Below are 55,324 nucleotides of genomic sequence, written 5' to 3'. Positions count from 1 at the left end.
GTGCCAGATCGCGGGTCGCGACCGTGTCGAGGCCGGTCTCCGTGAGCCAGCCGGAAACCTGATCGGCGGAGAAGCCGAGCCGGCGATGGGCCTGGGTCGTGCGCAGGAACTCCAGCTCGTGCGGCGCAAAATCCACCACCAGGAGGCGGCCTCCCGGCGCCACGAGCCGCGCGGCGCCGCGCAGCGCCCGGGCCGGGTCATCCAAATAATGCAGCACCTGATGCACCACCACGAGGTCGAAGCTCGCCCGGGCGAAGGGCGGCGCGTGAATGTCGCCCTGTCGGAGGTCGACCCGCGTCAGGCCCTGTCGTTCCAGATTGGCCCGGGCGACCGACAGCATCGCATGGCTCGAATCAAGCCCGGTGGCGCGGCCTGCGAGCGGCGCGAGCAGGCCGAGCATCCGGCCGGTGCCGGTGCCCAGATCGATCAGGCTGCCGATCGGGCGGTCGCCCAGCGCGTCGAGGACCGCCGCCTCGACGGTCGCCTCGGGCACGTGCAGGGAGCGCAACTCGTCCCATTTGGGTGCCAGCCGCGCGAAGAAGGTCTGCGCGGTCTCGGCACGCTGCGCCCGGACGGCGTCGAGCCGGGCGTGATCCTCCGACAGAGGCGGCGCCGTGCGGTCGAGTCCCGACAGGAGCGGATCGGCCAGCCCGGCGCGGGCACCGGACAACCGGAAGAACGCCCAGGCGCCTTCACGGTGGCGCTCGACGAGCCCGGCTTCCACCAGAAGCTTGAGGTGGCGCGAAATCCGCGGCTGCGACTGGCCGAGGATGTCGGTGAGATCCGAGACCGAAAGCTCCCCTTCGGCGAGCAGCGCCAGGATGCGCAGGCGCGTCTCCTCGGCCGCCGCCCGGAGAACGCCGAGCACCTCCGGAAATGGGATCGAACCCGCCTCTTGCCTGCGTTCGAAAGACATAAAGATATGTTTATGTGCGTTTCGAACGCCGCGCAAGCGCGATCTTGAGCCCCTCTGCTGAATCCGTGGGGCCGGAACGCGGTGGCCGCGTTGAATGCAGGTCCTGGGAGGTGCGCATGTCCGGACGCTCATTTCCGCAGATCACGTTGGTTCGTCACGGCGAGACCGCGTGGAGTCGCTTGGGCCGGCATACAGGACGCAGCGACATCCCGCTCACGCTCGCCGGCGAGGCCGCCGCGCGGGCCCTCGCCCCGCGCCTCGAGGCGCGATCCTACGCGGCGGTCTGGTCGAGCCCGTCGAGTCGCGCGGCCGCCACCTGCGCGCTCGCGGGTTACGGCGATCCCCGCGCGATCGACCCGGATCTCGCCGAATGGGATTACGGGATCTACGAAGGACGGACGACGACGGCGATCCTGGCCGAGCGCCCGGGCTGGCGCCTGTTCCGCGATGGTTGCCCGGGCGGCGAGACGGCCGCCGATGTCGGGATCCGGGCGGACCGGGTCATCGCGCGGGCCCGGGATCTCGATGCCGAGCTCCTCGTGTTCTCGAGCGCGCATTGTCTGCGGGTGCTCGCCGCGCGCTGGATCGGCCTGCCGCCGGAGGCCGGAGCGCTCCTCGTTCTCGGCACCGCCAGCATCTCCGTGCTCGGCTACGAGCACGACCGTACCGAGCCGGTCCTGCGGGCCTGGAACGGCGAGGCCCTGCCCTAGCGCAGCCAGTACCCGTCCGGGGTCAGCGCCTCCGGCATCGGCTCGCCGAGCGCGTGATGCACGATGCGGTCGACGGTGCGGACCATCGCGTCGAGAGGCAGGTCGTTCGGCTCGGTTCCGAACGGCTCCTCCAGCTCGTCGCCGAGCGCGTCGAGGCCGAAGAAGGTGTAGCCGACCAGCGCGACCACGACCGGTGTCCCCCAGCCCATGGAGCCGGTAAGCCCCACCGGCAGGAGCAGGCAGTAGAGCCAGGCGGTGCGGTAGACCAGCAGCGTGTAGGCGAAGGGCAGCGGCGTGTTGGCGATGCGCTCGCAGGCGGTGTGCACCGCCGACAGCGCCTCGATCCGCGATTCCAGGATGCCGAACTGGATGTCGGTGAGCCGACCCGCCCGCATCGCAGCCGCAAGGTCGCGCGTCATCGCGGCCAGGACCGAGTCCGTGGGGTTGGGGCCGGTGCTGTCCGAGCCCGGCATTTTCCCGTCGACGGCCGCGGCTTCATCGAGATCGCGCAGGCGCGCCCGCAAGCCGTGCGCGAAGGCGGAGAGCCGCCGGAGCTGGGGGGCCGCGTCCGCATCCGGCAGCAGCGCCGGCAGGGCGCGGGCGAGGTTGCGCACCTCGCCGATCAGGCTGCCCCAAAGCTTCCGGGCCTCCCACCAGCGCTCGTAGCAGGCGTTGTTGCGGAAGCTCAGGAAGATCGAGAGCGCAAGGCCCACCAGGGTGAAGGGCGTGACTCCGGCCGTCATCGGGAAGATCGCGGGCCAGCGCGCCTCGGCCCAGACCACCGCACAGGAGACCGCCACGATCCCGGCGAGCTTCGGCGCCACCCGCGGCAGGATCGACCCGCGCAGGGTGAACAGCAGGGTGAGCAGGTTGGGCCGGGTGCGGACGATCATCGGGCTATCGAGGCTGGAGCGTCGCCGTCCTGCCCTGCCCCCTGCACGCCGGCAAGAGACGTCTCCGTGAGCAGGCCGCCGGCCGGGCGCGCGCTCAGCCGGGCGGCGCCTCCCACAGCCACGCTGCCCCGCGGACGCCCGAGGCATCGCCGTGGAGGCTCTCCCGCACCGGCGTGTCGAAGGCGTCGGAGAAGACGTGGGGGGCGATCGCGCCGGGCAGGCCGTTAATCAGCTCGGGAATGCGGGACAGGCCGCCGCCGATCACGACGACATCCGGGTCGAGGAGGTTGATCACCTGCGCGGCCGCGCGCCCGAGCCGGTCGAGATGGATTGCGAGCGTGTCCCGCGCCTCCGGACTGCCCGCCCGGGCCGCTGCGACGACCGCCTCAGCGGTTTGGGTCGCGCCGTGCCGCCGGCCGTGATCGGCCGCGAGGCCGGGACCGGCCAGCCACGTCTCGATGCAGCCCCGGCGGCCGCAATAGCAGTCGGGGCCCGGGCGCTCGTCGTCGCGCGGATAGGGCAGCGGGCCGTGGCCCCATTCGCCCGCGATGCCGTTGCGGCCCGTGAGCACCCGGCCGTCGATGGCGATGCCCGATCCGACCCCGGTGCCCAGGATCACCGCCCAGACGACCCGTGCGCCGGCACCGGCGCCGTCGATCGCCTCCGAAACCGCCAGGCAATTGGCGTCGTTCTCGATCCGCAGCGGCCGATTCAGCCGCCGCGTCAGGTCGTCGCCGAAGGGCTGTCCATTGAGCCAGTAGGAATTGGCGTTGCGCACGAGGCCGGTCGCGGGCGAGAGGCTGCCCGGCATGCCGATGCCGACCGTGCAGGGCGTCCCGGCCATCCCCTCGAGCTTCAGCACGAGGGCCGTCACCGCCTCGACGGTGGCTCCATACTCGCCGCGCGGGGCAGCGACCCGCGCTTCGGCCAAGGTGCTGCCGTCCCGGTCCAGCACGATCCCGGCGATCTTGGTGCCGCCGAGGTCGATGCCGAGGCGCGCGCCTGCGGGCTGGCCCATCACTCCGCGGCGGCGACCTTGCCGTCGGTCGACATCGGCTGCGGCGACTCGTCGGAGATCTGAGTGCCGATGGAGACCGGGTGGGCCATCACCTCGTTGAGCTTGGCCATGTCGAGCTCGCCCTCCCAGCGGCTGACGACCACGCAGGCGACGCCGTTGCCGACGAGGTTGGTCAGCGCGCGGCACTCGGACATGAACTTGTCGATGCCGAGAACGAGGGTCATGGCGGCAACCGGGACCGGGCTGTTGGGGATCGCCGAGAGGGTCGCCGCCAGGGTGATGAAGCCCGCGCCGGTGACGCCCGAGGCGCCCTTGGAGGTCAGCATCGCGACCAGAATGATGGTCGCGTATTGCGTGAAGCTCAGGTCCACGCCCACCGCCTGAGCGAGGAACAGGGTCGCGAGCGTCATGTAGATGTTGGTGCCGTCGAGGTTGAACGAGTAGCCCGTGGGCACGACGAGGCCGACCACGGAATCCGAGGCGCCGAGCCGGCGCATCTTGGTCATCAGCTGCGGCAGCACCGTCTCGGACGACGAGGTGCCGACCACGATCAGCAGCTCGTCCTTGATGTAGGCAAGGAAGCGCAGGATCGAGAAGCCGGCGACCCGGGCGATCGTGCCGAGCACCACAAGCACGAACAGGATCGCGGTGACGTAGAAGGTGCCGACCAGCCACGCGAGGTCGTAGACCTTCTGGATGCCGTACTCACCGATCGTGAAGGCCATGGCGCCGAAGGCGCCGAGCGGCGCGAGCTTCACCACGATGCCGATGATCTTGAAGAAGATCTGGCCGGCCGTGTCGATCGCATGGTTCACCGAAGCCGCGCGCTCGCCCAGGCTTGTGACCACGACGCCGGTGAGGATCGAGATCAACAGCACCTGCAGCAGGTCGCCGGTGGCAAAGGGATCGAAGAAGCTCTTGGGGATGATCGCCAGGATGTGGGCGACGGTTGAATCGGCCGCGGCCTTGCTGGCGTAGCTCGCGACCTTGCTGGCGTCGAGCTTCGACGGGTCGGCGTTGAAGCCGGCGCCCGGCCGGATCACCTCGCCGACCAGCACGCCGATCAGCAGCGCGATGGTGGAGACCACCTCGAAGTAGATCAGGGCCTTCAACCCGACGCGGCCGACCTTCTTCAGGTCGCCGATCGACGCGATGCCGTGCACGATGGTGCAGAAGATGATCGGCGCGATCATCATCTTGATCAGGCCGATGAAGGCGTCGCCGAGCCACTTCATCGCCTTGCCGGTGGCGGGGTCGTACCAGCCGAGAAGGACACCGAGCGCGATGGCGATCAGGACCTGGATGTAGAGCACCTTGTACCAGGGCTCCCGGGGCGCCGCGGCCGCACTCGTCGCGTGGGTTGCTTGTACCATGTTGATCCCGTGCGACTGCCGCGCACCCTCCCGATGTGCCGGCACGCTAGCGATTATCGATCCGCGCCTCAACGGCAGCTCGGTAATCTGCGGGGAACCAGACGTGACAAAAACCTGTCGATTCCCGCCGGGAAGACTTCTCTAGTCTGACAATTGGGCTCATCCCGATAAACGCGGCTGTTTTGAGCCGCCGCCGGATTTCGCCGTCCGATCAACGGCATTCAGAATTATTCCGGGGGATCGACACGTGGCTGTAGTCAATTGGGCCGGGGCTGCGGTCCTCGGCGGGATCCTGGCTTGCGGGCTGGTCGCACCGGCGACCGCGGGAATCGTCGCGCAGATCGACCAGTCGCGCCAGCGCATGCGCGTCTTCGTCGACGGCTCTCCGGCCTATGACTGGCCGGTATCCACCGCGCGACGCGGCTATGTCACGCCGAACGGCCGTTTCCGGGTCGGGCTGATGGCTCCGATGTGGCGCTCGCACAAGTATTACGGTTCGCCGATGCCGCACGCCATGTTCTTCCGGGGCGGCTACGCCATTCACGGCACCTACGCGACGGGGTCTCTCGGGCGCCGGGCGAGCCATGGCTGCATCCGCCTGGCGCCGGGACATGCGGCCGCCCTGTTCAGCCTGGCCCGCCGCCGCGGCGGCGCGGCGGTGGTCATCCGCAACTGAACCCACCCCGGTCGCTGCAGCCCGGTATTCCTCCGGGCGAGCCGCCGTACCGGGACCGCACGTGCAGTACAATCGGCAAACGGGCCGCATCGCGATCTGCGCGGCGGCCCGATGTGGTCGTGGATCGGCGCCGGCGCGAGCCGGCTGCCGGTTCAGTTCTGCTGCTGCGTCCGGCGGGGGCGCACGGTCCAGCGCTCGAACATCGACGCCGGATCCTCGCTCTTCCCATCCTTGGATTCGGAGGCCGATTCCGGCTGCTGGTGGATGGCCGCGCCGAGCGCCTGGGACAGGCTCTCGATCACGTCGTCGATCCGGGCGTCGCCGTGAAGGGCCTCGGGCGAGCCGGCCTGAGCCGCAGGAGCCTCGGGCGCCGCAGCCTCGGCGTGGTGGACGGGCTCCGGAGCCGGCTCCGGCTCGGCGTGGTGCTCGGGTGCGGGCTCAGCGTGGGCTGCCGCGGCGGGCGTTGCAGGCTCCGCGTGGTGGACCGGCTCCGGCGCGGGCGGCGGCGTCACCGGTGCGGCAGGCGCCGGGGGCGTCACGATGCGGCGCATCGCGTTGAGCGCGCCGTCCTCGGACTCGGATGGCCGGGCGCTGCTGCTGCCGTAGCGGCCGAACCCGAACCGCGGCTCGATCAGGTCGAGCACGGCGTCGAGCGCGGCGTTGCTCAGGGAGACCTCCTCGGCGGCCGGCACGCCCTGGATGGCCAGAGCCTGCCGCTCGAAGGCCGGCTCGCCGCTGACCTCGCGCCCGAACCAGCTCGGCGCCTGGAAGCCGGCCGCATCGCCGTCATGCTCGAAGACGACGCTGATCAGGTCCAGGCTTCCCGGCGTGACGTAGCGGTCGATCGCCACCTCGCGCCCGCCGACGCTCAGGGTCGTCCGGTCATAGGCGGCCTTTCCGGGGCAGACATCGAGCAGCGCGTCGCCGTGGGCACGCGGCACATCGGTTCGCTCCTCGACCGGGATGCCGTCGGCGCCCTTGTTCACGAGCACCAGCTGGCAGTTCTGCCCGTCGACGCGCACGTAGGAGGCGCGACCGCCCTGCGGCGGGAAATGCCCCTCGGTGATGCGCGCGCCGCCCCGCTCCTTGCGGATCAGGCGGACCAGGGATGGGGCGACCAAGAATCGGCGAACGGTGCTCATGAACTCAAAACCCCTCCCGGTTGGTCGGCGGTGCGCCGATCCGGCGGACAGCCTCTTAGTCCGCCGGATCGGGCGGACTGGATCAAGTGGAACCGGGGATGACGGCGTAAAAGCTGAATCGCAACGCCGTATTCACCCGCACCTGACCGCTTCCACCGCCAATCACCGGACAGCGACAACATGAGACTATAGAGCGCAAGCAAAAACGCGACGAAATCAAGACCGGACCGGGGTGAAGATACGGCCTTGGCGCCTTCTGTCCCCGATATCCCGGCTCGCGGCACGATTTTCCGAACCCAGGTTAAATCCCAGATCGCGTCATGCCTGCCGGTTCGAACGGCATCGCAATGCCGTTCATGCAGTAGCGCAGACCCGTGGGGGCGTGGCCGTCCTCGAAGACGTGGCAGAGATGGCCCCGGCAGCGGGCGCAGTGCACTTCGGTGCGGACCATCCAGTAGCTGTGATCGACCGACGTCGCGACGGCGCCCGCGATCGGCGCGAAGAAGCTCGGCCAGCCCGTCCCGGATTCGAACTTGGTCTCCTGTTCGAACAGCGGCTGCCCGCAGCCCGCGCAGGTGAAGGTGCCCGGACGCTTCTCGGCGCGCAGTCCGCTCGTGCCGGCCCGCTCCGTGCCGTGCGCGCGCAGGACCCGGTACTTCTCCGGCGTGAGCGCCGCGCGCCACGCGGCGTCGCTGCGGGTCGCTCGCGCGGTGGTCGGCGTATCCGACAAGACGAGCTCCCGTTCTGGAGCCGCACACGACGCGGCGTCGGCGCTCTTCGGCAGCCCCGCCCTCAGGCCGCCGCGCCGACCGTATCGGCCATCCGGGCCTGACGGTGCCCCATCGGCAGGGGGGCGCCCGTGGTCGTGTCGCGGGCGGTCTGATGCTCCAGCTCCGCGTTGATCTCGCCTCCGAGCAGGACGATCGTCGACGAGATCCAGATCCAGGTCATGAAGCCGATCACGGCGCCGAGCGAGCCGTAGGTCTCGTTGTAGGTGCCGAAATTGGCCACGTACCATGAGAAGAGCAGCGAGGCGATGAGCCAGAGCAGGCCCGCGATCACGCTGCCGACCCCGACCCAGCGCCACCGGGCGTGCTCCCGGCTCGGGCCGAACCGGTAGAGCACCGAGAGGGCGCCGAGCAGCACGATCAGGATGGCCGGCCAGCGCAGGGCCGCCAGCAGCCAGGCGGTCGAGCCGAGGCCGAGATAGTTCAGCACCACCGGCACCACCACGATCGCGTTGAGCGCGATGATGATGAACAGGAGCGCACCCACCGTGAAGGTCAGGGAGCGGAGGTTCAGCCAGAAGAAATTGCGCTTCTCCTCCTCCTCGTAGACCACGTTCAGCGCGTCGAACATCGCCTTCATGGCGGCGTTCGCGCTCCAGAGCGACAGCACCAGGCTGGTGAAGAAGGTCACGCTCAGCGAGCCGGTGCCCCGGGACGCGATGCGCTTGACCTGATCGCCGATCAGCTCGACGGCCCCGGTCGGAAGCACGGCGTGCAGCTGCGCGAGGTGGTCGTTGATCACGGTCACGTCGGCGAACAGGCCGTAGCAGGTCACGAGCGCGGCGATCGCCGGGAACAGCGACAGCAGCGTGTAGAAGGTGACGCCGGCGGCGACCGCCAGCACCCGGTCCTTGTTGAACTCGAGGTAGACCCGGACCGCGATGTCCTTCCAGCCGGATCGCGTCATTTCGGCGGGGCTGTTGGCGGCGCGGCCGCGCTCCGGCTGGGTGGCCGCCGTGAGTTGCGCGGCGCGGCCCGAGATCGAGCGCGCCCCGGCGGCAATGCCCTTGTTCGCTGCGCCCGTCTCCTGCGGCGGCTCGGGGTCGACCGGCGGTTCGGCGTCCCGATCGCGGGCCGGTACCCCGCGCCGCGCCGGTGCCGCCGCGAGGGCGACCAGCGCCGAACCGAGCATCAGGATCCACAGGATGGAGCCGGTATCTGGCTGTCCGCTCGGGCGCGAGGGCGACGGGGGCATGGGCTGGGAAGTGCCGTACACGCGGAACTGCCGCGCTCGGGACTCCAAACGTCCCCGCGAAGCGCCCGTTCCGCAGCGGCGCGGGGACGGGTCGGGCTTCCGCGCGTTGTGCCATTTATGCGCGATCACCCCCGTCTCGGCTTCTGTTGCAAGTTCGTCCTCGACGAGCCCCCCGGCACCCACGCCACCCTCAAGGCGGAGCGGGAGGCGACCCTTCACATGAATCTCACCAGCGTCACGATGGCCCATCTCGCCAAGCTGGAACCCGCCGCGCGGCGGACGAAGCTCTCCGGGCTGGTGGCGCACAATCTCGACGCCCTCAAGCGCCAGATCGCCTGGGTCGGAGCCCGGCCGCCGCTGGAGCGCCTGCTGCGCATGGCGAGCAATGTCCTGCCCGGCTACACCCACCCGATCGCCCAGGCGATCTACGCGGAGCCCGAGATGGCGGCGCTCGTCGAGCGCGGCCTCGCCGAGGCGGGGGCGCTGGCGCGCCGCCTCGAGGTCCGCCTGAGCTTCCACCCGGGCCCGTTCTGCCTCCTTGCGAGCCGCAACCCGGCGGCGATCGAGAACGGCCTGTCGGAACTCGACTATCACGCCGAGATCTTCGAGCGCATGGGCTATGGCGGCGGCTGGCATCCGCACGGCGCTCACATCAACATCCATGTCGGCGCCGGCGACCCCGGGGTCGATGGTTTCCGCGCGACCCTGCCGCGGGCGAGCCGGGTGGCGCGCGACCTCGTCACGGTGGAGAACGACGAGAACGTCTTCGGCCTCGACGCGGTGCTGCGGCTCGCCGACCTCGTGCCGGTGGTGCTCGACCTGCACCACCATTGGGTCCAGAGCGGCGGCGAATATCTCGAGCCGGACGATCCCCGGATCGCGCAGGTGCAGGCGTCCTGGCGCGGCGTACGGCCCGTGGCCCATATCAGCGTGTCGCGCGAGGCGGTCGCGGCCGCGTGCGATCCGGACGCCCTGCCCGACTTCCCGGCCCTGCGCGAGGCCGGCCACGCGGTCCGGGACCTCGCGGCGCATTCCGACATGATGTGGAACCGGGCGATCAACGGCCTCGTCGCCCGCCACCTCGTCTGGGCGGATTTCGAGATCGAGGCCAAGGCGAAGAACCGCGCGTCGATGCAGATCGCCCGCGACATCGCCGAGTTGGAGCGCGCGGGGCCGATCGCCGCCGAATGACGCGATGGTCTCGACGCGTCCGCGAGACGGCTTTAGGCATCCGGGCATGAAGACCGCCGATTGCGACATCCTCATCGTTCCGGGGCTCGGAGGGTCCGAGGAGGATCACTGGCAGGCCCGTTGGGCCGGCCGGCTCGCCACGGCCCGCGTGGTCGAGCAGGACGAATGGCACGCGCCGACGCCGGAGGCGTGGTGCGGAACGATCGCCGCGGCGGTCGCCGCCGCGACCCGGCCGGTGATCCTGATCGCCCACAGCCTCGGCGTGGTCGCCAGCGTCGAGGCGGTGCCGCGCTTCACCCCGGGCGTCGTGCGCGGCGCCCTGTTCGTGGCTCTCCCGGACGTCGAGGAGGCGCCGGGCCTGCCGGATTCGGTGCGCGCCTTCGCGCCGATCCCGCGCGACCCCCTGCCCTTCCCGTCGCTCCTCGTCGCCAGCCGCACCGACCCGCATTGCCGCTACGCGCGCGCCGACGATTTCGCCCATGCCTGGGGGGCGCTCACGGTCGATGCCGGCGAGTCCGGCCACATCAATGTGGCGAGCGGGCACGGTCCCTGGCCCGAGGGGCTGATGCGTCTGGCCGGTTTTCTGAAGGGGCTGTGAGCCTGCACGCCCTGGACGCCGTTGTCGCGCCTGACATCACCGCGCGCGCAGCGGATCGACCCGCGGCAGCGCGGCCGGAAGGATCGTGGCTTCGCCTGGATGGCTTGGCTGCGTTTGCAAAGACGGCGGCAGCCATCGCGCGTGACGGGCAGCCAGGTCTGTTAACGCGCCGTTTACCCTCGCCCCGTCCAGTGGTGGCACGGGCGGTCCTTCGCCCCGAAGGCGCCCCTGGAGATCACCGTGACGCGTAAAGAGCTTCTGGAACGACTCGAGACGGTGCAGGCTGCCCTCGGGCCGCGGGCCCAGTCCAACTTCAACAGCTCGCTGTTCAACGACGTGACGCTCTTGAAGCGGATCGAGGCCTTCGAGGCCAAGCTCGGCGAGCCCGAGAAGCCCAAGAGCGCCGATTACACCGGCAACATGTTCTCCCGCATCGCCAACCGCCGCGCCGCCGCGGGCGGCAAGTAGCGCCGCACCTATTTCGGCTCGGCCTCGGCCGAGCGCAGCAACTCGCCGGCCACGTCGGCGAGCCGCGGCGGCGCCTCCCGCACGAAGGGCAGCGGGCGGCAGACATTGAGGGCCGCGAGCCCGAACCGGGCGGTCATCAGCCCATTGAGTACCCCCTCGCCCAGCTTGGCCGAAACGCGGGCGGCGATCCCCAGCCCCAGCACCTGCTGCATCACGCTCTCGCCCACCGCCATCCCGCCGGTGACGGTGAGATGCGCGACCGCGGCGCGCGCGAGCCGCAGGAAGCCGAGGAAGCCCGGCCGTCCGCCGTAGATCGCCGCGATCCGGCGCAGCAGCCGGACGGCGGCGAAGACCACGAAGGCGACGTCCACGATCGCCCGCGGGCTCAAAGCCGTCACCGCCGAGACCTGCTTGGCCGCCGTCGCGATGGCGTTGCGCGCCTGACGGTCCAGGCCCGCGAGCAGCTCGCGCTCGGCCAGGCCGATCCGGTCGTCCACGTCGAGGATCGCGTCGGCGGCGGCGTCGATCCGGGCGCGGCCCGCCGACAGGGATTCGCGGTCGGCGTAGAAGGCTGAGAGCGCCTGCACCACCGCCTGCGCGCCCGTGTGGTCACGGGTGCCGAGGGCGTCGAGGGCCGACTGACGGAGGCGCTCGATCTTGCGCTCGCGGCGCAGACCGGCGAGTTCCCGGACCACGATCGCCAGGAGCGCCAGGGCGGCGAGGCCGAGCAGGGCGAGCGCCACCCAGCCGAGCCAGGGGGCCGCCTGGAACAGGTCGGCGATCATCCGCTCGACCGACAGGCCGATTCCCAGGGAGACCAGAGCGCCGACCGCCGACAGGAACAGCGCCCCCCAGGGCGAGCGCCGGCGCGGAGCGACCGGCACGGCGACGCCGTCGGCGGCGTCGACGATTTCGAAGGGCTCCTCGACGATCCGGGCCTGCGGCGGCCGGGCGGCGAGCGGCGTCGTGGCGACGTCCGGCTCGACGTCCCGCTCGGGCGTGATCCGGAAGGCGCGGGGTTTCTGGCCGGAGGTCATGGCTGGATGCTCCGCAGGCTCACCAACATCGTCACGCCAGCCTGTCGCCGATCAGGAACTGCATCGCACGGTCGAGCCTGATCTGCGGCAGGTGGCCGGGCCGGCCGAGCCCGTCGGGCCGGACCAGGGGCGGCCGGAAGCGCGGGAAGCGCAGCGAGCCCGGCTCGACCGCCCCCTCCAGCACCGCCTCCGCCCGCGCGGGCAGCTCGCCCGGGAAGATCGCGGCCTCGCCGTTGCCGTCGAAGACCTCGTCGCCGACCACTTCGCCGGCCTCCGGGGTCCCGGCCACGGCGCGCAGCGTCTCGCCGCCGTCATGGACCGTGGTCTCGCGCGTGGCACGCACCGAGGCGAGGGCCACGGTGCCGACCCGGGCGCCCGCGGCCTCGGTCCGCCGCATGGCGCGGGAGACGAGGAGGCGCAGCAGCGCGTCGAGCCGGTCGTGGCTCGTCTGGTGGAGATGGTCGGCCTTGGTGGCGGCGAACAGAACCCGGTCGGCCCGGGGGGCGAACAGCCGGGACAGGACGGTGTTGCGGCCGATGTTGAGGCTGAGCAGCACCGCGTCCAGCGCCTCCTCCAGCTCCGCCAGGGCGGTCGGGCCGGCATCGACCGCGGAGAGGACGTCGACCAGCACGATCTGCCGGTCGACCCGCTGGAAATGGTCGCGGAAGAACGGCGTCACGACCTTGGCCTTGTAGGCCTCGAAGCGCCGCTCCATCAGGCCGGCGAGGCTGTCGGGCGCGATGGTTCCGGTGAGCCCGTCCAGCGGCGCGAAGGTGAGCGCGGGCGAGCCCGCGAGGTCGCCGGGCATCAGGAACCGGCCCGGTGGCGTCGTGGCGACCGATTCCGGACCGGCGCGCAGGCCCGCGAGGTAGGCCTTGAACGCGTCGCTCGCCCGCTCGGCCGCGACCTCGTCGAGCGGCGCGTTCGCGTCGAAGCTCTTCAGCGCGGCGAGCCAGGGAGCCGCCACGGCGGCGCGGCCCGGCCGGCGCGTGCCGTTGATCGTGGCCCGCGACCAGGCCGTGTAGTTCGTCTCGATCAGCGCGAGGTCGAGCAGCCACTCGCCGGGATAATCGACCACGTCGAGCATCAGGGTCGCGGGGCCGGTGCGCCAGCCGGCGGCGCGCTCGTAGGCGAGTTCCAGGCGGAACTGGCTGATCCGGTCGGTCGAGCGCGGCCAGCGCCTTGCCTCGGTCAGCGTGCTGAAATGCTCCTCGAAGGGGAAGCGCGGCACGTCGTCGTCGGGCTGCGGCACCAGGCGGGCGCGGCGCAGTCGGCCCTCCTGCGCCGGGGCGAAAGCCGGCAGCGCGTGCGTCTCCACGAGGTGGTGGATCAGCGCCGTGGTGAAGACGGTCTTGCCCGAGCGCGCGAGCCCGGTCACGCCGAGCCGCAGGGTCGGCTGGACCAGCAGGTCGTGCGAGGCTTCGGCGAAGGCTTTGACGGCCGAGCCGGCGCGCGCGGCAAGGTCGGTCAGGGGCACGGGCAGGCTCGTCGTGAGGGGAACAGGCCGGGCAGAGGTGGCGCGGCGGCGGCCGAACCGCAAGGCTTGACGCTACGGAGCGGCGCTATTGGCGGCCGGCGTGAGCGGTCTCAGGCGGGCGATCGCCCCGGCGACCAGATCAGGCCCGGCCCGGAGCGTGCCGAGTTCCACCGCCGACATCGCCAGCATCACGGGTGCGAGATTGGCGCGGGGCGCGCCGTCTGGCCCGAACAGATCGAGGTCGTCGCCGGGCTTCAGCCCGGCGCTGCCGCTGATCCGCGCGGCGTAGGCCTGGATCCGCACCTCGTCGCCGGTGCAGAGCGGGGCCGGCAGGCGCAGGTCGAGGATCGGCAGCCCGGTGGCGATCGCCGGGAGAAGCGCCGACTCGGCCACCATCCGCTCGGGGCTCGGCACCCGGCGATCCGTCCTCCGGTCGAGGAGCGCGGCCGGGTCGGCGACGCCCCGGGCCGGTCGGCGCGTCGCCTGCCCTGACGGGTCGGCCGGCGCCGTGAGGCCGGTGGCGATGTCGGGGATCGGCTGGAGCGTGGCCACGTGCGGCACGGGGGCCCGGCGCCGGCCCGCATGGCCGGCCATCCGGGCGAGCGGCGACCAGGGCTGGACCCGCAGGCCCGCCCGGCCGCGGGGGGCTCCGCCGGGCCGGTGCGTGGCGAGGAAGCGTGCCCGCAGCGTGCGCCCGAGCCCCCGGGGCGCGAGCGTGGCCGAGACCGCGGAGGCCGCCACCGGACGTCCCGAGCGCGCGGGCGCGGCAATGGATCGGCACTCGGCTGGCGCCCAGCGGCGCACGATGGCCAGGGCCGTGTGCCGGCCGTAGTCGCGATAGTAGCGCCGCAGCAGGCTCGCCGCCGCGTCGGCCCCGTCATCGAGGGTGGCGAAGGCGGTGTGGCCCTCGGCGTCGGCGCCGATCTCGCCGGGCCAGCGGGCGGACTTGATGCACCAGCCGTTGTTGAGGCGCACGCAGCGCGCGACGTAGGGCGGGTCCTCCGCCAGAGAGGCGGTGACCGCGAGCGCCCGCGGCTGCAGCTGCGCGCCGGTCTGCGCGTGCCAGTTGGAGACGGAGCGTGTCGCAGGGTCGAAGCGCGGCGGCGCCGACTCTGCGGGGGCGGCCACGACGGGCAGCTTGGCGTGCAACAGGGCCTCCGCTCCTGCTTCTGCCTGAGGAACCAGACCTGCGAGCAGAGCCAGCGCATTCAGCAGCACGCGAGAACGTTCCCGTGATGGATCGGAGCCACAAAGGTCTCCCACCCCCCTCTGCGGGGGAGAGTGGCCCGCGAAGCGGGTCGGGAGAGGGGGGCGACGGTGCAGAACAACGCTCTGTGCCGCGTGGAGGCCGCCCGACTTTCGCAAGCCGCGCTCCCCTCTCCCCACCCGGCCTGACGGCCGAGCCGCCCTCCCCCGCAGAGGGTGGACGGAGAGCGCGTCTCCTCCGGATCGGAGCGCGGGCCTCCCACCGGGACGTTCGACTGTGCCACCCTCACGGGTTCAACACCTTGAGCGCCGCCTCGTGCAGCCGTGGGTCGCCCGCCGCCACGACACGGCCGCCGGCCGCTGCCGAGCCCCCGTCCCAGGCCGTGACCCGGCCGCCGGCACCTTCCACGATCGGGATCAGCGCGACGATGTCGTAGGGCTTCAAGCCCGCCTCGACGACGAGGTCGATCTGTCCCGCCGCCAGCATGCAATAGGCGTAGCAATCGGCACCGTAGCGGGACATCCGCACCCGGCCTTCGAGGGACCGGAAGCGGTCGGCCTCCTCGCCCGCCGCGAACAGCCGCGGATCCGTGGTGGCCAGGATCGCCTGGGCGAGATCCCCGCAGCGGCGCGTGCGCAGGGTCCGCTCGCCCGAGGGCGCGCGCAGGCGGGCGTTGCGCCCGTCCCCGGTGAAGCGCTCCGCCAGGTAGGGCTGATGCATCAGCCCGCGCACCGGCGCGCCGTTGCGGGTCAGCCCGATCAGCGTGCCCCAGGTGGGCAGACCCGCGATGAAGGCCCGGGTGCCGTCGATCGGATCGAGAACCCAGACGCACTCGGCATCGGTGCGTTCCGAGCCGAATTCCTCGCCGAGGATGCCGTGGCCCGGAAAGGTCTGGCCGATCATCGCCCGGAGCACGACCTCGGCGGCCCGGTCGGCCTCGGTCACGGGGTCGAAGGGGGCGCCGCCCCGGGCCTTGTCATCCAGGCCGAACTGGGCGCGGAAGAACGGCAGGATCGCCTTCCCGGACGCGTCCGCGAGGTCGTCCATGAACCGTCCGAGTTCGACCACGCTCATCGGATCATGTCCCTGATTGCGTCCGCAGTCGGATCGATCGTCCGGCCGATGCGTGACGAAACCGGGGTGCACCCCCGGCCGTCAACCCCCCCCGGGCTCATGCGTCCGCCCGCGCCGGCTCGCGGGCGGTACCCTCGCCGGCGTCCGGGCCGCGATCCGATGGCGGGGGCATCCCGGCGTGATCGTCCGCCTGCGGCTCGGCTTTCCGCTCTGCGGCAGCGAGCACGGCCTCGACGGCTTCGCGCAACGAGACCGCGCGGCCGTCGGCACCGGTCGTCTGCTCCGTCACCCGATCCGGCCCCTCGTCCTGCGTGAGCCAGAGGCCGAGCAGGATCGGCACCCCCGGCATCCGGCCCTTCAGGCGGCGAATCAAGCGGCGCAGATGGGTCGGCTCGCCGTCCAGCGCCAGGGAGACCACGCAGGCCATCTGGGCCGGGCCCGGTTCGAAGCGCGCGATCCGCGCCGAGGCGGCCTCGGCGAACGGGACCGTGCGGACGCCGAGACCGCGCTTTTCCAGGATCTGGGCGAGGATGGCGGCGGCGGCCTCGTCCAGGAAGCCGCGCCCGGCGACGCACAGGACCGCGCCCTGCCGCGTCCAGGCCTGGGACAGGGCGTCGGGCGCCGGACCCATCGGCATCGGGCTGCAGGCGCTCTCGGTGGTCTCGCCGGCGGCATCGGCGACCGCGTCGCTGCGTTCGGACAGGTCCGCGATCAACTCGCCGAGGGCCGTACGCATCGCCGCCTTCTGGCGCGCCGTCAGAACGCCCCGGGCCGCGTCGCGGGCAGCGAGTTCGAGGGCCTTCAGGACCACCTCGTCGTAGTAGGACGACAGCGAGCATTGCTGCAGGATGAGCTCGGCATGGCCCAGCACCTCCTCGGCGTCGCCCGCCAGGATGCGCTGGTAGAAATTCTGCACGGGCGTGAGGGCCGGCCGGTCGCCGAACAGCACATCGAGGAATTCCAGGTGCTCCACGTAGCGTCCGAGCACCACGAGACAGACGGTGAGCGGCGTCGACAGGAGCAGGCCGACGGGCCCCCACAGCCAGGTCCAGAACAGCGCCGAGACCAGCACGGCGAAGGGCGAGAGCCCGGTGGATTGCCCGTAGACGATCGGCTCGAACACCTGGCCGGTCAGCGGTTCCAGGACGACGAACAGGATCGCAACCGCGATCATCATGTTCCAGCCGGGATCGACCGCGGCGGCGAGCGCCATCGGCAGGAGCGCCGACAGGACGGCCCCGAGATAGGGCACGAAGCGCATCAGGGCCGAGAAGATCGCCCAGAGCACCGGGTTTGGCACGCCGATGACGTAGAGCCCGATGCCGATCACGACGCCGAAGGCGGCGTTGAAGGCGAGCTGCACCACGAAGTAGCGGCTGAGCCGCCGCGCGGCATCGTCGATCGCCACGGTGGTGCGATGCAGGTCGCTCGATCCCGCGAGCCGGATCATGCGGTCGCGCAGGTCCTCGCGCTGCATCAGCACAAAGAGCAGCACCACGAAGATGATGCCCACCGTGGCGAGCGGATGCATGACCGGCGACAGCACGGTCGAGAGCATCTCCAGCGACCCCGGCTGCGAGGCGGCGATCTCGACCAGGACGGGCTTCGGGACCGCCGGCCCCTGGCCAGCCGCGGGTGCCGGCTCGGCGGGCGGCGCGGTGGTCGGCGGCGACGGCTCGCGGCCCGCCTCCTTGCCGCCGACATGCAGGGCCCGGCCGATATTGGCCACATAGGCGGTGAGATGGCCGACGGGTGAGTCGCGCAGCCCCTCGACCTTGCGCTCGATGGTGGACCGATAGCGCGGGACGTCGCCGGCGAGGTCGGCGGCCTGGATGCCGATCAGGGTCGCCAGGGCCGCCACGATGCCCAGGGTCAGGAACACGCTCAGGCCCACGGCCACCAGCCGCGGCAGGCGCAGGCGCCGCAGGCGGTTCACCAGCGGCGTCAGCACGAAGGACAGGAGCAGCGCGATCGCGATGGGGATGAAGATCTCGCGGCCGAAATACAGGGCCGCGATGATGGTGGCCCCGACCACGACCGGCGAGGCCATCGCCGCCCGCGGCGTCTCGGCCGCAGCGACGCGGGTCGGTCGCGGCGGGGTTCCGGGTCGCGCCGCCACCTCGACCCCGACCGGGGTTCTCGTGCCCATACCGTGATCCGCGCCCCGAACGCCACGCGCCGGCGCCCGCCGGGGTCTCAGGGCGCCTTGCGGACGGGGAACGGCACGGAGCCCGAAAACGATCCCGCCGCCGCGGGCGGCTAGGCGCCCTGGACCCCGGCCCGGGTCACGTCACCCGCATCCTTGAGTTCAGGGAGCGACCAGCACAGTTGCATCACGCGCTTGGCCTGCGCCTCCGGCAGCACGCCCGCCGCGAGGTCGGCGAACTTGGCCTCCAGCTGTTGATCGGACATCGGCTTCTCGACGCTGCCGATGGCGTGCTCGATCCGCCGATGGACGGTCCGTCCGTCGTTCAGGGTGACCATCATGTCGACCTGCGCGGCGTCGATGCCGGGGGTGATCACCGGCACCACCTTCTGGCGGAGCGCCACCACGCGCGGGTCGTTCACCGCCCGGTCGCTGAACTGCTTCTCGCCGCCCGCGCCCTCGACGAACGCGACCGCCGCGGCGTGGTAGATGCTGAACTTGCCCTCAAGGCCGGTCTTCGGCGCGGTCTTGCCGGTCAGCTCCAGCACCAGCGGATGGACCTTGAGGTCGACGCGCTTGATGTCTTCCGGCGCGACGTGGTCCGCGTCGCGGATCTGGATCGCGGCGTCGATCGTCGGATGCATGACGATGCCGCAGGCGAACGGCTTGTAGGTGTTGAGCGCGGATTCGTACCGGGTGCCGAGGCCGTCGGTGATCTCGGACCAGTCCTGCTTGGTGGAGATCGTGTTGGCCCAGCCGCGCTTGGCCTCGATCATCCCGTCGGACGAGGTGTAGCCCTTGGATGCCAGGATCGCGGCGAACAGCCCGTTGGACGCAGCTCGGCCCGGGTTGAAGCTCTTGTTCATCGAGCCGAAGGATTCGCGCAGGCCGACCGGCTGCGAGGCGGCGAGCCCGAGCGCGTAGACCATCTGCTGCTCGGTCAGCCCCATCAGCTTGCCGGCCGCCGCCGCGGCGCCGAACGGCCCGCAGGTGCCGGTGATGTGCCAGCCTGCGTCGTAATGGTTCGGATAGACCGCATTGCCGATCCGGCACTCGGTCTCGATCCCAACCACCAGCGCGTCGAGGAAGTCCTTGCCCGAAACCGGCTTTATCTCGGCATAGGCCAGGATCGCCGAGGCGACCGGGCCGGCCGGGTGGATGATCGTCTTCAGATGGGTGTCGTCGAAGTCGAAGATGTGGCTCGCCACGCCGTTGAGGAAGGCGGCGTTCATGATGTCGAACCGCTCGGTCCGGCCGAACAGCCCGGCCTGGGGCGGCCCGGAGAACGGCTGCAGCGCCGAGACCGCGACGTCGACGGTCTCGTGGTGCGAGCCGCCGATTGCCACGCCCACCCAGTTGAGGAAGCTGCGCACACCCTCGCGGCGGACGGGATCCGGCAGGGTGTCGTAGGACGAGCTGAGGATCCACTGGGCGAGGATCTTCGTGACCGGCGGTGCGGGGGCCTTGGCGGTGGATTTCGGCGTGTCGGCAGCCTCGGCGCCGCGCAGAGCCGGCGTTGTGAGGGCAAGCCCGGCGGCCCCGATGAGCGAGCGGCGGTTCATCGACATGGCGTTCTCCCTGATGGTCGACGCCATACCACCTCACGCCGCGCTCCGTGAGCGGGTCGCTTTCACTCGCGTATGACTGAAACCCATACCCTGCCAGTCGCGCCGGATGCCTTCGTGCGGCGCGTCACACCACCACGGGCAGCGCCTCCTGCGCGCCCACCGAGAAAACCCGGCGGTAGCGCATCACCTCGTCGGCCGGTCCCTGCGCCTTTGTAGGGTTGTCGGAGAGCTTCACGGTCGGCCGCCCCTCCGCCTCGGTGACCTTGCAGACGATGGAGACCGGATCGAGCTTGCCGTCGGGCAGCAGGCCGCGGAAATCGTTGGTCAGCAGCGTGCCCCAGCCGTAGCCGATGCGCATGCGCCCGTGAAACCGGGCGTGGATGCGCTCGATCTCGTCGATGTCGAGTCCGTCCGAGAAGATCGCGAGCTTGTCCCGCGGGTCGTGCCCGCGTTCCTGCCAGAAGCGGATCACCTCCTCGCCGCCCTCGATCGGGTCCTTCGAGTCGATGCGGATCCCGGTCCAGTCGCTCACCCAGTCGGGGGCGTTCGCCAGGAACCCGGTGGTGCCGTAGGTGTCGGGCAGGATCACCAGCAGGTTGCCGCCGTAATCCTCCTGCCAGTCGGCCAGCACCGCGTAGGGGGCGGCGGCGAGCGCCGCGTCGTCCTCGGCGAGCGCCGCGTAGACCATCGGCAGCTCGTGGGCGTTGGTGCCGACCGGCTCGACTTCCTGCCGGGCCGCGATCAGGCAGTTCGAGGTGCCGAGGAATGCGCCGCCCAAGCCCTCCGCCATGGCCTGCACGCACCAATCCTGCCACAGGAAACCGTGGCGCCGGCGCGTGCCGAAATCGGCCACCGACAGGTCCGGCAGCTTCTGCAGTCGCTGGATCTTCTCCCAGACCCGGGTCATGGCGCGGGCGTAGAGCACCTGCAGGTCGAGCTTGCCCAGACCCCGCAGCACGGCACGCGCCCGCAACTCATTGAGGATCGCGAGCGCCGGGACCTCCCACATGGTGGTCTCGATCCACGGTCCGTGGAAGGTCAGCTCGTACTGCCCGTCATGGACGGCAAGTTCGTATTCGGGCAGCCGGAAGTTCTCGAACCACGTGACGAATTCGGGGCCGAGAATGCGCCCCTGGCCGCGGAACACGTTGCCGCGCAGCCACGTGACCTCGCCCTTGCTGAGGCGCAGAGCCCGGGCGTGGTCGAGCTGCTCCCGCAGCAGCCCGGCCTCGACCTCGTCGGCGATCCGGATGCGCCGCGTGCGGTTGGTGATGCCGAAGGTGGTCTGGATGTCGGGATGCCGGCGCAGGATCGTCTGCGCCATCAGAAGCTTGTAGAAATCGGTATCGAGCAGCGACCGCACGATCGGGTCGATGCGGAAGCTGTGGTCGTAGACGCGCTTCGCCAGATCCAGCATGCTCTCGGGACTCGACCGCACGATTCTCGCACGCAGAGCGCATGCCGAGCGCGGCCCCGTCAAGGAGAAGGCAGACCTGCCGAAACGTGGAACTCGGCTTCGCGGGGCCCCGGCTTTTCCCGCCCTGGCTGGCCGCGCCGCCTCCCGGCCGTCATTCCGGGGCGCCGCAGGCGAGCCCGGAATCCAGAGCCGCTGAGATGTGTCAGGGCAGGCACCGCCGGCGGTTCTGGATTCCGGGCCCGGCTCCGCAGTCCCGGAATGACGAGGCTGACATGGACGGGCATCGGGCCACGAGCCTGTGCTCAGTGACCCGCCCCGAGAGACCGAAAAACCTTTTCCGGGATCGCTTTGCGTCAGCCTCGGACGCTCAGGCGAGATCGACCTTCTTGGTTTCGGTCTTCGGGCTCTCGCCGGTCAGCGAGGCCTTCACGTAGCCGTAGAGGTGCAGCATCGTGCTGTTGGGGCTGTCCCAGTATTCGCCCTTCTCCGGGTGCACCCGGATCAGCGCGACCTCGGGGTCATTCTTGCCGTTGGGGAACCAGGTCTTCAGGCTCTCATTCCATTTCGCATCGATGATCGCCTGGTCGCGGACGATCTCGGCCTTGCCGGCCACCGAAACGTAGTTCTGGCTCGACGGGTCGGAAAAGGCGAGGTTGATCTGATTGTCCTTGCTGATCTCGGCGGTCTTGGGCGAGTGCAGCTTGGTGAAGAACCACAGGTCGCCGTTCTCGTCGGCGTCGTTGTTCCACATCGGGCGGCTGTTGAGCGTACCGTCGGAATCGACGGTGGTCATCATGGCGATCTTCACGTCCTTGATCAGCTCGAACAGCTTCTTCGCGCCCTCGTGGTCGCGGTGGTTGCCCTGATGCATGAAAATGGTCTCCTACGCGTTGTTTCGGTCCCGGCGGGGTCTCCGGAGAGGGCCCGGCCGAAGGCTGCCCCGACAACGGATCAATCTCCCGTTGGTTCAGCTTGCCCGCGCGAGGACGGAGGTTCGGATGAATCGTGCTCGGGTGATGAGCCGCGCAGCGGCGGCGCTGGTCGCGTTCGGCGTCGGCCTGCTGCCGGCGGCCGCCGAGGTGCAGTTCGGCCCAAGCGTGCGCATCGGCGGCCACGACTTCTCGAACCGGCGCTTCGGCAGCGTCCACATCGCGCGGGCGAAGCGCCTGCGCGGCCCGCTCGGCTGCCGCCGCCTGCGCCATGGGGTCTACCGGCGCGGCGACGGGACCGTGGTGCGCGGCCCCATGGAGGCATGCAACCTCATCGCCCGCCCCCACTGACGCGAGCCGCTCGGCCGAGTCGTCCACAGGGACGCAGGCCATCGGCGCCGCTGTCGAATGCGGACCTGGGGTCTGGTGTTCTGGGCCCGCTTGGTTACATGCACTGGCATACCTGCTTGCCCCGCTGGAGGACATCTTGGCGATCACCCGCGACGACGTGCTGAAGGCGCTCGCCGACGTCACCGTCGATGCCGCCGGCACCACCCTGCCGGGCTCCGGCCGGCTTTCCCAGGTCGTGGTCGATCCGAGCAACCGGGTGATGTTCTCGATCCTGGTCGATCCCAGCGAGGCCGAGCGGTTCGAGCCGGTGCGGCGGCAGGCCGAGGGCCGGGTCCTGCAGATGCCGGGCGTCTCCGGCGTATTCGCGAGCCTCACCTCCGAGCGCAGCCAGAGCCACCCGGCCCAGAGCAGCGCCGCCCCGCGTCCCGTGTCGCCGCCGCCGGTGGCCCCGCCGCGGCCCGGCGCGCCGCCGAACCAGGGCCCGCAGATCGCGGGCGTGCGCCACATCGTGGCGGTCGCCTCCGGCAAGGGCGGCGTCGGCAAGTCGACCACCGCCTGCAACCTCGCTTTGGCGCTCCAGGCGCAGGGTCTGAAGGTCGGCCTCCTCGACGCCGACATCTACGGCCCGTCCGTGCCGAAGCTGTTCGGCCTCTCGGGTAAGCCGAATGTCGTCGACAACAAGGCCATGGAGCCGATGGTCGGCTACGGGCTCAAGGTCATGTCGATCGGCTTCCTGATCGAGCCCGAGACGGCGATGATCTGGCGCGGCCCGATGGTCCAGTCGGCGATCACCCAGATGCTGCGCGACGTGCTCTGGGGCGAGCTCGACCTGCTGCTCGTCGACATGCCGCCGGGCACCGGCGACGCGCAGCTCACCATGGCGCAGGCGACGCCGCTCTCAGGTGCCGTGATCGTCTCGACGCCCCAGGATCTCGCGCTGATCGACGCGCGGCGCGGCGTGACCATGTTCAAGAAGGTCGCGGTTCCGATCCTCGGCGTGATCGAGAACATGGCGACCTTCGTCTGCCCGAATTGCGGCCACGCCTCGCACATCTTCGGGCATGGCGGTGCGCGGATCGAGGCGCAGCGCCTCGGCGTGCCGTTCCTCGGCGAGGTGCCGCTCGACATGACGATCCGCGAGACCTCGGATGCGGGCCGGCCGGTGGTGGCGACCGATCCCGAGGGTCCGCACGCCAAGGTGTACCGGGACATCGCCGCCCAGCTCTGGGCGAACCTGTCCGGCGCGCCGGCCGGGCGGACGGCGCCGAAGATCGTCTTCGAGTGAGGCCGTGGCGCCGCCGGATGTTCCTCAGCCGATCCTGGGCCTGATCCTGGCCGGCGGGCAGGCGCGGCGGATGGGCGGCGGCGACAAACCGCTGCTGCGCCTCGGGGGGCGGACCCTTCTGGAGCGGGTGGTCGAGCGGCTGGGGCCGCAATGCGGTGCGGGACTGGCGCTCAGCGCCAACGGCGACCCGGCGCGGTTTTCCGGGTTCCCCGGACCGGTCCTGCCGGATCCGCTGCCGGACCAGCCGGGTCCTCTGGCCGGCATCCTCGCCGGGCTGGAGCACGCCGCCGCGCAGGGTGTCACCCGGGTGGTGAGCGTGTCGGGCGACGCGCCGTTCCTGCCCGAGGATCTGGTGGCGCGCCTCGACGCGGCCGGATCGCGGACCGGCATCGCGCTTGCGGCCTCCGGCGCGCGGCAGCACTACACGATCGCCCTTTGGCCGACAGCCCTGCGCGACGACCTGCGCGCGTCTCTGGAGCGGGGCGAGCGGCGCGTCGGCGCCTTCGTCACGCGCCACGGGGCCGCAGTGGCGTCCTGGCCGGTCGAGCCGGTGGACCCATTCCTGAACGTCAACACGCCGGAGGATCTGGCGGCGGCGGAAGCCCTATGCCGTGGGTGATGCAGTTCCGCCGTCATCACGGGGGCAGCGACACACCTGACGACGTGACGCCCCTGGATCGCTTCGCTCTGCTCGCACAGACGCAGGCCCGAGACCGTCTCGCGGAGACGGTCTCGGGCCTGCGAACAATCGCTTCGGTCTTAGGCTTCCGCGACGGTCGCCTTCACGATCTTGTCCGGCGAGCGCGGCGGCTCGCCCTTGTTGATCGTGTCGACCACGTCCATGCCTTCCACGACCTTGCCCCACACCGTGTACTGCTTGTCGAGGAAGCGGGCGTCGTCGAAGCAGATGAAGAACTGCGAGTTCGCCGAGTGCGGGAAGTTGGTCCGCGCCATCGAGCAGGTGCCGCGCACGTGCGGCTCGGCGTTGAACTCGGCCTTCAGATCCGGCAGGTCCGAGCCGCCCGAGCCGGTGCCGGTCGGGTCGCCGGTCTGGGCCATGAAGCCGTCGATCACCCGGTGGAACGGCACGCCGTCATAGAAGCCCTGGGCGGCAAGCGTCTTGATCCGCTCGACATGGCCCGGCGCCAGGTCGGCGCGCAGCGCGATCACGACGCGGCCCTTGGTGGTCTCCAGCACGATGGTTTCGTTGTCAGCCATAGGTCTGTCCTTCCGGTTGATGGAATTGTATCGGCGCGCGCCGGATCCGGCCAGCGCCCGTGACGGGGTCGCCGGCGTTCAGGCCGGCGGGCGGTAGACGAAGCGGAGCGCGACCGGCCGGCCCGCGATCGCCCGGCCCAGGCCCGGCGTGATGTGGGCCGGGGTGCAGCGTGCCAGGGCGTCGAGGGTCCCGCGTACCAGGGTGGTCCGCTGCGGCCCGGAGACGCCGGCCGCGTAGGTGACGCGCGGCGGCCCGATCAGACTGCCGTCGCGGCGCAGCGACAGCCTGAGGGTGATCTCGACATCGTCCGACCCCGCGCTCGGGGCCCCGAGACCCGCCGGCGCCTGCCAGCATGCGGCGAGCGCCGGATAGAGTTCGGCCAGGGTGTCGGCGGGCCTGGTCGCCATCCGGGGAACCGGCACAGCGATCGTCGCCCGCAGCGTCTGCGGCAGGCTCAAGGGATAAGCGCCCCCGGGCTCGACAGCGTAGCCGTAGAAGGGGCTGCCGTCATAGGCCGCCGCTGCCGCCGGGATCAGGCTCAGCAGCAGGATCGAGGCGGCGCGCCGGCCCGGCATGCGGCCGCTACTTGGCCTTCTCGGCAAGCGTCATGCTGACGATCTTGTCGGGGTCCTGAACCGCGCCGCCGGGCGCACCGGGCGCGGCCTTCTTGATCTTGTCGAGCACGTCGAGCCCGTCGGTGACGTTGCCGACGATCGTGTACTGGCCGTTCAGGAACGGCGCATCGCCCAGGCAGATGAAGAACTGGGAATTCGCCGAGTTCGGATCCTGCGAGCGGGCCATGCCCAAGGTGCCGCGGCGGAACTGCGCCGACTGCGAGAACTCCGCCGGGATGTTCGGCAGGCTGGAGCCGCCGGTGCCGTTGCCCTTCGGGTCGCCGGTCTGTGCCATGAAGCCGTCGATGACGCGGTGGAACTTCAGGCCGTTGTAGAAGCCCTGGGAGACCAGCGTCTTGATCTGCTTGACGTGCTTGGGCGCCAGGTCCGGCCGCAGCTCGATGGTGATCCGCCCGTCCTTGGTCTGGAGATAGACCGTGTTGGCATCGGCGGCCCGGGCCGATTGGGCCGTGCCGAGCGTGAGGGCGAGCGCGAGGAGGGCGTGGCGTCGATTCATCGGAGTCCTTCCAAGTCAGGAATGGGCGGCGAAGCGCTGGCGGAGGCGCGCGGCGACGGCCGCGGGCACGAAGGGCGAGACGTCCCCCCCCATGCCGGCGATCTGGCGCACCAGCGTCGCGGTGATCGGGCGGGCCTGCGTCGAGGCCGGCAGAAACACGGTCTGCACCTCCGGCGCCATGGCGCCGTTCATGCCGGCAAGCTGCATCTCGTAGTCGAGATCCGTGCCGTCGCGCAGGCCGCGGATGAAGAGTGCGGCGCCGCAGCGCCGGGCGGCCGAGACGGCGAGATCGTTGAACGTGACGATCTCCAGCGCCGCCCCTTCCGCCTCCGCCACCGGCCCGCAGGTCTCGGTGAGCAGGGCGGCGCGCTCCTCAGCGGAAAACAGCGGCGCCTTGCCCGGATGCACGCCGATGGCGATCACGAGGCGATCCACCAGCCGGCAGGCTTGGCGGATCACGTCGAGATGGCCGTTCGTGACCGGATCGAACGAGCCGGCATAGAGGGCGGTGCGGGTCATTGCGGCCCGACCTAGAGCATTTTCGCGCCGGACGGAACCTCAGGCGGTGACCACCCCGTCCAGCACGCGCCTCACGCCTCCTCGCCGCCCTCCGGGCCGGCTTCGGCGCCCTCGTCCTCACCCTCGATGTGCTCCACCGAGACGACCTTCTCGTCCTTGGCGGTGTTGAACACCGTCACGCCCTGCGAGGCGCGGCCGACGATGCGGATGTCGTCCACCGGCACGCGGATCAGCTGGCCGCCATCCGTGACCAGCATGATCTGGTCCGAGGCCTCCACCGGGAAGGAGCCGATGAGGCTGCCGTTCCGGGCGTTGACCCGCATCGCCGTGATGCCCTTGCCGCCGCGTCCCGAGGTCCGATACTCGAACGACGAGGAGCGCTTGCCGAAGCCCCGCTCCGAGAGGGTCAGCACGTACTGCTCGGCCGCGCCCATCTCGGCGTAGCGCTCCGGTGAGATCGCCGCCGCCTCGGTGCCGTCCTCAGCCTCCGCGTCGCCGTTCTCCTCAGCCTCGCCGGTCACGGCGCGGCGCATCTTCAGGTAGCCGGCACGCTCCTCGGCGGTGGCGTCGAAGGCGTTCAGGATCGTCATCGAGATGACCCGGTCGTCCTTGGCGAGCTGGATGCCCCGTACGCCGGTGGAATCGCGGCCCTTGAACACGCGCACGTCCTCGACGGGGAAGCGGATGCACTGGCCGAGCGCCGTGGTCAGCAGCACGTTCTGGTCCGGCCGGCAGATCTCGACATGGACGATGTGGTCGCCCGGATCGAGCTTCATGGCGATCTTGCCGTTGCGGTTCACCGTGGTGAAGTCCGAGAGCTTGTTGCGCCGGACGTTGCCGCTGGCGGTCGCGAACATCACGTCCAGCGTCTCCCAGGACGCCTCGTCCTCCGGCAGCGGCATGATCGTGGTGATGCGCTCGGAGGTGTCCTGCAATTGCAGGATGTTGACCAGCGCCTTGCCGCGGGCGTTCGGGGCGGCCATCGGCAGGCGCCAGACCTTCTCCTTGTAGGCCTGGCCCTGGCTGGAGAAGAACAGCACCGGCGTGTGGGTGTTGGCCACGAACAGGCGGGTGACGAAATCCTCGTCGCGGGTCGCCATGCCGGAGCGGCCCTTGCCCCCGCGGCGCTGGGCCCGGTAGGTCGAGAGCGGCACGCGCTTGACGTAGCCGGCATGCGACACGGTCACCACCATGTCCTCGCGGGCGATCAGGTCCTCGTCCTCGACGCTGCCGTCGAAATCGACGATCTCGGTCCGGCGCGGCGTTGCGAAAAGTGCCCGCACCTCGGCCAGCTCGGTCTTGACGATGCCCTGGATCCGGACGCGCGAGCGCAGGATGTCGAGGTAGTCGGCGATCTCATCGGCCAGCGTCTTCAGCTCGTCGCCGACCTCGTCGCGGCCGAGAGCCGTGAGGCGCTGCAGGCGCAGGTCGAGGATGGCGCGGGCCTGGGTCTCGGACAGGAGATAGGTCCCGTCCTCGGCGACGCGGTGGCGCGGATCGTCCACCAGCGCGATCAGCGGCGCGATGTCGTGGGCCGGCCAGTCGCGGTCCATCAGGGCCTCGCGGGCCGTGTTCGGGTCCGGCGAGGTGCGGATCAGCCGGATCACCTCATCGATATTGGCGACCGCGATGGCCAGACCGCACAAGACGTGCGCCCGCTCGCGGGCCTTGCCGAGGAGGAACTTGGTCCGCCGGGAAACGACTTCCTCGCGGAAGTCCACGAAGGCCTGGAGCAGGTCCTTCAGGTTCATCAGCTCGGGGCGGCCGCCGTTCAGCGCCACCATGTTGCAGCCGAAGGACGATTGCAGCGGGGTGAACCGGTAGAGCTGGTTCAGCACCACGTCGGCCATGGCGTCGCGCTTGATCTCGACGACGATGCGCATGCCCGAGCGGTCGGATTCGTCGCGCAGGTCGGAGATGCCCTCGACCCGCTTCTCCTTCACCAGCTCGGCGATCTTCTCGACCAGCGTCGCCTTGTTCACCTGATAGGGGATCTCGGTGAAGATCAGCGCCTCGCGCTCCTTGCGCAGCTCCTCGACATGCGACTTGGCGCGCATGATCACCGAGCCGCGTCCCGTCGCGTAGGCTTGGCGGGTGCCGGCGCGGCCGAGGATCATGCCGCCGGTCGGGAAATCCGGACCGGGGACGATCTCGGTGAGCTGCTCGATGGTCAGGCCTGGCTCGTCGATCAGAGCCACGCAGGCGTCGATCAGCTCGCCGAGATTGTGCGGCGGGATGTTGGTGGCCATCCCGACCGCGATGCCGCCGGCGCCGTTGGCCAGCAGGTTCGGGAACCGGGCCGGGAGAACCTTGGGCTCCTCGCGCGATTCGTCGTAGTTCGGCTGGAAATCGACGGTGTTCTTATCGATGTCGGTGAGAAGCGCGGTCGCGGGCTTGGCGAGCCGCGATTCGGTGTAGCGCATGGCCGCCGGCGGATCGCCGTCCACCGAGCCGAAATTGCCCTGCCCGTCGATGAGCATGAGGCGCATGGAGAAGTCCTGCGCCATCCGCACCAGGGCGTCGTAGATCGATTGGTCGCCGTGCGGGTGGTAGAGACCGATCACGTCGCCGACGATGCGCGCCGATTTGACGTATTTCCGCTCGGGCAGGTGCCCGGACTCGAAGGCGGAGTAGAGGATGCGCCGATGCACCGGCTTCAGGCCGTCGCGCGCGTCGGGAAGCGCCCGGCTCACGATCACGCTCATCGCGTAATCGAGATAGGAGCGGCGCATCTCGTCGGTGATGGAGACGGGGCGGATGTCGCTGGCGGGCGGGGCTGCGCCAGTCGGATCGTTCTCGGCCAAGTCGATTTCCGTTCTGAAGCCCGGACGGGCGGTGCTCACGACCGCTCCAGGGTGGCGCGCGATGCGCCGGAACGGCCTCTCGGAAGAGCAGTGATATCAGACGGTTAAATAAGGTTTTCCGAGCCCGCCTGCAAGGTCGTAGCGCGGTCGTCCATAGGTGCGCCGGCAGGGCCGCGTCCCGCCCGGATCGGGCCGGGACGCGGGGCGGTCTGCTCAGTAGAACGTGAGGTGGCGGTGGCCCACGGCGCGGCCGCGGAACGCGTGGTGCCGGTAGCCGTGATGGCGGTATCCGTAGTGGCGGCGGTATCCGTAATGGCGATGCCAATGGTGCCGGCGGTGATGCCAGTGGCGACGGTGATGCCAATGATGGCGGCGGTGCCAGTGGCGACGGTAGTGCCAGCGGGCCTGCTGGATCACCGGTTCGGGTGCTGCGGCCTCGGCGGTCGCCGGGACCGGCAGGGGCGCCGCGCGGGCCGGCGCGCTCGCCAGCCCGCCGAGCAGCGCGGCGAGGAGGACCAGGATAGGCCAGGGTCGCATCGTTTCTCTCCCATGTGAGCGCCCGGCCGAGTCCAGCGGATCCGGGCCGGCACGAGGCTCGCGCCGTCGCCAGAAACCGCCAGGGTCGGCAAACGGTTCGATCCGTCGTGACTGCGCAGACGGGCCGCCCTGCCCTGCCCCGCCCGGCCCACCTGTCGCCCTTGCGTGCGGCAACGGAAAGCCCAGTTTCGGAAGGCCGCACCGTGCCGCTTCCGGCCGGGCCCTTCGACGAGTTTGTGTCCGATTCCCATGCCGCTCGCGCTTCCCGACTCCCTTCGTGCCTTCCTGCCGCGCCGCTTCCGGGATCGACGCCCGCGGGTCGCCGTGGTCCGACTCTCCGGGACGATCGGGGCGGTGTCGCCGATCCGCCCGGGGCTCTCGATCGGAGGCGTGGCCGGCAGCCTGGAGCGGGCCTTCGGGATGCCCGGGGCCAAGGCGGTGGCGATCGTGATCAACTCGCCCGGCGGATCGCCGGCGCAGTCGCACCTGATCCACCGCCGCATCCGGGCGCTGGCCGACGAGAAGCGGCTGCCGGTCATCGCCTTCGTGGAGGATGTCGCGGCCTCCGGCGGCTATATGATCGCCTGCGCGGCCGACGAGATCGTCGCCGACCCGACCTCCATCGTCGGCTCGATCGGGGTCGTCTCGGCGGGGTTCGGCTTCCACGGCCTCTTGGAGAAGCTCGGCGTCGAGCGCCGGGTGCACACGCAGGGCGAGGCGAAGTCGATGCTCGACCCGTTCCGCCCCGAGGATCCGACTGACGTGGAGCGTCTGAAGCGCATCCAGGCCGACGTCCAGGACCTGTTCACGGGCCTGGTCACGGCCCGCCGCCCGACCCTGTCGCAGGCCGAGAACCTGTTCACCGGCGCGGTCTGGACCGGGCGGCAGGCGCTCGGCCTCGGCTTGGTCGATGCCCTCGGCGACGTGCGCACCGCGATGCGGGCGCGCTACGGCGACAAGGTGGATCTGCGTCTCGTGGCCGAGGCGCGCGGCGGATTCCTGTCCCGCCTGCTGCGCCGCGGCGGTGCCCCGGGCGGCATCGGGAGCGGGCTCGCGGAGGGCGCGCTGGCCGCCCTTGAGGAGCGCGCCGCCTTCGCCCGCTTCGGCCTCTGAGAGGCCTGAGCGCTCACGCCGCAACCTGCCCCGGGAAGCGGTCGATCTCGCCTTCCGGGTCGGCCGCCACGCGGTCCACGGTCTGAGCCGCCGCGGTGACGGCGGCGGCCATGCAGGCCGAGCGCCGGGCGGCGCCGGCCACCGAGGCCGCCCGCGACGGCCTCGGTGGCCCCGGCCGTGTCGGCGACGTTGCGGAGATCGCGGCGGTGGCCGGGCGCTGCGCCGAAACCGCCGCGGCGATGCCGCCCGTGGCGGCGCTGACCGACCGCATCGGCTCGCCCATCCGGCCGATGGCCGCCACGGCCGCCGTCGTCGAGGTCTGCACGCCGGCGATCTGGCCTCGACACGCGCGGCCAGGACGAGCGCCGGGGTTCGCGGGTTTTGCCCGCCGTTGCTGTGCTGCCGCTCCTCCAGCTGCGACCACGTCCGGCGCGACACGGTAATCCAGACGGCGCCCGCGGTGAGTATCACCGCGAGCATCGCCAGCATCATGACCTCCGTGGACAAAGGTCGCCTTGCTTGGCGGGTAGGAATATGCGCGCGTCGACTTGTGTCCGTTCCTATGGCTCGCACGAACATTGTTTCGTGAGGTTAGAGAACGTGTTGATCTTCGTCTAGAACGCGACAGTTGGCGTCCATCCTCAACTCTGCCCTGCACGCCGCGCGGAGACGCGCGCCAGGGCCGCGAGGTCCTTCTCGCCGTCGCCATGGCTGATCGCCTCGATCAGGTTGTCGCGCAGCACGCTGGCGAACGGCATCGGCACGCCCGCGCCCTCCCCGGCCTGAAGGGCGAGCCGCACGTCCTTGGCGCCGAGCTTGAGGCCGAAACCCGGCGGTTCGTAGCGGTTCTGCGCGATCGAGGCGCCGTAGCCCTTGTAGACCGGCGAGGCGAACAGGGTGTTGGTCATCAGGTCGAGAAAGTCGGCCCCCGCGACGCCGTGGCCCTGCGTGAGGGCGCAGGCCTCGCCCATCGCCTCGATGGCCGAGATCAGCATGAAGTTGCCGGCGAGCTTCACGGCATTGGCCCGGACGGGCTCCGCGCCGAAGCGCCAGGTCTTGGCGCCCATGGCGTCCAGCAAGGGCGCGGCCCGGTCGAGGAGGGGCGCTTCGCCCGCCGCCACGATATTGAGCTTGCCGGCTTCCGCCACGTCCGGCCGTCCGAAGACCGGGGCGGAGATGTAGGGGACGCCGGCCCGCCCGTGCACGGCGGTGAGCTGCCGGGCCAGGGCCACCGAGACCGTGCTCATGCCGATATGCAGCCCCGGGCGTTCGGCCCGGTCGAGCAGGCCGCCGGCGATGATCACGGCCTCCAATGCCGCATCGTCGGCCAGCATCGTGATCACCGCCTCTCCGGCGAAGGCCTCCGCGGCGCTCGCCACTGGGGTGACCCCGTCGATCCCGCGGGCGCCCTCCGGTGTCCGGTTCCAGGCGCGGACCGTGTGGCCCGCCCGCGCCAGGCTCGCGGCCATCGCCCGGCCCATACGCCCCATTCCGATGAATCCGACGTCCATGCCGTGCTCCTCGACGCTGATGTGTCGCCCGCCAACCTGGGAAGCCCGGACCGGGGGTCAACGGCGCCCCCGCATTTGCGTCGCTCCCGCGCCGTGGCAAGGTCGGCGCATGCTGCGCAACCGCATCACCGACATTCCCGGCCTGCGGGTCGGCCACGCGAGCGACGTGGCGGTCGCCAGCGGCGTCACCGCGCTCGTGTTCGAGGCGCCGGTGGTCGCCTCCGTCGATGTGCGCGGCGGCGGGCCCGGCACCCGGGAGACCGATCTGCTCGATCCCGAGCGCACCGTGGAGCGGATCGACGCCCTCGTCCTCTCCGGCGGCTCGGCCTTCGGGCTCGATGCGGCGTCCGGCGTGATGGCGTGGCTCGCCGAGGCCGGGCGCGGCTTCCCGGTCGGCACCATGCGGGTCCCGATCGTTCCCGGGGCGATCCTGTTCGACCTCCTGAACGGCGGCGACAAGGCGTGGGGCCGCTACCCGCCCTATCGCGAGATGGGCTTCCAGGCCGCAGCGGCCGCGACTGAGGATTTTGCCCTGGGCTCGGTCGGGGCCGGGACCGGCGCCCGCACCGGCAGGCTCAAGGGCGGGATCGGGTCGGCGTCCGCCCTTGTGGCCGGCACGGGGTTCCGGGTCGGCGCGCTCGCTGCCGTGAACGCCTTCGGCAACGCGACGATCGGTGACGGGCCGCATTTCTGGGCCGCGCCCTTCGAGGCGGGCGACGAGTTCGGCGGTCTGGGCTCCCCGGCCCGGGTGCCCCCAGAGGCCCTCGCCTTCCCCGCGCGCGCGCTTCCGGGCGCCGCCACGACGCTTGCCGTGGTTGCGACCGACGCGGCGCTGACCAAGGCGCAGTGCCGGCGCCTCGCGGTCGCGGCGCAGGACGGGCTCGCCCGCGCCCTCGTGCCGGCCCATACGCCGCTGGACGGCGATCTGGTCTTCGCGGTCGCCACGGGCGCCGTGCCGGTGGCCGACCCGGTGGTGGAGATGGCGCGTCTGGGCGATGCCGCCGCGCGGGTCCTGGCGCGGGCTGTGGCGCGCGGGGTGTTTTCCGCCACGCGCTTGCCGGGGCATGCTGTGGCGCCGCCGTTATCCTGGACCGGCCTGCCGCCCGCATGGAGGGACGTGTTTCGGGGGTCTTAGGCTCCGGCGCAAACGCGGCCCACACTGTCATCGCGAGCGAAGCGACCTCACCCAGGGCGGCGCGACCTCGCAGGGCGTGCCGCTACACTGGGTTGTTTCGCTCCGCTCGCAACAGCGGCGGCTCACACCTCCCCGCGCGCATCCTCCAGCAGCTGCGCCAGACCGGCATCCACCTCGTCGGCGAGCATCGTCCGCTCGGCGTCGGTGAGGTCCTTGGCCCAGGCGCCGCTGCCGAACCCATCGGTGCACCGCGCCCGCTCCGAGGTGATGTAGGCCTCGGTCTCGGCCGGGCGCGTCTTCATGGCGTGGACCATGCCGAACCACGCCGCCCGCTCCACCACCGCCAACCGCGCCCGCAGGCGGATCGCCACCGCCTTGTCCGGATCGATCCCGTCGCCGCTCATGCCCTGTCCTCCCCGTCCTGCTCCGCGAGCCGCGCGATCAGGCCCTGCAGCTGTCCAGGCACCGGCTCGCTCGCCGAACGCGCGTAGAGCACCCGCAGTTGCCGGCCGATCTCGGCAAGGCTCATGGAGCCCTTGGCGATCACCCGGTCGGCCTGGACGTTCAGGCTCTCCTTCTCGGCCGTTGTGATCTCCTTGGCGGTGAGCACCACGACGGGCACGTCGCCGTCGGGCCGCGCGCGCAGCGCCCGCAGGAAGCCGAACCCGTCCATCTCGGGCATCATCAGGTCGAGGAGGATCAGGCTCGGGCGCGCCTGGCTGACGCGCTCGAGGGCGATCCGGCCGTTCTCCGCCTCGTCGATGGTCCAGCCCTCGCGGCCCAGGGACCGGCGCAGGCGCTCGCGGGCATCCGCGTCGTCGTCGACCACGAGGATGCGGGCTTCGCCCGGCGCCTCCGGCCGGTAGCGCTCCATCAGGCCCTTGAGCCTGTCCCAATCGATCGGCTTGACGAAATAGTCGGTGGCGCCGAGCGCCTGGCCGAGCCCCTGCTCGGCCACGACCGAGGTCATGATCACCGGCGTTCCGGCGAGGTCGGGGTCGTTGCGCACCGCGTGCAGCACCGCCCAGCCGTCCATGCGCGGCATCTCGACATCGAGCAGGATCGCCCGCGGCCGCAGCGCCCGGGCGAGCGTCAGGCCGGCGCGTCCGTCACTGGCGCTGCGCACGTGGAACCCCTCACGCTCAAGGAAACGCTGGAGCAGCTCGCGGGCCGCGGGATCGTCGTCGACCAGCAGCACCGTCTCGTGCTGCTCGTGGGGCTCCACGGGCGTGTGCGGTTCGGCTTCGGTCGGCGGCGCGTCCTCGGGCTGGAGCATGGCGGGCAGGCGGACCGTGAAGGTCGCGCCCGCGCCCGGCGTGCTGGTGACGCTGATGTCGCCGCCCATCGTCCGGCAGAAGGCGCGGGTGATGGCGAGCCCGAGGCCGGTGCCGCCGAACTGGCGCGTGGTCGAATCGTCCGCCTGCACGAAGCGTTCGAACAGGCGCCCGATCTGCTCCTCGCTCATGCCGATGCCGGTGTCGGTCACCGCGAAGGACAGCCAGTCCGCGGCCCCCTCCCGGTGCCGACGCACCGTCAGGGTGATCGTCCCGGTCTCGGTGAACTTGGCGGCGTTGCCGATGAGGTTCAGCAGGCACTGGCGGATCTTGGTCTGGTCCTGGTGCATGGACCCCAGCACCGCCCCCTCCCCGGCCCCCGCATCGAGGACGAAGCGGTTGCCCTTCTTCTCCACCAGCGAGCCGGTGGAATCGGACACGTCCCGGAGCAGCTCCGCCACCGCGAAGGTCTCGGCGGAGGCGGTCATGCGGCCGGCCTCGATCTTCGAGATGTCCAGCACGTCGTTGATCAGCGACAGGAGGTGGCGCGCCGCCGCCTCGATCTTGCGCAGATCCGGCAGGAGCGCGGCCTGGCCGATATCCTCCAGCTCCTCGCCGAGCATCTCGGAATAGCCGATCACCGCCGAGAGCGGCGTGCGCAACTCGTGGCTCATATTGGCGATGAACTGGCTCTTCGCCCGGTTTGCCGCCTCGGCGGCCTGCCGTGCGCGTTCCACCGTCTCCTCGGCTTCCTTCCGCTCGGTGACGTCCACGCAGGTGCCGACCCATTCGCGCAAGCTGCCGTCCTCGGAGAGCACCGGCACGCCGCGGACCTCCATGGCGCGCCACGCGCCGTCGTGGCGGCGCAGGCGGTACTCGACCTCGTAGGTCTGGCGCGCCTCCACGCAGGCCGCCCAGGCATCGGCCGCGTGACCCCGGTCGTCGGGATGGACCGCGTCGAGCCAGCCCCAGCCCTGGTAGGCCTCCTCGGTCTGGCCGGTATAGATGCTCCACCGGACCTGGGGCGGCATCAGCTCGCCGGCCGCGTTGGTGTTCCAGATGACCGCCGCGGAGGCGTCCACCAGCGCCCGGAACCGCTGCTCGGAATGGCGCAGGCGCTCCTCGACGGTGCGGCGGCCGGTGATGTCGGTGTTGGTGCCGTACCAGCGCAGGATCCCTCCCGACGCGTCGTGGTGCGGCAGCGCCTTCGAGAGGAACCAGCGATAGGTCCCGTCACGACCGCGCAGCGGGAAGGTGTCCTCCCAGGACCGGCCCAGCGTGATCGCGGCCTGGTAGCGCTCGGTCACGGCCGCGACATGGTCGGGGTGATGGACGGTGCGCCAGCCCCAGCCGCGCATCTCCTCCAGCGTCGTGCCCGTGTAGTCGTACCAGCGCTGATTGTACCAGATGATGGTGCCGTCGGCCTCGGCGATCCAGGCGAGCTGCGGCAGCGTCTCGGCGAGGTTCCGGTAGTCGGCATCCGTGACGGCCTGCGCGCCGCCCTCAGTCTCGCTCATCGGCCACGCGCTATCCTGTCATCCGCCCCGCGGCGGCTCTTACCGGTATTCCTTATACACGCATCGTGTCGGGATCCGACCGGACCGGACCGGCCTCCGGGCTGCGCCGAAGGCGCAGGGCGTCGATGCTGTAGAGGGCGAGCGCCACCCAGATCAGCGCGAGCATCAGGGCCCGGTGCGGCTCGACGCGCTCGCCGTAGGCCAGCACGCTCAGGCCGAGCAGGCAGGTCGGCGCCACGTATTGCAACAGGCCGAGGGTGGTGAGCTTCAGGCGGACGGCCGCGGCGGCGAACCAGATCAGCGGCAGGGCGGTGGTGAGCCCCGTCAGCATCAGCAGAGCCCGGTCCGACGGCGCCGCGGGCAGAAACGGCTCGGCGGTCAGGACGAGCCAGAGGATCGCCCCGGGCAGGAGCAGCAGCGTCTCGGCCAGGAAGCCCACCAGGGCGTCGACCGCGGCGACCTTCCGCGCGAGCCCGTAGAGCGCGAAGGACACCGCCAGGGAGAGCGACAGCAGCGGCAATTCGCCGGCCCAGCCCACCGCGATCGCCACACCCGCCGCCGCGATGCCGACGGCCGCCATCTGCATCGGCCTGAGCCGCTCGCCGAGCACGACCCGCCCGAGGGCGACGCTGACCAGTGGATTGATGTAGTAGCCCAGGCTTGCATCGAGCAGATGCCCGCTGCTGATCGCATAGAGGTAGAGCAGCCAGTTCACCGCGATCATCGCCGCCGAGAGCAGCAGCAGGGCGTGGCGCCGCCGCAGCGGCCGCGGCAGGTCCAGGTGGTGGCGGGCCGCGAGGATCAGCGCCAGCGCACCCGCGAACAGGCTGGACCAGACGATACGCTCGGCCAGAATGTGGTTCGGGCTGTAGGCCCCGAGCATCCGGAAATGCACCGGGACCAGGAGGCCCCAGCTCAGGTAGGCGGCGAGCGCGTAGACGAGGCCCACGGGTTCCTCCCGGTCGACCCGGATGGGCGGCCGGGTCCGAAGCCTTTAGCGCAGGCGGCTGGCGCCTGTCAGGGACGGCGGCGCAGGTCTGCCATCCCGGCGCACGCCTGGGGGCCTCAGGCGGCCCGGATCGTGGCCAGGAAGTAACGGACCGCGCTGCCGAGTTCCTCCGATTGCCGGGCCAGCGCGGCGGCGGAGGCCAGGACCTGACCGGCGGCCGTCCCCGTCTCGCCGGCGGCTTTGGCAACGCCGGTCGTGGTGGCGGTGACCGCACGGGTGTCGGCCGAGGCCTGTGCGACGTTGCGCGCGATCTCCCGCGTGGCCGCCCCCTGCTGTTCGACCGCGGCCGCGATGCCTGCTGCGACCGCGTCGATCTCGCGGATCCGGGCGGTGATCGAGGCGATCACCGCGACAGCCTGATCGGTCGCGCGCTGGATCCGGCCGATCTGCCCCGTGATCTCACCCGTCGCCCGGGCGGCCTGCCCGGCAAGATCCTTGACCTCGCCCGCCACGACGGCGAAGCCCCGCCCGGCCTCTCCGGCGCGTGCGGCTTCGATCGTGGCATTCAGAGCCAGCAGGTTGGTCTGGCTCGCAATGCCCTCGATCAGCGCGACCACCGCGCCGATTTTCGTGGCGGCGGCACTGAGATCCTGGACCAGGGACGCGGTCCGGTCGGCTTCCGAGACGGCGTTCTGTGCGAGCTTGGCCGAGCCGCCGACCTGCCGGCCGATCTCCGCGACGGAGGAACCGAGCTGCTCGGCGGCGGCCATGACCGTGCTGACGTTGGCCGCGGCCTCCTCGGCGGCGCCCGCGACCGAGATGGACTGGTCGGCGGCCCGCGCGGCGGTTTCGGTCATGGTCCGGGCGACCGTCTGCAAGGTCGCGACCGAACCGGCGACGAGGCCGATGATCCGGCCCACAATGTCCTCGAAATCCGCGGCGAGCCGCAGCCGCGTCTGGCTGCGATCGGCGGCCGCCGCCTCATCCGTCCGCCGCTGGCTCTCGGCCTGCTCGGCGGACGTCCGGGCAACCAGGGCCTTGATGCCCTCGACGGCCTCGCCGATGGCGCCGATCTCGTCGCCGCGCCGCGCCTCCGGGACCTCGATGTCGAGCTGCCCCGCCGACATGGTCTTCAATGCGGCCGTCAGCCGGCCGAGCGGGCGCGCGACACCGACATTCACCACCAGCACACCGATGAGGATGCTGGCGGCGATACCGCCTGCCGACACGCCGATGGCCCAGAACACGGTCGTGCGTGTCTCCGCACTCAAGCCCTCGGAGCCCGTGCGGATCGACGCGCTCAGATCGCCCACGAAGGTATCGAGTTCGGCGAACAGCGTCTTCTGGAGCGGATCCACCCGCTTGTGCGCGAGCGTCAGCGCCTGGGCACTCATGCCTTTCTTGGCCATGGCGCACATCTCGCCGGTGAGCACGGCGTAGGTGTCGAGCAGGTCCGCGATCCGGCCGGTCTGGGTGTGGAAGGCCGGTGCATTCCGGCGCGCGCCGTCGAGGAGCATCGCGGCTTCGGCGGGAAGCGGCTCGAAGGCGGCACCGACGCGGTCCGACTCGTCCGGATCGGCCTCACCCAGGGCGCGGAAGGCCACGTAGCTCATCTGATAGACGACGCGTCCCAGCCGTGCCGCCATCGTGGCCGCCGTGGCATCGTTGGCCAGATAGGCGCTGTAGGCCGTGTCGGCTGCGACCATGCGGCTGGAAATGTACCAGAGGTAGCCGATCGCATTCGCGGCTATGAACGCGAAGGCGAAAGCGATCTTGAAGGCGATGGTGATTTTGAAGTTGCGCCGCACAGACGAATGGCTCCGAAACGAGCATTGCCTATGTGCCGGGGTACGGCGGCGTCGATAGCAAATCGCACGACTGGGACGAATGACATCAACATTGAGACCGAAATGCAGGCATCTTAATCTTGAGATTGCGATTTTTCTCGGCCTGTCAACTGTCAGTGCGTGAAGCCAGCGCTCCGAACACGGGTTAACAAGGCTTGGCCCCAGCGCGGAGGGGCCATCCCGTCATTCCGGGACTGTGGAGCAGGGCCCGGAATCCAGATCCGTGGCGCGCGCACGGCATGGCACGGTCGGCGGATCTGGATTGCCCGCTTCCGGCGTGCCCCTCCGGGTCCGGGCCCGCCTGCGGCGCCCCGGCATGACGGCGTGGATGTTACGCGGCAAACGCCGTACGGAAGCGTGGCAACTCGTCAACCCGCGTTCGCGGCCGTGGCGTGAATCGCCGGGACGGAACGTAAAGTGATGCCGGCACGGCTGGCCCCTGGGGAAGTCTCGTCGTCCCGCCGCGCATCCAGCCCTTGGCCGTCAGGGTGCCAGCCAGCCGCCCTGCCAGCCGGGCTCGCTCCGGCACCAAGCGGCCCGCCGGTGACCGCGCCGGTCGAGGTAGAGGAAGTCCAGGCGCTCGGCCCGCACCAGCACGGCGGCGAAGCGCGGACGGCCCAGCGTCGTGGCCGAGGCCTCGTCCGGAAGGCTGTAAGCGCCGCCCTCGGGCAGCGCGGTGCCCGGCGCCGGTTCCGCGCCGTAGCAGACCCGGCTCATCGCCCGGGACTCGGCCCAGGCTGCCTCCGCCACGGGATCGTCGGTGTGGAGCGTGGCGCGGCCCTCGATGCGGATCTGGACCTTCGTGGCGGCGTCGTAGGCGGCCAGCGCACAGGCCGGGTGCGCCAGGATCTCCGCGGCCTTGTCGGAGCGGCGGTCGCAGTGGAACCGGAGGCTGCCAGCCGCGCCATCGGCCGCGCGCAGCACCACGGTCCGGGCCCGCGGGCCGCCGTCCCGACCGCGTGTCGCCAGGGTCGGCAGGTGGAATCCGCTCCGGCCCTGCTCGGCGCCGTCGGCCAGCAGGCGCCACACTTCGCGCAACGTGGCGTCCAGATCGTCGTAGAAGCCGGGCAGCGGCGCGCGGGTCATGCGCCGCTCCGTTTCCGCTGCCGCTCGCGGAAGATCAGCGCGAGGTTGCGCAGGTAGATGCCGGTCGAGAGCCCCTGGCCGATGATGATCACCGGCTCGCGCCGGACGAAGCCGTAGACCAGGGTCATCATCCCGCCGAGGATCGACAGGAACCAGAACGAGAGGGGCATGACGCTCCGCCCCGCCCGCTCGCTGGCGATCCACTGCAGGATGAAGCGCGAGCCGAAGACCAGCTGGGCGACGATGCCGAAGACCAACCAGAAATCGAGCCGCGTGACGAAGACGTCGTAGAAATAGGCCGGCAGATCGTGGGCGAGCTGGATCAGCATCCGACATCCTGGTCTGCCGGCGTGGGCACCGGATTCACGATCTCCCGGGGCTGCGGATCGGCGCGCTTGCGCCGGATCAGCCACCAGACGCCGGCCAGATCCAGAAGCCCGACCCAGAGACGGTCGAACAGCCCGTAATTCGACGCGCCGGTGAGCCGCGGGCGGTCGATCACGTCGCGGTGGACCACCGTGAAGCCCTCGCGGACGACGAGCGCCGGCATGAATCGGTGGAGGGCGTCGAAATACGGCAGGCGGAGATAGGCCGCACGCCGGAAGACCTTGAGGCCGCAGCCGGTGTCGCGGGTGGCGTCCTTCAGGATCCGCCCGCGCACGCCGTTGGCGATCCGCGACTGGAGCATCTTGAAGCGCCCGTCCTTGCGCCCGCGCCGCTGCCCTTGCGCGAGACCGGCGCCGGGACCGGCCGTCTCCAGCGCCGCCAGGAGGGCGGGGATGAAGACGGGATCGTTCTGGCCGTCGCCGTCGAGGGTGGCGACGATCGCGCCCCGGGCCGCCAGGACGCCGCTGCGCACCGCGGCCGACTGGCCGCCGCTTCGGGCATGGCGCAGGACCCGAAGCCAGGGCCGGCCCGCGCGGGCGGCCGCCAGGGCGGCCGGTGTGCCGTCCGTGGAGCCGTCATCGACGTAGATCAGCTCGAAGGCGAGCCCCGCGCAGGCGGCCTCGATCTCGGCCACGAGGGGCGCGATGTTGCCGGCCTCGTTCTTCACCGGCACGACGACGCTGAGAACCGGGGCGCCGCTCACGGGGCCACCGCGTAGGCCGTGACGAAGACCCGCCGGCCGGTATTCAGGTTGAAGCCCTCAACCTCGGCCAGGGGCGCCGGCACGCCGCGTCCGACCGGCCAGGCCGCGTTGAAGTCGTCCCGGTCCCGGGATTCCACGAACAGCAGCCGGCAGCCGCCGGCTTCCAGGAATCGCCGCGCGGCGGCGCCGTCCGGCGGCAGGGCGAGGCCGGTGCTGACCAGGAACACGAGGCTGGGCTCCCGGTAGCCGAGGCTCGCCACCTGCGGATCCGCGCAGGGCATCCGGTCGCGCAGGGCCGCGAGCCGGGGCGAGACCTTGAGGGCGGGCAGCGCGCGCTGGGCCACGCCCAGCACCGCCGGCCCGAGCAGGCACGAGGCCAGGACGCTGAGCACGAGGGCGCGCTCGGCGGCCTCCGCCGGCGGTCCTTTGGCGAAGGCCATCCAGGCGAGCCCGGCGACGCCGCAGGCGGCGGCGAGCAGCGGCAAAGCGGGCCACGGGATCGTGTGGGCATCCAGGCGCCAGCCGGCAAGGCAGAGGCCGAGCGTGAGCGCCACCGGGATGGCCGGCACTAGCAGGGCCGTCAGGCGCGCCCCGCGCAGGCGGGGATCGAGCGCCCCCCGCGTCGTCGCCAGGACCGTGAGGATCGCGAGCCACGGCATCAGCGGCAGGACGTAATGGGGCAGCTTCGTCGGCACCGCCTCGAAGATCAGCCACGCCGGCAGCACCGCCGCGATCAGGAAGGCCACGCCGGGTTCGCGCCGTGCCCGCCACGCGAAGGGCAGGCTCATGGCCGCGAAGGCGGCGCCGGGCCAGAAGATCGCGAAGACGGCGAGCGCGTAGGCGCCCGGCGGCCCCCAGTGCCGTTCGGCGGCGCCGCCGACCTTGCCCAGCATGTCGTGCCCGACCGCCTCGGCGTAGAACGCACCGCCGCTCTTCCACGCGATGGCGGCGAACCAGGGCGCGACCAGCAGGAGGGTCAGGGCGAGGCCGGGAAGCGGCCGAAGGGCGAGGAGCCAGCGTCCGGAGCGTGCCGTCACCGACAGGATCAGGGCCGGCAGGACGACGAACAGCGGCACCATCGGTCCCTTGACCAGGATCCCGAGCGCCAGGCCCAGCCAGAAGGCCGCGAAGACCGAGCCCGCCGGGGGGCGGCCCTCGCGGGAATCCAACCAGGTCCGGGCCAGCGCGCCGAGGCTCGCGGTGGCGCAGGCGGCGAGCAGCGCGTCGGTCTTGGCGAGATGCGCCTCGGCCGAGAGCATCAGGCAGGCGCCGTAGAGGGCGGCGGCGAGAAGCGCGGCGCGGCGCGGCAGGAAGGCCAGGGCCGCCCAATAGGCGAGCAGCACCGAGGCGATGGCCCCGATCAGGGACGGGATCCGATACAGGGCGATCTGCGTGCGGGCCTCGGGCACGCCCAAAGCCTCGCCGGCCGCGACGGCGGCGGCCTGCGCCCAGTAGATCCCCACGGGCTTCTTGTGCCGCGCCTCGCCCTGGAAGCGGATGTCGACGAGGTCGCCGCTCTCCAGCATCTGCTTGGAGGCCTGGGCGAAGCGCGGCTCGTCCCGGTCCATCGGCTGCAGCGAGATCTGGCCCGGCAGGAACAGGACGAGGCAGAGCGCCAGGAGGGCGGCCACCGCCCGGCCGTGGCTGACGCTCAGCGCGTCGAGCCCCCGGCCGACACGATCGGCAGCGGCGAGGCGCGGCGTTCCGCCGGCGGAGAGGCTCGTGGTCATGTCGGGCCGGTCAATCAGGATCGAGCGGGCAGGTCAAATACGCGACGGTGTGCAGGCCATGCGTCAGGCGGTCAGGAGCGGGCGCAGTTCGCGCATGTCGGCGACCGATTCCAGGGTGTTGATGCGCGCGATCAGGCGCTCGGTCGAATCAGTTCCGAGCACCGGCGCCATCAGATCCCGCGCCTTGGTGTTCACCGCCTCGGTGCTCAGCGGGTTCTCCTTCGTTCCGGGCGGATGCCGGGTGTGATGCTCCACAATCCGGCCATCCGCGAGGGTCATCGTCACGACGGCGCCGCGGGGGGCGGCGGGATCCATCAGCGCCGGATCGCCCACCAGCTCGACCTTGGCCCGTTCGGCCGCGATCGCGGGATCGTGCATCAGGCCGGCATCGTGGCTGTCGGCGAAGGAGACGGCGCCCTTCACGAGCGCGAGCGCCACGAGGTGCTGGCAACTCACATCCGGCATGGCGCTCGATCCGACGATGCCGACGGCGTCGGTGGGGACCTTGACCAGGATGTGCCGCACGGCCTCCGGCGTCAGCCCATACTGCTTGCGGAGCGTCAGGGTCGCGTCGAGGGGCGACTGGATCGGATAGCCCACCGAGAAGGTCTTGATCGCCGTCTCGGTGACGAAGAAACGGCTGCCGAGACCGTCGAGCATCAGGTCCGGTTTCGGCGCGGTCGAGAGCGCGTTCAGCAGGTTGTGCCGGCCGTCGAGCACGTCGGCGACGCCGGTGAGGCCGGCCTCCACCATGCCGACCGCCGTGACGCCGTTGCGCGCGCCCATGCCGGCGAAGTCGAACGCCTTCTCGACGTGGTCCTTGTCCCGCACCCAGCTCCACAGGCCGGAGACCTGCTGGGCCGCGTAGGACAGCGCGAACCGCATGCCCTGCTCGTCGAGGCGGGCGAGCGCGGCGGCGGCCCCGAGCGCCCCGAAGGTCGAGCTCGTGCCCTCGGCGCTGCGGTGCGTGCCGCGCACGTGGTCGGGTCCGAGCGCCAGGAGCAGGCGGCAGCAGAGATCGTAGCCCAGCGCCACCGCCCGGACGAAGTCCGCGCCCGAATTGCCGTGCAGCTCGGCCATGGCCAGGGCCGCCGGCACGGTGGCGCAGCCGGGATGGGCCTTGGTCACTGGCTCGAAATCGTCGGTCTCGTCGGCATGGGCGCACATGGCATTGGCGAGCGCCGCGTTGATGGTGGTGGTCCGGAAATCGGAGGCGACGACCCCGGCCTGCTCGGTCCCGCCCAGGCCGCGCACGTAGGTGAGCGCCATCTCGCCCGGCCGCATCCGCGCGCCGGAGACCATGGCGGCCAGGGTGTCGAGGATGCGGTGCTTGCAGGCGGTCAGCACCTCAGGGGGAAGCGGCTGCGTCCGGGCGGCGGCCATGTAGCGTGCGAGCCGGCCTGTCACATCCGTCTCGGCAGCGGCGGCCGGTAGCGTTCCTGCGAGGGCCAGAGCGCCCGCGCCCTGGATGAGACGGCGCCGGCTCGGCGCGGTCATGACGCGGCCCGCAGGCGTGCGAAGCCGGCGTCGAGGTCGGCTTTGAGGTCGGCCGTGTCCTCGAGCCCGATGTGGAAGCGCAGGGCCGGACCGCCCGGGGACCATCGCGTGGCGGTCCTGTAGCCGGCGCAGTCGAACGGGATCACGAGGCTCTCGAAACCGCCCCAGGAGAAGCCCATCCCGAAGAGCTGGAGGTCGTCCAGCATGGCGGCGACCGCCTTCTCGGGAACCGGCTTGAGGATCACCCCGAACAGACCGGAGGCGCCGGAGAAGTCGCGCTTCCAGATCGCATGGCCGGGATCCTCAGGCAGGCCGGGATGCAGGACGCGCAGCACCTCCGGTCGAGCCTGGAGCCACCGGGCCATCTCGAGCCCGGCGCGGCCGTGCTCGCGCAGCCGCAACGACATGGTGCGCATACCGCGCAGCGCCAGGAAGATGTCCTCCGCGCCGGCGCACATGGCGAAATGGTCGAAGGTCCGGCGCACGGCCGGGTAGTAGCGCGTGTTCGCGGAGGTCAGGCCGATCAGCAGGTCCGAGCCGCCGCTCAGGTACTTGGTCCCGGCCTCCACGGCGATGTCGACGCCCCGCTCATGCGGCGGGAACAGCAGCGGCGTCGCCCAGGTATTGTCCATGATCACGCAGGCGTCGTTGGCGTGCGCGGCCTCGGCGATGGCCGGGATGTCCTGCATCTCGAAGCTCTGCGAGCCGGGCGCCTCGACCAGCACGGCCCGGGTGTTCGGGCGCATCAGCTCGGCGATGCCGGCCCCGATGGCCGGGTCATAGTAGGTGACCGCGACGCCGTAGCGGGCCAGCACGCCGTCGCAGAACTGGCGGGTCGGCCGGTAGGCGGAATCGGTGACGAGGAGGTGGTCGCCCGCCGAGACCGCGGCCATCAGCGCCACGGTGAGCGCCGCGAGCCCGGAGGGCGTCACCACCGTCCCGGCGGCGCCGGCGAGCTCCGTCCAGGCGCTCGTGAGAGCGTCCATGGTGGGCGTGGCCGAGGTGCCGTAATTGTAGCGCCCGCGCCGGTGCTTGATGGCGTCGTAGGTCGGGTAGAGGACCGTGGAGCCGCGATAGATCGGCGTGTTGACGAAGCCGTGCTGCTCGCCCGGATCGCGGCCCGCATGGACGAGGCGCGTCGCGGGCGCGAAGGTCTGCTTGGACTCGGGCGAGGGCTTCAGGGACATCGGGGCTCGCGGATCGCGTTGCGCTGCGGCGCACGAAGCGCCGCGCACCCGGCGAGGTCAAGCCGGATGCCCGGATCCGCAGGCTCGGAGCGGGGCCTGTCCCACGATCAGGGCTTCTCGGGCAGATCCGAATTCGCCGCTTCCTCGTAAGCCTCCATCCAGGCGGCGCGCTCTTGGGAGCCTTCCGGATAGGGGCATTCGCTGATGGGCTTGCCGTAGAGGCGGGCATTACGACCCTGGATGAACGGGCTGTCGCTCGCAGTGGCCTGGGCGTTGGTCAATATCGCCTCCCGAAGACTTGGAGTGGGGCTTCGTTAACGGCCGCACCGCTAATCTGTTGCCGTCTCAAGTCGCGTTCCGGGTCGTCGCGTGCGTATCCTGCGTTCCCTCTTCGGCGCCGTCCTCGTCCTCATCTCGACGGCGACGGTCGCTCTTGTCAGCGCCGATCGGCTCGCGCACCTGGCGCCGGCGCCGGTGGTCCGCGCCGCTCAGGCCGAACCCTCCGCAACCGGGTCGCTCCCGGCCCCGGCGAAGGCTGCGCCCGCGCCGAAGGCGGCCGTGGCCAGCATCCCGAACGGATTCGACACCGAGCGGCTCCACGCACTCATGCGCGGCGATCCGATCCTGCCGGGCCGCTGAGCGCCCCTTCGCGACCTCTTCATCGCACACCCGGCCGCATCCTGAGGTTCCGGAGCGCGGCGGGGGCCGCGAAGGAGCCCTCCCGGCCAGCGCGCGATCCCTGGAACCCCCCTTTGCGGCCTGCTCCCGCGGGCATCCGCGGATGAGGCATCCGGGTGGTATCGCCCCCCCGAACCCCGCTGATCGCCCTACCGCGCTGTTCGAAACACCTGCAGGTCGAGGTCCCGCACCTTCTTGCGCAGGGTGTTGCGGTTGACCCCGAGGAGTTCCGCCGCGCGAATCTGGTTGCCGCGGGTGGCGGCCAGCGCCGCGCCGATCAGCGGGCCTTCGATCTCCCGCAAGATCCGGTGATAGAGCCCGGGCGGCGGCAGCGTGTCGCGATAACCGGAAAAGTAGTCCGAGAGGTGCCGCTCCACGGCGCTCGACAGGCTCTCCGACTCCCCGCCGGCCTTGCGGGCGGCGCCGTTGCCGTTCGGGGCGGGGGCGGCGAGCGGCAGCGTATCGAGCTCGGCCTCGATCACCGGGCCGGTGATCGTCTCCTGCGGGTAGAGTGCGGCGAGCCGCCGGACGAGGTTCTCCAGCTCACGGACGTTGCCGGGCCAGCGGTAGCGTTTGAGCCGCTCCATCGCGTCGCCGTCGAGCGATTTGCGGGTCAGGCCCTCGCGCTCGACCAGCACGAAGAAGTGGCGGATGAGGTCCGGCACGTCTTCCGAGCGCTCGCGCAGGGCCGGCAGCCGCAGCGGCACGACGTTGAGCCGGAAGAACAGGTCCTCGCGGAAGATGCCCTGCTGGATCGAGATCCGCAGGTCCTTGTTGGTCGCCGCGATGATCCGCACGTTGGTCTTGATCGGGACCCGGCCGCCGACCGTTGTGTACTCGCCCTGCTGGAGCACGCGCAGCAGACGGGTCTGCGCCTCCATGGGCATGTCGCCGATCTCGTCGAGGAACAGCGTGCCGCCCTCGGCCTGCTCGAACCGGCCGGCGGAACGCTGGAGCGCCCCCGTGAAGGCGCCCTTCTCGTGGCCGAACAGCTCGGATTCGATCAGGTCGCGCGGGATCGCCGCCATGTTGACCGGCACGAACGGGCCGGTGCGGCGCCGGCCGTAATCGTGCAGCGCCCGGGCGACCAGCTCCTTGCCGGTTCCCGACTCGCCGGTGATCATCACGGTGAGATCGGTGGGCATCAGCCGGGCGAGCGCCCGGTAGATCTCCTGCATGGCCGGCGAGCGGCCGACCAGCGGGATGTCCTCGTTCTCGGGCGGTGCCCCGGCCGGTGCCGTACCGCGCGGGCGCGAGAGCGCCCGGCCCACGATGGCGATCAGCTCCTTCAGATCGAAGGGCTTGGGCAGGTACTCGTAGGCGCCCCGCTCCGAGGCGCGGATCGCCGTCATGAAGGTGTTCTGCGCGCTCATCACGATGATCGGCAGCTCCGGCCGCACCCGCTTGATGCGCGGCAGCAGATCGAACACGTTCTCGTCGGGCATCACCACGTCGGTGATGACGAGGTCGCCCTCCCCCTGCGCGACCCAGCGCCAGAGGGTCGCGCAATTGCCCGTCGAGCGGACTTCGTAGCCCGCCCGTGACAACGCTTGGTTGAGCACGGTGCGGATGGCGGCGTCGTCGTCGGCGACGATGATGTGGCCGTTCGGCATGACTCTCTACTCAGACCTCCGACGGGGGGCCGGATTTGGGGATCGACATCACGGATCGACCGCCGATTCGCGCCCGTCCCGGGCACTCGACATCGGCAGAAGGATGCGGAACGCCGTGCGGCGCGGGGCAGGATCGCACTCGACGATCCCGCCGTGATCGCCGACGATCTTGGCCACCAAAGCAAGACCCAGGCCGGAGCCCTGCGCCTTGGTGGTGACGAACGGGTCGAACAGGTCGGGCAGGAGGTCGGCCGAGATGCCGGGGCCGTTGTCGCGCACCGCCACCTCGATCGGCAGGCTGACCCGCTCGCGCGAGCCCGGTACCTGCAGGCGCAGGCCGGTGCGGAAGGCGGTCGACAGGGTGATCTCGCCCTCGACCGCGTCCGGGCCGATCGCCTCGGCGGCGTTCTTCACGAGGTTCAGGATCACCTGGATCAGCTGGTCGCGGCTGCCCAGCACCGGCGGCAGCGACGGGTCGTAGGTCTCGATGAACCGGATATGCCGCGCGAAGCCCGACTGCGCCGAGCGCTTCACTTGGTCGAGCACCCCGTGGACGTTGACGGCGCCGCGGTCCGAGGGACGCTCGTCGCCGAACAGCTCCATCCGCTCGACGATGCGGACGATCCGGTCGGATTCGTCGCAGATCAGGCGGGTGAGCAGCCGGTCCTCCTCGGCACCGGTGCTCTCCAGGAGCTGCGCGGCGCCGCGGATGCCCGCGAGCGGATTCTTGATCTCGTGGGCCAACATCGCGCCGAGCGCCACCATCGAGCGCGCCGCGCCGCGATGGGTGAGCTGGCGGTTCATCTTGTCGGCGATGGTGCGCTCCTGGAGCATCATCACCACGGCGTCGCCGTCGTCACCGAGCGGGGTGGCGAACACGTCGACGCTGCGCTCCAGCCCGAGACGGGGCTGGGTCAGCTCGACCCGGTACTCGCTGACGCTGGCGCCCCGGCGCCGGACCTCGGCCACCAGGGCGATGATCGGCGAGGCGAACGGGATGATGTCGCGCAGGCGGCGGCGCAGCATCAGCCGCGCCGAGTAGTCGAAGAACGCCTCCGCGGCGTGGTTGCAGTGGAGGATGCGCTCGTCGCCGCCGATGGTCAGGACCGGCAGCGGCAGGGCGTTGAGCACGGCCTCGGCGGCGGTGTCGCGCCGGTTGCCGGACTCTTTCGGGAGAGAGTCGTCGCTCACGCGGCCTCCTGGACGCGATCCGCCGAGTCCGCGAAGGCCCGGGCCAGCAAGGTCAGCGCGACCTCCGGCTCGGCGGTGGTAAGGAGCACCGCGCGCTCCGTGGCCGTCAGCGCGCCGCCGGTCTCGGCATAGGCGGCGAGGTGCTTGCGGGCGTGGCGCACGCCGATGTCGCGGCCGTAGAGCGACAGCAGCCCCGCGTAATGCTCCGCGGCCAGGGCGGCCTGCTCGGCCCGGGACGGCTCCGCGGCCGGCCGGCCCGCGAGCGCGTCGGCAACCTGTCCTACCAGCCAGGGGCGGCCGGTCGCCGCACGGCCGATCATGACCCCCGCGGCGCCCGAGGCGTCCAGGCAGGCGCGGGCGCTGGCGAGATCGGTCACGTCGCCGTTGGCGATCACCGGGATCGATACCGCCGCGACGACGGCGCGGATCGCCGCCCAGTCGGCGCTGCCCTTGTAGAATTGCTGGCGGGTCCGACCGTGGACCGTCACGGCGTTGAGGCCCAGCCGCTCGGCGCGGGCGGCGAGATCGGCGGCGTTGCGGCTCGCATCGTCCCAGCCGAGACGCATCTTGACCGTCACCGGGATCGCTACGGCGTCCCGCACCGCCGCCAGCAGGCGCGCGGCGTGGTCGAGATCGCGCATCAGCGCCGAGCCCGAGGCGATCCCGGTCACGATCTTGGCCGGGCAGCCCATATTCACGTCGATCACGTGGGCGCCTCCGGCCTCCGCGAGCCGCGCGGCCTCCGCCATCGGGGCCGCCTCGCAGCCCGCGAGCTGGACCACGTGCAGGTCGACGCCGGAACCCTCGGCGCGCAGCGCGGCCTCGCTGGATCCGCGGGTGAATTCCCGGGCCGCCACCATCTCGGAGATGACCGCGTCGGCGCCGCAGCGGCGGGCGATGCGGCGCATGTGCAGGTCGGTGACGCCCGAAAGGGGAGCGAGCAGGCAGAGCGGGGCAGAATCTGCCGCCCCGGCCTTCACACCTTCGCGGCACAGCGCGCTCAAATAATGGTCAGTCATCATTCTGCACAACAATGAGGCAAGGCCGGTCCGCTGGCAAGCGGGACCGCGCGTTGATTTCGGGCCCTCCCCCGCTTAAACGACGGGCACCCATCGCGGCAGGGTGACGCCGGCACGGCTGGCCCGCGCGCCGGCCGCCCCTCCGCCCCTCAGGACTTCACGAGTTCGTCGCCCATGCCCGCCACCGGCACGCCAGCCACCGGACCCGCCAGCGTGGGAGCCGGCGTCGCCGCGGTGGTGGTGGCGGCCGGGCGCGGCATCCGCATCGGCGGCGGCACCCCCAAGCAGTACCGCCGGGTCGGCGGGCAGCCGGTCCTGACCCGCACCCTCGCGGCCCTCGCGGCCGACGACGCGATCGCGCAGATCCAGCCGGTCATCGCCGCCGACGCCGCGGACTTCTTCCGCAACTGCCTCGAGGAGCTCGCGCCCGCGATCCGCGCCAAGATCACCGCGCCGGTCGCGGGCGGCGCGACGCGCCAGCTCTCCGTAAAGGCCGGTCTCGAGGCCCTGGCCTCCGGCGATGCGCCCGAGATCGTGCTGGTCCACGATGCCGCCCGGCCCTACGTGGATTCCGCGCTGATCGCCCGGGCGATCGCCGCCGGGCGCGACCACGGCGCCGCCGTTCCGGGCGTGCCGGTGACCGACACGGTCAAGCGCGTCGTCGACATCGCCCCGGGCATCGGCCGGGTGCATGAGACGCCGCCGCGGGAGCATCTACGCGCGGTCCAGACCCCTCAGGCCTTCGCCTTTGGCCCGCTGCTCGGCGCCCACCGGGACGCCGCTGCGCAGGGCCTCGACGGCTTCACCGACGACGGCGCCCTCGCCGAATGGGCCGGGCTGCCGGTGGTGGTGTTCGCTGGCGACATCGCCAACCGCAAGATCACCCAGCCCGCCGACCTGATCGAAGCGGACCGCGCCTTCGCGACCGAGACCACCGACTTGCCAGCGCCGGGAGCCCGCGCCATGACCACCTACGTGACCCGCCTCGGGACCGGCTTCGACGTGCACGCCTTCACCACCGGCGACCATGTCTGGCTGGGCGGGGTGAAGATCCCGGCCGACCGCGGCGTGCTCGCCCATTCGGACGGCGACGTGGCGCTGCACGCGCTGACCGACGCCCTGCTCGGCGCCATCGCGGACGGCGATATCGGCACCCACTTCCCGCCCTCCGATGAACGCTGGCGCGGGGCTGCCTCGGACCAGTTCCTGGCCCATGCCTGCGATCTGGTCCGCGCCCGCGGCGGCCGCATCGACCATCTCGACATCACCGTGCTGGCCGAGGCGCCGCGCATCGGCAAGCACCGCGAGGAGATCCGCGCGCGCATCGCCGCCATCGCGGGCGTGCCGCTCAGCAGCGTCTCCATCAAGGCGACGACCACCGAGAAGCTCGGCTTCGTCGGGCGGGCGGAAGGTCTCGCCGCACAGGCCGCCGCGACGGTCCGGCTGCCCGAGGAGGACGGCCCCGCCCTCGACGCGCAGGCTGAGACCGCGATGCGGCAGGGCTGAACGGTCTCGGAGCGAGCGGGGACGGAACAGGGCGCGGCCGGCCCGCTCCCGTTGCAGGGTTGTCAATTCACGCGTCGGCACGGGCAACGCGGCTTCCGGACCGGGCGCGGATTCCCTCTCCCGTACGGGAGCGGAGGCGTGTCGTGCTCGGCCTCAGGCTACCCGCACCAGCAGTACGATCGCCGCGACGCCCAGGACCGCCATCGTCAGCAGGATGCCGCCGCCCCGGCAGGCGAACTGGCGCGGCGAGTTCGGGGGCGCGAACATCCCGATCGGGTGCAGGATCCGGGCGACCAACAGGGCGATCAGCAGCGCCTGAACCAGCCCGTGACTGCCGCCGCTCGCCTCCAGCAAGCCGATCACGATCAGGGCCAGCGGGACGTATTCCGCGAAATTGGCGTGCGAGCGCACGCGCTTGAGCACCGTGTCGTCGCCGCCGTCGCCGAACAGCACGTTTTCGGAGACGCGGGCCCCGATCACCCATCCCGAAAGGCCCAGATACACGAGTGCGAGCAGCCCGGCATAGAAAGCCGTGGTCGCGGGGAAGATCATGGAAAGGGTGTCTCCGATCGGGGGCCACCGGTCCTTGAGCCGGGCTCGGCCTTGAGTCACACCGTGAGATAGGGCGCCGCCGCCCGAGGGGAGCCCGTTCGCGATGATTGACGACGCAGAGCTTCTCGCCCGGGCCGAGGCGCTGGTGGCAGCCTACGCGGCGGACGGACGCACCATCGCCACGGCCGAATCCTGCACGGGTGGCCTCGTGGCCGGGCTGATCACCGCGGTGCCGGGCTCGTCGGCCGTCCTGGAGCGCGGCTTCGTCACCTACTCGAACGAAGCCAAGGCCGAGGCGATCGGCGTGCCCATGGACCTGATCTGCCGGCACGGCGCGGTCAGCGAGCCCGTGGCGCGGGCGATGGCGGCCGGGGCGCTGGCCGCATCGCGGGCTTCCGTCGCGGTGGCGATCACGGGCATTGCCGGCCCCGGCGGTGGGAGCGCCGAGAAGCCGGTCGGGCTGGTTCATTTCGGCCTCGGCCTGCGGGATGGCGAGACGCGTCATCTGGAGCGGCGCTACGGCGATCTCGGGCGCGCGGGCATCCGACGCGCCGCCGTGGCCGACGCGCTCGGTCTCTTGGAGGACGCCCGCGGCGACTGATCACGGTAGGGGAGGACCGCCCATGGACACGGTGACGACCCGCCTCTGCATCGTCGGCGGCGGCCCCGCCGGGATGATGGCCGGACTGCTCTTTGCCCGCGCGGGCATCGACGTCACGGTGCTGGAGAAGCACGCCGATTTCCTGCGCGATTTCCGCGGCGACACGATCCACCCCTCGACCCTCGACCTGATGGACGAGCTCGGCTTCACCGAGCGCTTCCGCGCCCTCCCCCAGCGGCGCGTCGAGAATTTCTCCGGCGTCGTCGACGGGCGCAGCTACCGGGTCGCCGATTTCAGCCGGCTGCCGACCCGGAACCGCTTCCTGTCGTTCATGCCGCAATGGGACTTCCTGGATTTCCTGGCCGGCGAGGCCGCACGATACCGGACGTTCCGCCTGATCCGCCGCACCGAGGCGCAGGACCTGATCGAGGCGGCAGGCCGCATCGCGGGCGTGCGCGCCGCCGGGCCGGACGGTCCAGTCGAGATCCGATCCGATCTCGTGCTCTGCGCGGATGGCCGTCACTCGCGGATGCGCGCGCAGGCGGGTTTCGTGCCGCGGGCCTTCGGCGCCCCGATCGACGTCCTATGGTTCCGCTTGCCGCGCCGGGACGGCGACCCGGAGGCGGCAGCCGGACGGTTCGGGCCGGGGCGGATCCTGATCACCCTCGACCGGGGCGATTCGTGGCAATGCGCCTACGTGGTGCCGAAGGGCGGCGACGCGGCGCTCCGCGCGAAGGGCCTGCCGGCCTTCCGGGCCGCGGTGGCGCAGATCGCGCCGTTCCTGGCCGACCGCACTGACGCCATCGCGGCGTGGGACGACGTCAAGCTCCTGACCGTCACGGTCGACCGGCTCGACCGCTGGCATCGCCCGGGCCTGCTCTGCATCGGCGACGCCGCCCATGCGATGTCGCCGGTGGGGGGCGTCGGGATCAACCTCGCGATCCAGGATGCGGTGGCGACAGCCAACCTCCTGTCCGAGCCGCTGCGGGCGGGTCGTCCCACGGAGGCCGACCTCGCCGGGGTTCAGGCCAGGCGGATGTTCCCGGTGCGGGCGACGCAGGCGCTTCAGCGGATGATCCAGTCCCGGGTGATTGCCGCGTCGCTCGCGGCCGACGCGCCGTTCCGGGCGCCGCTGGCGCTGCGGATTCTCGATGCCCTGCCGCAGCTTCAGGTCCTGCCGGCGCGGATGATCGGGATGGGCGTACGGCCCGAACACGTGCGGATGCCGGCGCGGGCCTGAGGCCGTCCTTGCGCATCGTCTTTGCTCGCGATGACGGCGGCTACGCCCGCGCCCTGTACATGCGATCCGCCCGCCCCTCGAAGGCGTCGGTGAACTTGCGGAACGCCCGGTCGAACATCGTGCCCATGAGGAGCCCCAGGGTGCGGCTCTTGAACTCGTAGGTGATGAAGAAGTCGATCGCGCAGCCGCCATTCGGGCCGTCCTTGAACAGCCAGCGGTTCTCCAAGTGCCGGAACGGACCGTCGATATACTCGGCCACGATCTTGAGATCCGCCGGATCGAGGGTCACCCGGGTGGTGAAGCGCTCGCGGATCGCTTTGTAGCCCACGCCCATCTCGGCGATCAGCACCTGCCCGCCGTCGGGCGTCTCCTGCCGGCGGATCACCCGCAGGGATTTGCAGAGCGGCAGGAACTCGGGGTAGCGCTCCACGTCGGCGACGAGGTCGTACATCTGCTGCGGCGAGTGCTTCACCGCGCGGGTGACCCGGAAGGACGGCATGGTGTTCGAATTTCCTCAGGCCGAGAGCGCGGGCGACAGTTTGGCCAGACGCGCCGCCTGAAGGCGCGAAAAGTCCTCGCCCGCGTGGTGCGATGAGCGCGTCAGGGGCGTGGCCGACACCAGCAGGAAACCCTTGGCGTAGGCGGTGGTCTCGTAGGCCTTGAACTCGTCGGGGGGGACGAAGCGCACGACCTCGTGGTGCTTCTTCGAGGGCTGCAGATACTGGCCGATGGTCAGGAAGTCGACGTCGGCCGAGCGCAGGTCGTCCATGAGCTGGAGCACTTCGTTCCGCTCCTCGCCGAGCCCGACCATGATGCCCGATTTGGTGAAGATCGACGGGTCGAGTTCCTTCACCCGCTGCAGCAGGCGCACCGAGTGGAAGTAGCGGGCCCCCGGCCGCACCGTCAGGTACTTGGCCGGCACGGTCTCCAAGTTGTGGTTGAACACGTCGGGCTTGGCGGCGACCACGATTTCGAGCGCACCGTCCTTGCGCAGGAAGTCGGGGGTCAGGATCTCCACGGTCGTGCCGGGGCTCGCCAGCCGGATCGCCGCGATCGTGCGGGCGAAGTGCTCGGCGCCGCCGTCCTTCAGGTCGTCCCGGTCCACCGAGGTGATGACGACGTGATGCAGGCCAAGCTTGGCCACCGAGTCGGCGATCTTGTCCGGCTCGCCCAGGTCGAGGGCGTTGGGCAGGCCGGTGCGCACGTTGCAGAAGGCGCAGGCCCGCGTGCAGGTGTCGCCCATGATCATGAAGGTGGCGTGCCGCTTCTCCCAGCACTCGCCGATATTCGGGCAGCCCGCCTCCTCGCAGACCGTAACC

At 71.2% G+C, this 55,324-nt stretch carries 54 protein-coding genes (2 of these 54 running past the window's edge); 14 read left to right on the top strand and 40 right to left on the bottom strand.

Translation table 11 applies throughout. The features are described 5' to 3' along the window. Nucleotides 1–916: the 5' portion of an ArsR/SmtB family transcription factor gene (locus JOE48_RS26540; RefSeq protein ID WP_210034267.1), read on the bottom strand. Its footprint begins 95 nt before the window's first position; only the first 916 of its 1,011 coding nucleotides appear in the window; it begins with the start codon at nt 914–916; the stop codon falls past the left edge of the window. 116 nt (nt 917–1,032) lie between these two features. Here JOE48_RS26540 and JOE48_RS26535 point away from each other — a divergent pair, with 116 nt between their 5' ends. Further along, entirely contained in the window at nt 1,033–1,626 is a 594-nt protein-coding gene (locus JOE48_RS26535; protein WP_210034265.1) for a histidine phosphatase family protein, read from the top strand. On the opposite strand, the gene JOE48_RS26530 is transcribed toward JOE48_RS26535, so the two are convergent. From JOE48_RS26530 to JOE48_RS26520, 3 genes are all read right to left on the bottom strand, one after another. Continuing rightward, nucleotides 1,623–2,519: a bestrophin family protein gene (locus JOE48_RS26530; RefSeq protein WP_210034263.1), complete on the bottom strand. Its 897-nt coding sequence runs from the start codon at nt 2,517–2,519 to the stop codon at nt 1,623–1,625. The two genes, JOE48_RS26535 and JOE48_RS26530, sit on opposite strands and share 4 nt — an antisense overlap. A gap of 94 nt (nt 2,520–2,613) precedes the next feature. Next, nucleotides 2,614–3,537, bottom strand: a complete 924-nt coding sequence (locus JOE48_RS26525; RefSeq protein WP_210034261.1) for an ROK family protein — start codon at nt 3,535–3,537, stop codon at nt 2,614–2,616. Continuing rightward, nucleotides 3,537–4,910: a dicarboxylate/amino acid:cation symporter gene (locus tag JOE48_RS26520; RefSeq protein ID WP_210034260.1), complete on the bottom strand. Its 1,374-nt coding sequence runs from the start codon at nt 4,908–4,910 to the stop codon at nt 3,537–3,539. The genes JOE48_RS26525 and JOE48_RS26520 overlap by 1 nt, the downstream gene beginning before the upstream one ends. Before the next feature lie 247 nt (nt 4,911–5,157). Here JOE48_RS26520 and JOE48_RS26515 point away from each other — a divergent pair, with 247 nt between their 5' ends. Then, nucleotides 5,158–5,586, top strand: coding sequence for a L,D-transpeptidase (locus JOE48_RS26515; RefSeq protein WP_312893377.1), 429 nt, complete (start codon nt 5,158–5,160; stop codon nt 5,584–5,586). A 152-nt stretch (nt 5,587–5,738) separates the two neighbouring features. Here the strand turns inward: JOE48_RS26515 and JOE48_RS26510 are convergent, their stop codons facing one another. The 3 genes from JOE48_RS26510 to JOE48_RS26500 form a co-directional block, all read right to left on the bottom strand. Further along, on the bottom strand, nt 5,739–6,728 hold the full coding sequence (locus JOE48_RS26510) for a hypothetical protein (RefSeq protein WP_210034250.1): 990 nt from the start codon (nt 6,726–6,728) through the stop codon (nt 5,739–5,741). A gap of 301 nt (nt 6,729–7,029) precedes the next feature. Beyond that, nucleotides 7,030–7,458: a peptide-methionine (R)-S-oxide reductase MsrB gene (gene msrB, locus JOE48_RS26505; protein WP_210034247.1), complete on the bottom strand. Its 429-nt coding sequence runs from the start codon at nt 7,456–7,458 to the stop codon at nt 7,030–7,032. A gap of 62 nt (nt 7,459–7,520) precedes the next feature. Next, on the bottom strand, nt 7,521–8,711 hold the full coding sequence (locus JOE48_RS26500; protein WP_210034245.1) for a YihY/virulence factor BrkB family protein: 1,191 nt from the start codon (nt 8,709–8,711) through the stop codon (nt 7,521–7,523). Between the two features lie 117 nt (nt 8,712–8,828). On the opposite strand from JOE48_RS26500, the gene JOE48_RS26495 reads away from it, so the two are divergent. The 3 genes from JOE48_RS26495 (at nt 8,829) to JOE48_RS26485 (ending at nt 10,968) form a co-directional block, all read left to right on the top strand. Further along, nucleotides 8,829–9,902 (top strand): UV damage endonuclease UvsE, encoded by a 1,074-nt coding sequence (locus JOE48_RS26495; RefSeq protein ID WP_210034243.1) that lies wholly within the window; start codon nt 8,829–8,831, stop codon nt 9,900–9,902. A 46-nt stretch (nt 9,903–9,948) separates the two neighbouring features. Continuing rightward, the gene (locus JOE48_RS26490; RefSeq protein WP_210034241.1) at nt 9,949–10,500 is read left to right on the top strand and encodes an RBBP9/YdeN family alpha/beta hydrolase; all 552 of its coding nucleotides are present in this window, start codon (nt 9,949–9,951) and stop codon (nt 10,498–10,500) included. Between the two features lie 240 nt (nt 10,501–10,740). Continuing rightward, on the top strand, nt 10,741–10,968 hold the full coding sequence (locus tag JOE48_RS26485; RefSeq protein ID WP_210034236.1) for a hypothetical protein: 228 nt from the start codon (nt 10,741–10,743) through the stop codon (nt 10,966–10,968). A gap of 8 nt (nt 10,969–10,976) precedes the next feature. Here JOE48_RS26485 and JOE48_RS26480 read toward each other — a convergent pair whose 3' ends face one another. From JOE48_RS26480 to JOE48_RS26445, 8 genes are all read right to left on the bottom strand, one after another. After that, nucleotides 10,977–12,005, bottom strand: a complete 1,029-nt coding sequence (locus JOE48_RS26480; RefSeq protein WP_210034235.1) for a YcjF family protein — start codon at nt 12,003–12,005, stop codon at nt 10,977–10,979. A gap of 31 nt (nt 12,006–12,036) precedes the next feature. Next, nucleotides 12,037–13,482 (bottom strand): YcjX family protein, encoded by a 1,446-nt coding sequence (locus JOE48_RS26475; protein ID WP_409518613.1) that lies wholly within the window; start codon nt 13,480–13,482, stop codon nt 12,037–12,039. A 72-nt stretch (nt 13,483–13,554) separates the two neighbouring features. After that, the gene (locus JOE48_RS26470; protein ID WP_210034234.1) at nt 13,555–14,700 is read right to left on the bottom strand and encodes a hypothetical protein; all 1,146 of its coding nucleotides are present in this window, start codon (nt 14,698–14,700) and stop codon (nt 13,555–13,557) included. Between the two features lie 274 nt (nt 14,701–14,974). Further along, nucleotides 14,975–15,763 carry a histidinol-phosphatase gene (gene hisN / locus JOE48_RS26465; RefSeq protein ID WP_210034233.1) on the bottom strand — a complete coding sequence of 263 codons (789 nt, stop codon included), beginning with the start codon at nt 15,761–15,763 and terminating at the stop codon, nt 14,975–14,977. A gap of 97 nt (nt 15,764–15,860) precedes the next feature. Continuing rightward, a complete protein-coding gene (locus JOE48_RS26460) occupies nt 15,861–17,912 on the bottom strand; it encodes an AI-2E family transporter (protein ID WP_210034225.1) in 2,052 nt (683 codons plus the stop codon). A 110-nt stretch (nt 17,913–18,022) separates the two neighbouring features. Further along, nucleotides 18,023–19,477 carry an MmgE/PrpD family protein gene (locus JOE48_RS26455; protein ID WP_210034223.1) on the bottom strand — a complete coding sequence of 485 codons (1,455 nt, stop codon included), beginning with the start codon at nt 19,475–19,477 and terminating at the stop codon, nt 18,023–18,025. A gap of 124 nt (nt 19,478–19,601) precedes the next feature. Continuing rightward, entirely contained in the window at nt 19,602–20,894 is a 1,293-nt protein-coding gene (gene pncB, locus JOE48_RS26450) for a nicotinate phosphoribosyltransferase (protein WP_210034222.1), read from the bottom strand. A 367-nt stretch (nt 20,895–21,261) separates the two neighbouring features. Next, nucleotides 21,262–21,765 carry a pyridoxamine 5'-phosphate oxidase family protein gene (locus tag JOE48_RS26445; protein ID WP_210034219.1) on the bottom strand — a complete coding sequence of 168 codons (504 nt, stop codon included), beginning with the start codon at nt 21,763–21,765 and terminating at the stop codon, nt 21,262–21,264. A gap of 145 nt (nt 21,766–21,910) precedes the next feature. Here JOE48_RS26445 and JOE48_RS26440 point away from each other — a divergent pair, with 145 nt between their 5' ends. The 3 genes from JOE48_RS26440 (at nt 21,911) to mobA (ending at nt 24,078) form a co-directional block, all read left to right on the top strand. Next, nucleotides 21,911–22,174: a hypothetical protein gene (locus JOE48_RS26440; RefSeq protein ID WP_210036065.1), complete on the top strand. Its 264-nt coding sequence runs from the start codon at nt 21,911–21,913 to the stop codon at nt 22,172–22,174. A 136-nt stretch (nt 22,175–22,310) separates the two neighbouring features. Further along, nucleotides 22,311–23,459: an Mrp/NBP35 family ATP-binding protein gene (locus JOE48_RS26435; protein ID WP_210034217.1), complete on the top strand. Its 1,149-nt coding sequence runs from the start codon at nt 22,311–22,313 to the stop codon at nt 23,457–23,459. Nucleotides 23,460–23,463: 4 nt separating this feature from the next. After that, nucleotides 23,464–24,078 (top strand): molybdenum cofactor guanylyltransferase MobA, encoded by a 615-nt coding sequence (mobA, locus tag JOE48_RS26430; protein WP_312893376.1) that lies wholly within the window; start codon nt 23,464–23,466, stop codon nt 24,076–24,078. Between the two features lie 140 nt (nt 24,079–24,218). Here mobA and JOE48_RS26425 read toward each other — a convergent pair whose 3' ends face one another. The 6 genes from JOE48_RS26425 to JOE48_RS26400 form a co-directional block, all read right to left on the bottom strand. Then, a complete protein-coding gene (locus tag JOE48_RS26425) occupies nt 24,219–24,677 on the bottom strand; it encodes a peptidylprolyl isomerase (RefSeq protein ID WP_210034215.1) in 459 nt (152 codons plus the stop codon). Nucleotides 24,678–24,755: 78 nt separating this feature from the next. Further along, entirely contained in the window at nt 24,756–25,253 is a 498-nt protein-coding gene (locus JOE48_RS26420; RefSeq protein WP_210034213.1) for a hypothetical protein, read from the bottom strand. 7 nt (nt 25,254–25,260) lie between these two features. After that, nucleotides 25,261–25,809, bottom strand: coding sequence for a peptidylprolyl isomerase (locus tag JOE48_RS26415; protein WP_210034211.1), 549 nt, complete (start codon nt 25,807–25,809; stop codon nt 25,261–25,263). A gap of 15 nt (nt 25,810–25,824) precedes the next feature. Next, nucleotides 25,825–26,328 carry a pantetheine-phosphate adenylyltransferase gene (coaD, locus tag JOE48_RS26410; RefSeq protein ID WP_210034209.1) on the bottom strand — a complete coding sequence of 168 codons (504 nt, stop codon included), beginning with the start codon at nt 26,326–26,328 and terminating at the stop codon, nt 25,825–25,827. 71 nt (nt 26,329–26,399) lie between these two features. Continuing rightward, on the bottom strand, nt 26,400–29,132 hold the full coding sequence (gene gyrA, locus JOE48_RS26405; protein ID WP_210036062.1) for a DNA gyrase subunit A: 2,733 nt from the start codon (nt 29,130–29,132) through the stop codon (nt 26,400–26,402). A gap of 213 nt (nt 29,133–29,345) precedes the next feature. After that, the gene (locus tag JOE48_RS26400; RefSeq protein ID WP_210034208.1) at nt 29,346–29,669 is read right to left on the bottom strand and encodes a hypothetical protein; all 324 of its coding nucleotides are present in this window, start codon (nt 29,667–29,669) and stop codon (nt 29,346–29,348) included. Nucleotides 29,670–29,918: 249 nt separating this feature from the next. Between JOE48_RS26400 and JOE48_RS26395 the strand changes: the two genes are divergently transcribed. Further along, a complete protein-coding gene (locus JOE48_RS26395; RefSeq protein ID WP_210034206.1) occupies nt 29,919–30,782 on the top strand; it encodes a S49 family peptidase in 864 nt (287 codons plus the stop codon). 13 nt (nt 30,783–30,795) lie between these two features. Here the strand turns inward: JOE48_RS26395 and JOE48_RS26390 are convergent, their stop codons facing one another. Both JOE48_RS26390 and JOE48_RS26385 read right to left on the bottom strand, forming a co-directional pair. Then, nucleotides 30,796–31,107, bottom strand: coding sequence for a hypothetical protein (locus JOE48_RS26390; protein ID WP_245252964.1), 312 nt, complete (start codon nt 31,105–31,107; stop codon nt 30,796–30,798). Nucleotides 31,108–31,423: 316 nt separating this feature from the next. Beyond that, nucleotides 31,424–32,314 carry an NAD(P)-dependent oxidoreductase gene (locus JOE48_RS26385; RefSeq protein WP_409518648.1) on the bottom strand — a complete coding sequence of 297 codons (891 nt, stop codon included), beginning with the start codon at nt 32,312–32,314 and terminating at the stop codon, nt 31,424–31,426. Between the two features lie 88 nt (nt 32,315–32,402). Here JOE48_RS26385 and JOE48_RS26380 point away from each other — a divergent pair, with 88 nt between their 5' ends. Next, nucleotides 32,403–33,428 carry a P1 family peptidase gene (locus JOE48_RS26380; RefSeq protein WP_210034202.1) on the top strand — a complete coding sequence of 342 codons (1,026 nt, stop codon included), beginning with the start codon at nt 32,403–32,405 and terminating at the stop codon, nt 33,426–33,428. A 122-nt stretch (nt 33,429–33,550) separates the two neighbouring features. On the opposite strand, the gene JOE48_RS26375 is transcribed toward JOE48_RS26380, so the two are convergent. From JOE48_RS26375 to JOE48_RS26325, 11 genes are all read right to left on the bottom strand, one after another. After that, entirely contained in the window at nt 33,551–33,832 is a 282-nt protein-coding gene (locus JOE48_RS26375) for a hypothetical protein (protein ID WP_210034201.1), read from the bottom strand. Next, a complete protein-coding gene (locus JOE48_RS26370; protein ID WP_210034199.1) occupies nt 33,829–36,219 on the bottom strand; it encodes a response regulator in 2,391 nt (796 codons plus the stop codon). The genes JOE48_RS26375 and JOE48_RS26370 overlap by 4 nt, the downstream gene beginning before the upstream one ends. A 52-nt stretch (nt 36,220–36,271) precedes the next feature. Further along, nucleotides 36,272–37,168: an EamA family transporter RarD gene (gene rarD / locus JOE48_RS26365; RefSeq protein WP_210034197.1), complete on the bottom strand. Its 897-nt coding sequence runs from the start codon at nt 37,166–37,168 to the stop codon at nt 36,272–36,274. Nucleotides 37,169–37,284: 116 nt separating this feature from the next. Further along, nucleotides 37,285–38,976, bottom strand: a complete 1,692-nt coding sequence (locus JOE48_RS26360) for a HAMP domain-containing methyl-accepting chemotaxis protein (protein WP_312893375.1) — start codon at nt 38,974–38,976, stop codon at nt 37,285–37,287. A gap of 522 nt (nt 38,977–39,498) precedes the next feature. Continuing rightward, nucleotides 39,499–40,101, bottom strand: a complete 603-nt coding sequence (locus tag JOE48_RS26355; RefSeq protein ID WP_210034195.1) for a pyridoxamine 5'-phosphate oxidase family protein — start codon at nt 40,099–40,101, stop codon at nt 39,499–39,501. Then, the gene (locus JOE48_RS26350; RefSeq protein ID WP_210034193.1) at nt 40,098–40,430 is read right to left on the bottom strand and encodes a lipid-A-disaccharide synthase N-terminal domain-containing protein; all 333 of its coding nucleotides are present in this window, start codon (nt 40,428–40,430) and stop codon (nt 40,098–40,100) included. Before JOE48_RS26350 ends, JOE48_RS26355 begins: the two co-directional genes overlap by 4 nt. Continuing rightward, nucleotides 40,424–41,191: a glycosyltransferase gene (locus JOE48_RS26345; RefSeq protein ID WP_210034191.1), complete on the bottom strand. Its 768-nt coding sequence runs from the start codon at nt 41,189–41,191 to the stop codon at nt 40,424–40,426. The genes JOE48_RS26350 and JOE48_RS26345 overlap by 7 nt, the downstream gene beginning before the upstream one ends. After that, a complete protein-coding gene (locus JOE48_RS26340) occupies nt 41,188–42,921 on the bottom strand; it encodes an ArnT family glycosyltransferase (protein WP_210034189.1) in 1,734 nt (577 codons plus the stop codon). The genes JOE48_RS26345 and JOE48_RS26340 overlap by 4 nt, the downstream gene beginning before the upstream one ends. Nucleotides 42,922–42,984: 63 nt before the next feature. Further along, entirely contained in the window at nt 42,985–44,418 is a 1,434-nt protein-coding gene (locus JOE48_RS26335) for an MmgE/PrpD family protein (RefSeq protein ID WP_210034188.1), read from the bottom strand. Then, nucleotides 44,415–45,605: a cystathionine beta-lyase gene (gene metC / locus JOE48_RS26330; protein ID WP_210034186.1), complete on the bottom strand. Its 1,191-nt coding sequence runs from the start codon at nt 45,603–45,605 to the stop codon at nt 44,415–44,417. Before metC ends, JOE48_RS26335 begins: the two co-directional genes overlap by 4 nt. Before the next feature lie 107 nt (nt 45,606–45,712). Beyond that, nucleotides 45,713–45,886, bottom strand: a complete 174-nt coding sequence (locus tag JOE48_RS26325; protein ID WP_210034185.1) for an Rmf/CrpP family protein — start codon at nt 45,884–45,886, stop codon at nt 45,713–45,715. Between the two features lie 88 nt (nt 45,887–45,974). Here JOE48_RS26325 and JOE48_RS26320 point away from each other — a divergent pair, with 88 nt between their 5' ends. Continuing rightward, entirely contained in the window at nt 45,975–46,244 is a 270-nt protein-coding gene (locus JOE48_RS26320) for a hypothetical protein (RefSeq protein ID WP_210034183.1), read from the top strand. Nucleotides 46,245–46,432: 188 nt separating this feature from the next. On the opposite strand, the gene ntrC is transcribed toward JOE48_RS26320, so the two are convergent. From ntrC to dusB, 3 genes are read right to left on the bottom strand one after another with little or no spacing between them, the layout of a single operon-like run. Beyond that, nucleotides 46,433–47,896, bottom strand: coding sequence for a nitrogen regulation protein NR(I) (gene ntrC, locus JOE48_RS26315; RefSeq protein ID WP_210034175.1), 1,464 nt, complete (start codon nt 47,894–47,896; stop codon nt 46,433–46,435). 48 nt (nt 47,897–47,944) lie between these two features. Then, nucleotides 47,945–49,087 carry a two-component system sensor histidine kinase NtrB gene (locus JOE48_RS26310; protein ID WP_210034173.1) on the bottom strand — a complete coding sequence of 381 codons (1,143 nt, stop codon included), beginning with the start codon at nt 49,085–49,087 and terminating at the stop codon, nt 47,945–47,947. After that, on the bottom strand, nt 49,084–50,109 hold the full coding sequence (gene dusB / locus JOE48_RS26305; RefSeq protein WP_210034171.1) for a tRNA dihydrouridine synthase DusB: 1,026 nt from the start codon (nt 50,107–50,109) through the stop codon (nt 49,084–49,086). Before dusB ends, JOE48_RS26310 begins: the two co-directional genes overlap by 4 nt. 171 nt (nt 50,110–50,280) lie before the next feature. On the opposite strand from dusB, the gene JOE48_RS26300 reads away from it, so the two are divergent. Beyond that, on the top strand, nt 50,281–51,612 hold the full coding sequence (locus JOE48_RS26300; RefSeq protein ID WP_210034162.1) for a bifunctional 2-C-methyl-D-erythritol 4-phosphate cytidylyltransferase/2-C-methyl-D-erythritol 2,4-cyclodiphosphate synthase: 1,332 nt from the start codon (nt 50,281–50,283) through the stop codon (nt 51,610–51,612). A 153-nt stretch (nt 51,613–51,765) separates the two neighbouring features. Here JOE48_RS26300 and JOE48_RS26295 read toward each other — a convergent pair whose 3' ends face one another. Then, the gene (locus JOE48_RS26295) at nt 51,766–52,164 is read right to left on the bottom strand and encodes an MAPEG family protein (protein WP_210034160.1); all 399 of its coding nucleotides are present in this window, start codon (nt 52,162–52,164) and stop codon (nt 51,766–51,768) included. A 103-nt stretch (nt 52,165–52,267) separates the two neighbouring features. Here JOE48_RS26295 and JOE48_RS26290 point away from each other — a divergent pair, with 103 nt between their 5' ends. Together JOE48_RS26290 and JOE48_RS26285 are read left to right on the top strand one after the other, a co-directional pair. Next, nucleotides 52,268–52,765: a CinA family protein gene (locus tag JOE48_RS26290; RefSeq protein ID WP_210034158.1), complete on the top strand. Its 498-nt coding sequence runs from the start codon at nt 52,268–52,270 to the stop codon at nt 52,763–52,765. 22 nt (nt 52,766–52,787) lie between these two features. Beyond that, a complete protein-coding gene (locus JOE48_RS26285; protein ID WP_210034155.1) occupies nt 52,788–54,005 on the top strand; it encodes an FAD-dependent oxidoreductase in 1,218 nt (405 codons plus the stop codon). A gap of 40 nt (nt 54,006–54,045) precedes the next feature. Here JOE48_RS26285 and JOE48_RS26280 read toward each other — a convergent pair whose 3' ends face one another. Together JOE48_RS26280 and lipA are read right to left on the bottom strand one after the other, a co-directional pair. Continuing rightward, on the bottom strand, nt 54,046–54,504 hold the full coding sequence (locus tag JOE48_RS26280) for a type II toxin-antitoxin system RatA family toxin (RefSeq protein ID WP_210034153.1): 459 nt from the start codon (nt 54,502–54,504) through the stop codon (nt 54,046–54,048). Between the two features lie 15 nt (nt 54,505–54,519). Further along, nucleotides 54,520–55,324, bottom strand: partial view of a lipoyl synthase gene (gene lipA / locus JOE48_RS26275; RefSeq protein ID WP_210034143.1) — the 3' portion only. It continues 179 nt past the right edge of the window; only the last 805 of its 984 coding nucleotides appear in the window; the start codon falls outside the window, past its right edge; it ends in the stop codon at nt 54,520–54,522.

It is taken from the genome of Methylobacterium sp. PvR107 (genome assembly GCF_017833295.1).
GTDB lineage: Bacteria > Pseudomonadota > Alphaproteobacteria > Rhizobiales > Beijerinckiaceae > Methylobacterium.
This window is presented reverse-complemented; position numbering and strand designations above follow the sequence as displayed.

What these genes read in the sequence shown, in the direction of transcription:
- JOE48_RS26380 (WP_210034202.1), top strand. Translation starts at nt 32,403, where the DNA reads ATGCTGCGCAACCGCATCACCGACATTCCCGGCCTGCGGGTCGGCCAC.
- hisN (WP_210034233.1), bottom strand. Translation starts at nt 15,763, where the DNA reads ATGAGCGTGGTCGAACTCGGACGGTTCATGGACGACCTCGCGGACGCG.
- JOE48_RS26445 (WP_210034219.1), bottom strand. Translation starts at nt 21,765, where the DNA reads ATGCATCAGGGCAACCACCGCGACCACGAGGGCGCGAAGAAGCTGTTC.
- JOE48_RS26510 (WP_210034250.1), bottom strand. Translation starts at nt 6,728, where the DNA reads ATGAGCACCGTTCGCCGATTCTTGGTCGCCCCATCCCTGGTCCGCCTG.
- JOE48_RS26420 (WP_210034213.1), bottom strand. Translation starts at nt 25,253, where the DNA reads ATGCCGGGCCGGCGCGCCGCCTCGATCCTGCTGCTGAGCCTGATCCCG.
- JOE48_RS26415 (WP_210034211.1), bottom strand. Translation starts at nt 25,809, where the DNA reads ATGAATCGACGCCACGCCCTCCTCGCGCTCGCCCTCACGCTCGGCACG.
- metC (WP_210034186.1), bottom strand. Translation starts at nt 45,605, where the DNA reads ATGTCCCTGAAGCCCTCGCCCGAGTCCAAGCAGACCTTCGCGCCCGCG.
- ntrC (WP_210034175.1), bottom strand. Translation starts at nt 47,896, where the DNA reads ATGCCGAACGGCCACATCATCGTCGCCGACGACGACGCCGCCATCCGC.
- JOE48_RS26425 (WP_210034215.1), bottom strand. Translation starts at nt 24,677, where the DNA reads ATGGCTGACAACGAAACCATCGTGCTGGAGACCACCAAGGGCCGCGTC.
- JOE48_RS26355 (WP_210034195.1), bottom strand. Translation starts at nt 40,101, where the DNA reads ATGACCCGCGCGCCGCTGCCCGGCTTCTACGACGATCTGGACGCCACG.
- JOE48_RS26300 (WP_210034162.1), top strand. Translation starts at nt 50,281, where the DNA reads ATGCCCGCCACCGGCACGCCAGCCACCGGACCCGCCAGCGTGGGAGCC.
- JOE48_RS26280 (WP_210034153.1), bottom strand. Translation starts at nt 54,504, where the DNA reads ATGCCGTCCTTCCGGGTCACCCGCGCGGTGAAGCACTCGCCGCAGCAG.
- JOE48_RS26350 (WP_210034193.1), bottom strand. Translation starts at nt 40,430, where the DNA reads ATGCTGATCCAGCTCGCCCACGATCTGCCGGCCTATTTCTACGACGTC.
- JOE48_RS26460 (WP_210034225.1), bottom strand. Translation starts at nt 17,912, where the DNA reads ATGGGCACGAGAACCCCGGTCGGGGTCGAGGTGGCGGCGCGACCCGGA.
- JOE48_RS26335 (WP_210034188.1), bottom strand. Translation starts at nt 44,418, where the DNA reads ATGACCGCGCCGAGCCGGCGCCGTCTCATCCAGGGCGCGGGCGCTCTG.
- JOE48_RS26375 (WP_210034201.1), bottom strand. Translation starts at nt 33,832, where the DNA reads ATGAGCGGCGACGGGATCGATCCGGACAAGGCGGTGGCGATCCGCCTG.
- JOE48_RS26290 (WP_210034158.1), top strand. Translation starts at nt 52,268, where the DNA reads ATGATTGACGACGCAGAGCTTCTCGCCCGGGCCGAGGCGCTGGTGGCA.
- JOE48_RS26495 (WP_210034243.1), top strand. Translation starts at nt 8,829, where the DNA reads ATGCGCGATCACCCCCGTCTCGGCTTCTGTTGCAAGTTCGTCCTCGAC.
- JOE48_RS26285 (WP_210034155.1), top strand. Translation starts at nt 52,788, where the DNA reads ATGGACACGGTGACGACCCGCCTCTGCATCGTCGGCGGCGGCCCCGCC.
- JOE48_RS26500 (WP_210034245.1), bottom strand. Translation starts at nt 8,711, where the DNA reads ATGCCCCCGTCGCCCTCGCGCCCGAGCGGACAGCCAGATACCGGCTCC.
- dusB (WP_210034171.1), bottom strand. Translation starts at nt 50,109, where the DNA reads ATGATGACTGACCATTATTTGAGCGCGCTGTGCCGCGAAGGTGTGAAG.
- JOE48_RS26440 (WP_210036065.1), top strand. Translation starts at nt 21,911, where the DNA reads ATGAGCCGCGCAGCGGCGGCGCTGGTCGCGTTCGGCGTCGGCCTGCTG.
- JOE48_RS26340 (WP_210034189.1), bottom strand. Translation starts at nt 42,921, where the DNA reads ATGACCACGAGCCTCTCCGCCGGCGGAACGCCGCGCCTCGCCGCTGCC.
- JOE48_RS26480 (WP_210034235.1), bottom strand. Translation starts at nt 12,005, where the DNA reads ATGACCTCCGGCCAGAAACCCCGCGCCTTCCGGATCACGCCCGAGCGG.
- JOE48_RS26370 (WP_210034199.1), bottom strand. Translation starts at nt 36,219, where the DNA reads ATGAGCGAGACTGAGGGCGGCGCGCAGGCCGTCACGGATGCCGACTAC.
- JOE48_RS26395 (WP_210034206.1), top strand. Translation starts at nt 29,919, where the DNA reads ATGCCGCTCGCGCTTCCCGACTCCCTTCGTGCCTTCCTGCCGCGCCGC.
- JOE48_RS26490 (WP_210034241.1), top strand. Translation starts at nt 9,949, where the DNA reads ATGAAGACCGCCGATTGCGACATCCTCATCGTTCCGGGGCTCGGAGGG.
- JOE48_RS26525 (WP_210034261.1), bottom strand. Translation starts at nt 3,537, where the DNA reads ATGGGCCAGCCCGCAGGCGCGCGCCTCGGCATCGACCTCGGCGGCACC.
- JOE48_RS26400 (WP_210034208.1), bottom strand. Translation starts at nt 29,669, where the DNA reads ATGCGACCCTGGCCTATCCTGGTCCTCCTCGCCGCGCTGCTCGGCGGG.
- JOE48_RS26455 (WP_210034223.1), bottom strand. Translation starts at nt 19,477, where the DNA reads ATGTCGATGAACCGCCGCTCGCTCATCGGGGCCGCCGGGCTTGCCCTC.
- JOE48_RS26295 (WP_210034160.1), bottom strand. Translation starts at nt 52,164, where the DNA reads ATGATCTTCCCCGCGACCACGGCTTTCTATGCCGGGCTGCTCGCACTC.
- coaD (WP_210034209.1), bottom strand. Translation starts at nt 26,328, where the DNA reads ATGACCCGCACCGCCCTCTATGCCGGCTCGTTCGATCCGGTCACGAAC.
- pncB (WP_210034222.1), bottom strand. Translation starts at nt 20,894, where the DNA reads ATGCTGGATCTGGCGAAGCGCGTCTACGACCACAGCTTCCGCATCGAC.
- JOE48_RS26530 (WP_210034263.1), bottom strand. Translation starts at nt 2,519, where the DNA reads ATGATCGTCCGCACCCGGCCCAACCTGCTCACCCTGCTGTTCACCCTG.
- JOE48_RS26520 (WP_210034260.1), bottom strand. Translation starts at nt 4,910, where the DNA reads ATGGTACAAGCAACCCACGCGACGAGTGCGGCCGCGGCGCCCCGGGAG.
- JOE48_RS26535 (WP_210034265.1), top strand. Translation starts at nt 1,033, where the DNA reads ATGTCCGGACGCTCATTTCCGCAGATCACGTTGGTTCGTCACGGCGAG.